Raw genomic sequence first — 57,671 nt, 5'->3', positions numbered from 1 at the left:
ACGAGTACCACCAGCACCAGGCCGGGAATCAGGGTGATCCACCAGGAGCCACTCTGGATGTAGTCAAAACCGGATTTGATCAGTGAGCCGAGCGAGGGCTGGGTTTCCGGCATGCCGAGGCCGAGGAACGACAGCGCCGCCTCGGAGATGATCGCGTTGGCGATCTGCACCGTGGCAATGACGAAAATCGGTGACAGGGTGTTGGGCAGAATGTGGCGGAACATGATCCGGCCGGTGCGGAAGCCCATCACCTTGGCCGCATCCACGTATTCCTTTTTCTTCTCCGCCAGCACCGAGGCCCGCACCGTCCGTGCGATCTGCGGCCACTCCGACACACCGATGATGAAGATCAGCATGTAGATGGCGATCTCGCCGAACATCAGGTTACCGAAGCTGGCCTTGAACACCGCCCCGACAATGATCGCCACCATCAGGGTGGAGAACGACAGCTGGACGTCGGCAATGCGCATCAGGATGGAATCCACCCGGCCGCCGAGGTAGCCCGCCAGCAGACCGAACAGGATACCCAGCGCCGCCTGCAGCAGCACGGCACCAAAGCCGATCAGCAACGACACCCGGGTGCCATAGAGAATGGTGGAGAGCAGATCCCGGCCCTGGGCGTCGGTGCCCAGGGGAAAGGCCGGATCGGAGCCGTCCAGGCCGACCGGCGGCAGCTCGGAGTTCATGATGTTGATCTGGGCCAGATCGTAGGGATCGGCCGGCGCCAGCAGCGGCGCAAAAATGGCCGCCAGCACCATCAGCACCAGCACCACGAAACTGGCAATGGCCACCTTGTCGCGCTTGAAGCTGTACCAGAGGAAGGACTCGCGAAAGCGATCCCAGCGTGAAAGAGTCGCCGTCGTCATGCTTTCTTACCTGTCAGTTTTACCGTGGGGTTCACCAGGCCATAGATCAGGTCCACCACGGTATTGGTAATCACGAAGATCAGACCTACCACCATCAGGTAAGCCACGATCAGGGGAATGTCGCTGCGGGTAATGGCTTCGAGGAACATCAGCCCGACACCCGGCCACTGGAACACGGTCTCGGTCAGGATGGTGTAGGCCACCATGATCCCGATCTGCACACCGCCCACGGTGATCACCGGCAGCATGGTGTTCTTGAGCGCGTGCAGGAAATTGATACGCGCAGAGCTCAGGCCCTTGGCCCGGGCGTACCGGATGTAGTCGCTCTGCAGCACTTCCATCATCTCGGCCCGGATCAGGCGGATGAACAGTGGCAGCATGATGGACGCCAACGAGACCGATGGCAGAATCAGGTGCAGGATGCCGCCCTGGGAAAAGAACCCGGAATTCCAGGTGCCGAACAGCGGCGTCAGATCGTCACCACGGCCGTAGGAGGGCAAGCCGCCCTGGGTCGACAGGGCCCCATTGAGCCACTGCCCCCACCCGCTGTCGTCCGGGAACCAGTCCACGGTGACGCCGATGGAGAACAGCTGGATCAGTACGATGGCGGTCAGGAACACCGGGATGGAAATACCCACGGTGCTGACCCCCATGAAGAATTTGGACAGCCAAGCCTGGGGCCGGATGGCGGCATAGACGCCAATGGGCACCGAAAACACCAGGATAATCAGGCTGGCACCGATCACCAGTTCCAGGGTGGCCGGCAGGTGTTCGAGAATGACATCCAGCGTGGGCTTGCCATAAAAATACGAGGTGCCCAAATCACCCTGCAGGGCGTTACCGGCAAAGTGCAGGTATTGTACGACCAGCGGGTCATTGAGACCCATTTCATCACGGATGGCTTCCCGCTCCTCCTGGGAGACGGACATGCCCACCATCTGCTGAAGCGGGTCACCAAGGCCATCCTGGATGGCAAAGGCAATCACACTGATCACGAACATGACCAGCACTGCCTGGGAAATCCGCTGAACTAAAAACGCTAACATGGAAATGTACCGGATAATTCTGCAAACAAAAGACCGGCTCCGGACTGATCCGAAGCCGGCCTGCCCATAGAGGCGGTTATTCCACGACCAGGTCACCCAGGTACGGGAAGTTCATGACGTTGAGGATCGGTTCGATCTTCACGTTCTTCTTGCTGGCCCAGGCCAGGTCCTGCCAATGCAGGGGCACGAAGGCGGCATCGTCGTACAGGCGCTGCTCGACTTCCTTCAGCATGGCAGCCCGCTTGTCCAGGTCGGTTTCGACATTGGCCTTGTTCACCAGGGCGTCGATTTCCGGATTGCAGTAGTTACCGGCGTTGTACTGGCCGGCGCCAGTGTCGGCATCCGGGCAGAAGGTCAGGAACTCGAAAAAGTTGGCCGAGTCCTCGGTGTCCGCGTGCCAGCCGATCATCATCATGTCGGCCGCGCGAGCGTCATACTCCGGCCAGTACTGGGCCTTGGGCAGGGTCTTCAGGTCAACCTTGATGTTGATCCGCGCCAGCATGGCGGCAACCGCCTGGGCGATCTTGTCGTCGTTCACGTAGCGGTTGTTGGGCGCCATCATGGTGATGGTGAAACCGTCTTCGTAACCGGCCTCTTTCATCAGCTGCTGGGCCTTGGCCACGTCAAACCGCGGCGTCAGGGACTCGTTGTGGCCCTGGTAGCCGTCCGGGGACATCTGGGCGGCCGGCGTGGCGAAGCCTTTCATGATCTTGGCGGCAATGCCTTCCTGGTTGATGGCGTAGGCGATGGCCTGGCGTACCTTCGGATCCTTGAAGGCTTCAACCCGGTCCTGGTTCATGTGGAACAGGATGATGCGGGTACCGCTCATGGTCACCAGATCCGAGTTCTTGTCACGGCGGATACGCTCGAGATCGGTCGGCGGCACCGGCGCGATGAAGTCCACACCGCCGGACAGCAGCGCGGAGACCCGGGTGTTGTTCTCCTTGATCGGGGTCAGCACGATCTTGCCGACGTTGCCCGGGGACTCGGTGTCCCAGTAGTCGTCAAAGCGTTCGAACTCCACACGCACACCCTGCTGACGGCCGGTGACCACGTAGGGGCCGGTACCGGACAGGTTCTCGGAGGCGAAGGAGTTGCCGTGCTTGGTGATGGCACTCTTGCTCTGGCCGTTCTCGGTCTCACCGGTGTAGAACTCGCTGTCCATCGGGAAGATGTAGGTCGCGGTGTTCAGCAGCAGCGGGTAGGGCTCGCTGGTGACCAGCTCGAAGGTGTAGTCGTCAACCACCTTGAGCTCGCTGAACGGCTTGAAAATGGCCTTGAAGTCCTGGCTCTGCTTCAGACGGTCAAAGGTGAACTTGACGTCCTTGGTGGTCAGCTCGTTGCCAGAATGGAACTTCACGCCCTCGCGCAGCTTGAAGCGCATGGTGTTCTCATCAACACGTTCCCAGCTCTCGGCCAGGCGCGGCTCGAAGCCGAGGTCCTTGGTCCAGCGCAGCAGCGGATCAAAGGTCATGTGGCTCAACTGCAACATGCCGCCGGAGAGCTGCTCATGGATATCCAGGGTCACGGGGTCGGCGTCGTACGCCATTTTCAGTTCCTTGTTCGCCTCGGCAGACATCGCCATCGGGGCGGCGGCCAGGGCCATGGAACCAACAAAAGCTGTCAGTAGTTTTTTCATCGCGTTTTCCGTCGCTGTTTTAAGAATTTTGCGGCGCATCGGCGCACATTCGCACCAGATGACTGCGCTAAAAACTAGTCGTGGAAACCCCGAACAGCAATCGAAATTGCGACATGACCTTATTCGCGAGGTGAATGACCTTATTTGGGGCAGGTATTAAAGGTGGAAAACCAGCGGCAATATCAGGGCCGTGAACACCCCGGTCAGCCCCATGCCGAGAGACGCAAAGGCACCGGCGGTGTGGCTGATCTCGAACGCCCGGGCGGTGCCCACCGCGTGACCGTTCAGGCCCAGGGCGAAACCGAGGATGCGCTCATCGTGCACCGGCAGCAGGCCGGCCAGCAGGTCAACGAACAGGGTGGCAACCACTCCGGTAATCAACAACCCGCCCATCATTAGCGGAACGGAGCCTCCGAGCTGCTCGGTGATGCCGATGGCGATCGGCGCGGTCACCGACTTCGGCGCCAGTGACGCCAACACCTCCGGAGTCGCTCCCAGTGCCCAGGCAATTACGACGGCATAGACCGCCGCCAGCGTCGCCGCCACCGGCAAGGTGCACAGGATTGGACGCCACAGAGCCCGAATGTGGTGCATCTGCTGGTACAGCGGAATGCCCAGGGCCACCGTCGCCGGCCCCAGCAAAACCGTCAGCCACCGGGCACCGTCTTGGTATCGGGCGTAATCCAGAGGCAGGATGGCAATGGTTGCCGACAGCATGACGGCCGCCAGCACAACGGGTGGCAACCACAGTGGGCGCCCCATCCGGGCGAAAACCCAGTTACCGGCGAAAAAGGCACCCAAGGTGAGGCCGATTGCCAGGGTCGGGCTCGCCGACAGCGCCTCCACCAGTGACCATAGTCGCTCAGTCATTGGCCTGGCTCCGGTTGCGGCCCTGAACCAGCCACTTCATCAGCAGCAGCGTCGTCAGAACACTCAGAAAGGTGCCCGCCAGCAACGCCACCGCAACCGCCAGCCACTGTCCGCTGAACTGGTCTGCGGTGAAAAATACCCCGACGACTCCGGGCATGATCAGCAGTACCAACACCGAAATCAGCCCCTGGCTGGCCGCTGCCAGCGAGTCGCTGACACTGCCTTTTACCATCAGCGTCAGGGTCATCCCGATCATACCGAGCACGCCACCACTGACCGGTATCAGAAACACCAGACGCAGGGCTTCACCAAACAGGAAAAACAGAACCAGTATCAAAAAACCGCGCAACATCGGCATGTCATCATGCTCATCCGGGGGAGAATTGCACTACACTAGCGCATACTTATCGCCCCATACTATTCCGGAAGGCACATGGCGCTCAAAGCAACCATCTTCAAGGCCACGCTCAGCATTGCCGACATGGACCGGCATTACTACGCGGACCACCATCTCACCATCGCCCAGCATCCGTCGGAAACGGACGAGCGCATGATGATCCGCCTGCTGGCCTTTGCCCTGAATGCCGATGAACACCTGGAGTTTACCAAGGGCCTGAGCACCGACGACGAACCCGAGCTGTGGCGAAAAAGCCTGAGTGACGAGATTGAACTCTGGATTGAGCTGGGGCTGCCGGAGGAAGGCCGGTTACGAAAAGCCTGCAACCGGGCGCGGCAAGTCATTCTGTACACCTACGGCGGGCGTGCCGTTCCGCTATGGTGGGAAAAGCATCACCACAAGCTGGAGCGCTTTGGCAACCTGACCGTCATTGACCTGCCCCAGGAGGCAACCGCGGCACTGGCCAGCCTGGCCCAGCGCGGCATGTCCCTGCAGATCACGGTGCAGGACGGTGTCGTCGGCGTGGCCGACGACACCCGACACGTCCAGATCGAGCCGGCGCCGTTATCCTAGCGCCAGTCCACGCGCGCGCCAGAACTAAAGCGTCACCGCTTCCCGGTGACTGGGAATGGGCTGTGAAAGTTGTTCGATCTGACTGAGCAACGCTTCGGTTCGCTCCTCCATCAGCACCGGGTCGCCGCGGCTTTCCACGTTCAGCCGGATGACCGGTTCCGTGTTGGACATCCGTAGGTTGAACCGCCAATCAGCAAACTCCATGCTCAGGCCGTCGATGTGGTTCACCGACAGCGCCTCGCGCAGGTAAATCCCCTCAATAGCCTCAAGAACGACCGCAGGATCGTCCACGGTCCGATTGATTTCACCACTGGCCGGGAAGGCCTCGATCCGGGCATCGATCAGTGACGACAGGGTCTGGCCGGACTGGCACAGCCGCTCGGCGATCAACAACCAGGGAATCATGCCGCTGTCGCAGTAAGCGAAGTCCCGAAAATAATGATGGGCGCTCATTTCACCGCCATAGACGGCGTCCTCCTCCCGCATCCGCTGCTTGATGAACGCGTGTCCGGTTTTGCTTTCCACCGCCACGCCCTTGGCAGCCGACACCAGTTCTCGCGTATTCCAGACCAGCCGGGGGTCGTGGATCACCTTGCCGCCCTCGGTCTTGCGCAGGAACTGGTCCGCCAGCAGGCCGACAATGTAATAGCCCTCGATGAACCGGCCTTTCTCGTCGAAGAAAAAGCAGCGGTCGTAGTCACCGTCCCAGGCGATACCCATGGCGGCGTCACTGGCGAGGACGGCCATGGCCGTGGCCGAACGGTTCTCCTGCAGCAGCGGATTGGGCACCCCATTCGGGAAGGTCCCGTCCGGCTTGTGATGCACCTTGTAGAATTCGAACGGCAGGTGGGGTTCGAGCGCATCAATCACTTCACCGGCGCCACCGTTACCGGCATTAACCACGATCCGCAGTGGCTTGAGGCTGCTCCGGTCAACATAGCCGAGCAGGTGTTCCACGTAGGGGCCAGTGACATCCAGACTCTTCAGGGTCCCCGGTTCTGCCGCGTCCGGCAAGTCATCCTGGGCACCGTCGCGGATATCCGTCAGGCCGTTATCGGAGCTGATTGGCCGGGCACCGGGACCAACCATCTTCATGCCATTGTAATCTTTTGGATTATGGCTGGCGGTGACCATGATGCCGCCGTCCAGCTGGAAATGACTGGTCGCAAAATACATCTGCTCGGTGCCGCACAGTCCAATGCTGTAGACGTCGGCCCCCGCAGCCATCAGACCCTGGTTGAGGGCATCGGCAATCTGTGGACTGGACAGCCGGATGTCGTAGCCCACGGCCACCTTGCGGGCGCCGGTTACAGCCACATAGGCCTTGCCAATACGCTCAGCCATTTCGGTATTCAGTTGATCCGGCACCCGGCCTCGGATGTCGTAGGCTTTGAAACAGTTAAAATCCACGAGATGTCTCCTCTCGGTAATCAGAGCATGGGCACGCCAATGGACCGGCCCCGGTCCATTGGCCCGTCATTTATCCAACCCGGGTCTCCATCACCGGGATTTCCTCTTCTTCCTCGGTGTCCTGAGTCGACTGCGGAATGTCCTGTGCAGGTTCCGTTCGGCCATAGCGGTCATCCAGGCGCTCGATGTCGTCCTCGCCCAGGTAGGCGCCGGACTGGACCTCGATCAATTCCAGCGGGATCTTTCCGGGATTGAACAGCCGATGCACCGAACCAATCGGGATGTAGGTGGATTCGTTTTCCGACAGCAGGAAGGTTTCGTCGTCCCGGGAGACTTCGGCGGTTCCGCGCACGATGATCCAGTGCTCGGCCCGGTGATGATGCTTCTGCAGCGACAACCGTTCCCCCGGCTTCACCGTGATGCGTTTGACCTGGAAGCGGTTTCCGTTGTCGATGCTGTCGTAACTGCCCCAGGGCCGGAACACCTCCCGGTGGATGCGGGTTTCCGGGCGCCCCTCCGCTTTCAGCTTCTGAACCACGCCCTTGACCTCCTGGACCCGGTCGCGGGGGGCGATCATCAGGGCGTCCTTGGTATCAACAACCACCAGATCGTCCACGCCCACCATGGCCACCAGTTTTTCCGGGGCATGGATCAGGCAGCCGGAGCTGTCTGCCAGGCAGGCATCGCCATACACGGCGTTTTGCTGTTCATCCTTTTCGCTGATGTCCCAGATGGATGACCAGGCACCCACATCGCTCCAGCCGGCATCCAGTGGCACCAGGGTGGCGCGAGTGGTCTTTTCCATCACCGCGTAGTCGATGGAATCGTCCGGGCAGTGTTCGAAAATCTCCGGCGGAATCCGGCTGAAGCCCATGTCTTCCGACAGACTCCGGGAAGCCAGCAAGGCCGTGTCGTAGATATCCCGGCTGTGCCGTTTCAGCTCCCGCAGGTAGGCATCGGCCCGGAACATGAACATACCGCTGTTCCAGAAATAGCCACCCTCGTCCAGCAACCGACGCGCCGTGGCCTCGTCCGGTTTCTCGATAAACTTCCGGACCGGCCTTGGACCACTGGGATCATCCTCGCGACCGGCGGCGGAAATATAGCCATAGCCGGTTTCCGGGCGATCCGGCGTGGTGCCGAACAGGACCAGGGCACCATCTTTGGCGACCTTCAATCCCTTCGCTATGGCTTCATGGAACGGTTTGGTCTGGCTGATCGCATGGTCTGCGGGCAACACCAGCATGATGCTGGCGGGATCCTTCCGGGCAATCTGGATCGCCGCCAGGGCGACAGCCGGCGCGGTGTTCCGGCCAAAGGGTTCGAGCAAAATGGACTGCGGCTTCTGGCCAATGGCATCCAGTTGTTCCTTCACCAGAAAACGGTGTTCATCATTGGCGACCACCACCGGCGCTTCCACGTCTTCCTGTGGAAGTCTGGCCAGGGTCTGCTGAAACATGCTGTCCTCATTAAGCAACGGCAGAAACTGTTTCGGATAGGCCTGACGGGAAAGCGGCCAGAGCCGCGAACCGGAACCGCCTGACAGTATGACTGGTATCATAATCCTGCTCCTTCACTTGCTTGGTTGATGCCCCGGAAACAAACGTCCGGGGGCTGGGACCGACGTGCGCCTGCACGACCATCCTTTTCTGGGTCAGTTAAAAATCAATGCGGATTTCGCCGGGCGGAAAGGGATCCCGGCCGGTTGGCCAGCGCGGATCCACCCGATACAGAAACTCGATGTCGCCGCCCAACCGGGTATTCTTGACCGGGCCGTACGACGTCATGAACGCGTTCATACCCGGCAGATCGCCCCAGGTTTCGGTCCAGGGCCGCATCCAGGCAAGGCCCCAGGCCGTGTGCAGGCCATCCGTGATCTGCGGGTATCCGGTGATGGCTTCGATGGCCGAGGAATCGTCCAGCCCGGTCACCACGTTCTGGGCCAGTGTCGCGAAGCCATCGCCATACTGCTCGTGCACCGAGACACCATTGACCTCGGCGAACACGGCGATCGCGGTGAGCGGTTGCATGGCGTAGTTGAGGTATTCCAGGGCCCGGTCCTGGCGGCTGAGTTCCTTGGGCAGGTAGCCGTCGCTGCTGATCTGACCCATCGCCTCCTCGAACTTGCTCATGGACCAGTTCCAGTGGCCGCAATCTTCCGTGGCCACTGAGGTGGCCATGACCGCCCAGGCGGCCCAGTAATCGTGGTTATTGACCTTCCGTGGTTCACGGTCGGTGTAGTAGCCGCGAACCCCGTTGGCGACCTGGTCGAACCACGCTTCAATGCGGTTCAGCCGGTCGGCATCCAGCGCTGAGTCGGCGGAGGACAGCTTGACCCGAAGATAGGCGTTGGCCGCGGCGGCAAGCGCCCACTTGCGGACCGCCTGGCCCACGTGGTTGATCTCCTCGGGCAGAAGCGCATCCGCCTGGGCCCAGGTGTCAAGATTTTCCAGGACACAGTCCCGTGCAGCCGGGCCGTCGCCATCCACCTGATAGTCATCGGCACCGGCAATGACTGTTTTTTCAAACCCCCGGATGGTCTTGGTGGCATCCAGGTAAGCCTGATAGGCGTCCTCATTGAGCTCATTGCGGGCGCTGTCGCTGCCCTCGTACTTGCTGGTGAAGTTCATGTCGCCCCGGTAGGGCTCGATCACCTCACAGTTGTAGGAGCCGCCATCCCGCGCTTCCGGTATCTGGTAGTAGCCAATCGGAGCGCGCAATCCGTCCTCATAGCATTGCGCGGCCTGGACCGAGGTTATTCCGAGGGTCGAGACCAGTGCCGTGCACATCAGGATACGTCCCGCGTTGCCTGCCATGTCTGTTTGTCCAATCCTCATACCAACTCCCAATTACGGGTGGGTTTGCTTCATATGTCCTGACGACGACAGACCTTGGTCGTCACCGTTAATCCGTCGCTGACCTGCTCCGGCTTGAGCTCCAGATCGAGCGACATGAAAAGCTCGTCGTTCCAGCTTTCGCCGGCGGGCAGCTCGAACATGAACCGTCCGGTGGTTTCGACACGGGCGCCGTACTCCAGGTCCACCCGATCCTTGCGACCGAAGACGTACCAGATGAAGGCATCCACCTCCTTGACGCCGGGGTCGCTGAACTGAATGTCCACCAGGTACTCATCACTGGGCAGCTCGAGGAACTGGCCGCCACCGTTGTAAAGCACTTCATTGGTGCCGGCCTTCACCGGCGTCGTGTTCTGCAAGACCGGCTGCTGGCCCTGACATCCGTCGCTCACCATCGGCACGATCTGCCGATAGAATTCCGCACTGTCCAGCGTGTGGTAGGCCGGGATCTCCCAGATGATGATTTCGGGAGGCGACTGGCGAAAACTGTCCGACATCAGGTACTCAAACATCGAGCCATCGTAGCTGCCCCCGGCAACGGCCACGTTCAGGATCTCCACGCCGAGGAATTCCTGCAGCGAACCGACAAAGTTGTAATCCTGCGCGCCTTTACTGTTACTGGTGCCGACCAGCGTGATCGGGGGCAGGCTTTCTTCGCCAAACAGTGCGCTGGCTTCGCCACTCGATGCATCGCCGGATACCTCAGTGCGAAACTCATCCACATATTGGGCCGGCCAGGCCTGCCCACAGATCCGCTCCGCCGCATCCTGCAGCGAACCATCCTTGCGAATCAGGCCGGTGCGGCGGGTCTCGAAGGTCTTTTGGGACAACGACTGATAGGCCGGCATCTGGCGAATGCGGTCAGCCACAATGCGCGCCGTCCGTCGGGCCCCATAAGGCGTCCAGTGGTGATCGCGTTTGAAGTAGTAGGCTTTCTCCTGTTCCGGTTCATCCAGCAAGGGCCCGAGGTCCGGGACCACCAACCCCGCCTGGCGGAACTTTGCAAGCGCGTCCAGGTAATTGCTCCGGGCGTAGGGCCAGGAAAACTTCACGGACGAGTGCTCTGGCAGTTTGTTCGGGTGCACCAGCCCCTTGGTGGGCTGGAACACCAGAACCAGCTTGGTTCCTGCGGTCCGTTTCAGGTAACGGGCGAAGCGCTCAAGGTGCCGCAACCCTTCCAGAGTTGGTCCGTACTGTTCCGGCAGCTCCGCCTCGGAGCGAAACAGCCAGTCATCCTGACCCTGAACCAGTATGTTGAAATTCTTCAGATAGCTGGTGTCGTAGGCGAACGACTGGGACGCCATGGGACACAACCTGATCTGCGAATTCACGTCGTACTGCGGCAGCTCCGCCGCCGCGACCGATGCGGTGCCGATACTGCCAACGAACACCGCCGTCACGCGCGCGTGCCGAACCCAGCGGTGCATGACCGCACTGAACCGTGCCATTGCCTCCGTCTCCCTCAAACCGAAGTGTCCACACGGTTTTCAGCGACCAGCAGACGCGGGCTTCCGCCGGCATCAATCACGAAGAAGCTGAAAACCTTGCCGCGCTGCAGGTTAACTGGCGGTGTCTGGGCAACGGCCTCACCACCGGAGAAAGCACCCAGCGAGATCTTGACGGCGTTGATTTCCCGGTTGCCAACACTGATCGGGTCCAGTGGGTCGATCACGGCCACCTTGCCGTCAGCCGTTTTCAGGCTGATGCCGCCGTCGCCAGTCAGGTTGTAGAAGGAGACCAGAGCCTTTCTGGGGTTCTTGAAGGTTTTGTCGGGCAGAATCTCGAGCTCGCCGGAGTCGAGCACGACCGCCGTATAGAAGCGGTTCTTTTCCATGGTGATCGGTGCAGCCTGCTGCCCGACACTCAGTTCATAGGTGCCACCGGGCAAATAGATGTAGGGGCTCGCGTCCATCGGAGCGATATCCTTGATGGCCTTACCACCGATCTCGGCCAGGGGAATACTTCCGCTGACATCGGCATTCACAACCCGGATGAAGGCTGCGCCATCCGGTGCTTCAGCGGCGTAGAGTGCGTCTTCCCCCGCCTGCGCGGCCAGAGGCATAAGTAAACTGAGCAGAACAGCAAACACAGCTTTGATGGTTAATTGCATGGTATTTCTCCTCAATGGATTGTTTGGTGGCCCTGCTCACTCGACTGGGCCAACAGGTTTTCCCGACGGTCGAACCACGCCAGCGTGCCCTCCGATGTCACAGGCTGGGCGAGGTACCGCTCGGGAAATTCCCAGACCACGAGTTCCGGAGGGTTATCCTGGAACTCGTCGGACTTGAGATAGTCGGTCATTGGACGGAAGGGGCCGTGCCCCTCGTCCGAGACATTGATCAGGTCCCGGCCAAGGTGGCGCTTGAGCGCACCGGGAAAATCCCAGAGTGGGTTTGCGCTGTAGCTGGTGCCAACCAGAACGATGTCTGCCGAAGTTTCGGCGAACAGGCTCTGGGCCGAGGTGTCGCCTGCGTCTTCAACGGCCGTTGATCGCTCGGTGAGCCTGTCCGGTTCCGGCCCCAGGGATGGAAACAGCGGTTCCAGAGGCAGGTACGTGAGCAGATCGCCTTCGTGGGTTCGGGTTTCACCGAGCGCCGTGACAAACTGGGTGTCGCCCCAGGATTGCCCGTCGAAAGACGCCTTGATCTCACCCGCGGCGTTGCGGGCAAACACATCGGCGCCCTCGGGCGTCCAGTGTGTGTCGGTGCGCAGAAACACCTGATTGCCCCGGTCCCGGGCCTCAGCCAGGTCCGGCATCAGGTCCGGCGCCAGGATCCGTTCGGCCGCCATACGATCGAGGAACCGGCCGTACAGCGATTTCATGAGCGGAACCGGCTCCTGATCCCCCAATTGCCCGGCGTAGACGCGCGCCTTGGCGGGCACGACCAGTACGGCCACGGGGATGTCTTCGGCTCGCAGATAATCAGCCACGGCCACGACCCGTGAGAGGTTGGTCTCCACCACGACGGCACTCTCCGATCCCGGGTAGATTTCCTCGTCGGTGAACAGCCAACCCTGCTCCCCGACGGTCACACCGGGACGACCTTCCTTGAACAGGGTGTAGTTGATGGCTGCCCACAGGTTGGTGCCCAGATCCCGCACCGGGAATCCGTCGTCGTAGTGACTCTCCACATCACGCGCCAATTCTCCGTTCACCGGGTCCAGCCCATCCTGTAGCCCGTAGTCGCCGAATGAACGGAGCGAGAGGACGCCCAGTCCAAGGACGATCACGATGAACAGACAGGCCGTCATTTTTCTCGATGTCGCGGTCATAAGGCCTCCTCAGAACTGGAAGTAAAGAAACGGTGAGAAGCTTTCCGCCGACAGCTTGAGCACCGCCAGCAGGAAGACCGGCACGAGCAAGGTCGGCAAGGCCGCCCGCATCCGACCAACAAAGGCCGGGGCAAGCGTCCAGGGCAGCCGTTCCCTGAGCCCCATCACCAGCACCACCAGATACGCCAGTGCCAGGATCGCCAGGTTCAGGCCGCGGATGTCCTGCAGGTAGACCGCACTCAGGCTGAAGCCGTCGAAACTGAACATTGCTCCATAGAAGCTGAAGGCATCGCCGATGCTCGCGGCCCGGAACGTCACCCAGCCCAACATGACGAACAGGAACGTCATCGCCCAGCGGCTGACCCGGAACGTTCGGGGACTGGCGTCAACGCCCAGCGCACGCTCGATCGCCAGCACCCCACCGTGCCAGGCGCCCCACAGCAGGAACGTCCAGTTGGCGCCGTGCCAGAGGCCGCCGAGCAACATGGTCAGTACCAGGTTCCGGTAGGTTCCGAACACGCCCTTGCGATTGCCGCCCAGCGGGATGTAAAGATAATCACGCAGCCAGCTCGACAGGCTGATGTGCCAGCGCCGCCAGAATTCGGTAATGCTCTGGCTGATGTAGGGCTGGTTGAAGTTCTCGGGAAACCGGAACCCCATCATCAGCCCGAGGCCGATGGCCATGTCCGAGTACCCCGAGAAGTCAAAGTAAAGCTGCGCGGTGTACGCCAGGATCCCCAGCCAGGCGTCCGCCGTGGAAGGATCGGAGAGCGCAAAGGCACCATCGGCCAGGGGCGCGATGGAATCCGCGATGAACACCTTCTTGACGAACCCCTGCATGAAACGAGTCGCCCCCTCTCCGAATTTCTCGAGGGTGTGGGTCCGGTAGGTGAACTGGTCCGCCAGATCCTTGTAACGGAGCACCGGCCCGGCGATCAGTTGGGGGAAGAGCGCAATGAATGCCGCGAAATCCACGAATCGCCGGGTCGGTTCGGTATCGCCCCGGTACACATCCACCACATACGAAATGGCCTGGAAGATGTAGAACGAAATGCCGATCGGCAAAATGATGTGCGCCAGCTCCAGCGGCTGGTAGCCCAGCGACAGGAATATCTCATTCAGGCTGCCCACCCCGAAGTTGGCGTACTTGAAGTAGCCCAACGTGGCAAGGTCGCCCGCGACCCCGACGCCGACCCATTTACGGGCCCGCGCGGTCCCGATGCCGGCCCGATGGATACCCAGTCCGATCAGGTAGTTCCAGAAGGTAATCGCCACGAACAGCAGCAGGAAATCCACCCGCCACCAGGCGTAGAAGGCATAGCTGCCCAGCAGGATGACCAGTGAGCGGTGGCGGAACGGCGTCAGGTAGTAAAGCCCGAGAAACGCCGGCAGAAACAGAAACAGAAAGATGTTGGATGAAAAAACCATGGTCAGTCTCCGACGGGCGTCAGTCGCACCGCACGATGGTTGTTCAACAGGGCATCGAAGATTTCGGTCTGATAGGCACCGAGGACGCCATCGAAGTGAATTCCGACGTCCGAGCGTGGGAAGCGCATGTCGACGTTATAGAGTTCGATGTACTGGGGGTTGTCCGTGGACAAGGGACCACTGGCGTTGGAGGCCAGCTTGCCGCCAACCACCGTCAGGGAGACCGCCTGGTGGTAAAAGTCCTCGACAAAGTTACGATCGGTGGCGGACAAATCCTTGATCTGACCCAGAACCCCGAAGGTGCCGTTCAGTGCCGCGATGTTGTGGAACACCCCGACATTGGTGCTGTTGCGCACCCGGATACCGTTGCGAAGGTTGTTGATGAGGCGATTGCCCCACAGCAGATTGTCCGGGGATTCGTACAACCCGATGCCATCGCCCTGGTTGTCGTGCACCACGTTGTGGGCCACCACGTTATTGCTGCTCTGGCGATCCAGAACGATGCCGGACAGGCCATTGTCATGGCTGCGGTTGTTGATAATCCAGCTGTCGTTGACCTCACGCGAAATGATGATCCCGTGTTTCTCAATCGTGTCGAAGACATGGTTGCCAGCAATCAGCAGGTTGCTGGAGTAATCGTGTGGGTCGATGCCATAGACGATGTTGTCCCGATAGGTGTTGTTGACGATGGCGACGTCCTCGGCCTCGTAACAATAGAAGCCGTAGTAGATATCCCGGAACGTGGACTCAATCAGCCACGCATGCGGCGCCGAGCGCTGCAGCTTGGAATTGTCGTACTTGGAGTACTGGGCAATGGAGAAGCCGTAGGACTTACTCTGGTTGTAGCCCAGATGGGCAAACTCGGAGCCGAGCACAAACGTCTCGCTGCCACCCCAGCCGACAAAGAAGGGCCGGAAATTGGACTTTTTCTGGTAGGTCGCCGGGCCCTCTGCCTTTTCCCGCCAACCGATGATGGTGCTGTCAATCACGAACAGCCAGCTGTCATTGGCGATGAAGGCGCCCCGTTCCTCGGACAACCGCAGGGTTTCGCCACGGATCTCCAGAGTCGCGCCAGGGCGGACCACCAGCGGCAGCCGGATGATGTAGGAGCCATCGTCGTTGCGTTCCATGTAGCGCCGATCATCGACCTGGCGGTACACATCCTCCAGGGTGGCCTTGCCACTGTTGACGAGGATGGCCTGGGGGTGGGAGTACTGGCGAATGACCCACTCGCGGGCCCGTCCCTCGTCCACGAAATCCCCGAGGGCGCTGACACCGGCAATCCGTTCAACGCTCACATCCGGCCGCTCATCCGCTCGTTCGGACAGGCGCTTTTCCACCGCCTCGCGATTGTATTGCGAGGCATCCGGCAGCTCCGGCTCCGGTCGGTCGATCGCTTCACCGGAGGTCATCTCGATGCCGTAATCCTCGACCTCAAACATGGGCGCCGGCTCCGAAGGCTTGAGTTCCTCCGCCGCGCGGGCGTCCGCGGCCAACGGCAACACCGCAGTCAGGGCGGCCGTTATTACTGTCAGGACCCAATGGTGTTTCATGGCTGCTCCTAGAAACGCTTGGTCACGTCGAGGACAACGCGGTGCCGGGCCGAATCGGCGTCGTCGCCGTAGGCGTCACCGGGAAAGAACACGCCGGCCCGAATCCGGGCATCAATGTCGGACCAGGTTCCGGTATCCCGGGAGCCGTAGTAGCCAAGCACCATGTCGATGGATTCGCCGAGATCGTCACTGGTCCCGGTAAATCCGGGCTCCACCAGATCGGAGTTCACGGTTCCCGAGACATCGCTCAGCCAGTACTTGTGGTACAGCAGGTTGGCGGCCCACCAGTCCCGGTCGGTCAGCGCGGTGTAGACGGTGGCGACCTTGAGGTTGCTCCACTCCGGCTGGATGGCCTCGCCAAAACGGGCCACCTGGGACCGGGTACCGGTGAAGCGCGACCGGTTGCTTTCCATCTGGGTCTGGCGGAAGGCGTCCGACTCCCCGGGTTTCTCCCCGCCCGAGGCCATGGCCCCGTGCACACCGACAACCCACCGGGGACTTTCCACCAACTGGGCCCGCAAACCGAGGTCCGCGGCCCAGCCGGAAACGTCACGTTCCTCCCGCGTAAAGCCGTTCGTTGCACCCGGATCCTCAGTGAGCACGGCGTCCGTGCCGGCGACCGCGCCAAACGACGCCAGGTACTGAACCGGGCTGCGGGAATGCCAATCGAAATACCCCTGATCAGCCCGAACGCCCACCCAGGTCAGCGACTCGGGAACCCGCTCTGGCGTTCCGCTCTCCGAATCCGGTGCGAGTTCATCGCGATTGCCATAGCGTTCGGCATGGGTGGTCAGGAAAGTGAGGTAATGATCTTTCCGCCACTGCCACCGGGTGGAAGCAAAGAACCGGGCAATGTCCTGCTCTTCCTTGGGCAACTCGTTGACATCGGTGCGGGCCTCGGACATCTTGTCGGCAATCCCCACTGTGGTATCGAGCAGGGTGGTGTCGAAGATCCAGCGCACCAGGGTGATGTCGTCGTCCCACCAGGTACCGGTGCCCTCTTTCAGGCGTTCCCGACCGAAACGGATCGATTCGCCCGGGTAGGCGGTCAAGCCGTTGTAGTCGAGCCAGGCCTCGCGCAAGGCGAAGAAGCCGTCGGTTTCGGTGCCGCCGATCTCATCACTGACATCCACCTGACCGGTGGCGGCAAAGGCCTGGAGCCTGAGTTTCGAACGCCAGTGCGGTGACAGTTGCCACACCCACTCCGGTTTGATGTCGAGGCCAACTTCGTTGGACTCGGTACTGCGGTCCGTCAGTCCGAGACGACGGTCGCCTTCGCTGATCGCACTGGCCTTGGTGCTGGTCGAAAAATCCAGCAGGTGCGGGTAGGACTCGTCCTGGGCCACCGCCGGCAGTGCCGCCAGACAACCAACGGCCATCAGCAGTGGCCGCAAACCTGTTGTTTCGTAAAAAACCATACTGTTCTTACCCCCCTTGGGTGGTGTTCGTTCGGACGTCGGCGGTTTCCCGCTGCATCAACTGACGTCGGGCGGACAATTCCCGATTGGCGATGGCCTCGGCTTCGTTCTCCAGAACCCTCGGCATATTGGGTACCATCTCGAGCAGCAGGTCCTTACCCCGCTGGACGCCACCTTCCAGCGCTAGCAGCGCAAAAGCCCAGGCGTAGGTTTTGTCGACCTTGATGCCTTTGCCTTCCAGGAACATCTCGGCCAGCAGGTAGTCGGCTTTCGGGAACCCGCGCCGGGCGGCCCGGAGCAGGTAATCCCGGGCCTTATGAGGATCCGATTCACCGAGGTACCCCCGCTTGTAGATGCGACCCAGCAGGTAATCCGCCGATGCGTACTTTTCCCGGGCTTCCTCGGCATACTTCACCGCTTTTTCCGGGTCCAGAGGCACAATCCGGCCCCTCTCATAGATCCGGGCGAGCACCAGTGACGCCTTCAGATCGCCTTCCGCCCTAGAGGCTTCCAGCAACTTGATCACCTCCTCCGAATCCGCCAGGTAGGTGTTATCCATGATCAGCCGGGCTCGACCGGTCATCGCCGGCACGTAACCCGGGATCAGCAACTGGTAGAGGTCGTTGGAGAGGGTGACCTGTTTGGCCGGCGACTCGTCGTCGGACATCCAGCGGGCAAAAAGGTAGAGATCACGATCGGTGATCCGGCCCGCTTCCCAGGCTGACCGGGCCCGGTCAACCAGCGCCTCAAAGGCGTCAGTCCGGTTCTGGCTGAGGTAAACCTGGCCCAGAATCATCAGACACTCGGGCTGGGCTTCCACAATCGGCTCGCAGAGGGAAGCGATCTCGCCACCTCGGGCATCCGCCTGCCCCGCCATCAGGTAATACCGGGCCAGCGCCAGGTCACCCGCCGGGTCACCCGCCGCGCGGGCCCGCTCAATCCACTTGCGCGGCTGTGCGCCGGGAAACTCCTTGGGATATTCGAGGTACAGCTCCACCAGAGGCATCAGGGCACTGTCGTCGCCTTCGGCAAACGCCTTCTTCAGGTACTGTTCACCCCGGGCCCGCTGTGCCGGGGTTCCACCTTCCCGCGCCAGCAATTTCCCCAGTCTTACCCAGGCGCGATCACTGCCTTGCTCAGACGCTTCGCCGTACCAATGCAACGCCTTCTTCAGGGCCACATCGGAATCCTTCTCCGCGTACAGATCGCCCAATTCCACCTGGGCATCGGCGATACCGAAGCGTGCCAGTTCTTCCAGTTGGGCCCGCGCGGCTTCAATGTTGCCGGCCGCGGCTTCCCGTTCAGCGCGCTCGATGTCTGGCACGCCGCTGCAGCCGGCAAGACCGATCATGAGAACGCTGATTACGCCTGCTTTCCGAGACATCACGCCAGCTCCGCTCAATTTCCTGACACGCGGTCGACCAGGCCTTCAACAGCCGCCAGCTGGAAAACATCGACGGTGACGCCGATGGGCCGACCGACCGATTCCATCGGCAACGGCTTTTCAGCCTGAATCAGGGCGTTGATTGCGTTGCCCGGCTGGTTGGGTGTTTCCGAATCCACAAAGAGCGACTCGATTCGGCCGGGCTGGGTGTCACCGCCGGGCAGTCGCAGGGTGACCGACTGCCCTTCCTCGAGCTCCTCGCCGTCGGCGAAGTTGAAGCGGGCAATCACGTGGGCGGAGGCATCGGTCGGGGCGACCACGGCCAGTTTCTCGCCTTTGCTCATGTACTGGTCTTCCGCCGGCAGCAGGTTCAGCACCTTGCAGTCGCAGGGACTGGTCAGGGTGCCCCGGACGCTCTGGCCCAGGAGTTCCTCAATCTGCTCAACCGTGTAGTTGCCATTGCCCACCAGCTCGTTGACATAGGACAGCATGGGGGCGTCAAACGTGGCGATGGCCTGGCCGGCCTCCACCTGCTCCCCGGCTTCCACCAGCGTGGTGACCTTCGCATCCTTGGGCACCCGAACCGGGATGTTTTCCGACGCCACCATGGCGGATTCTGCGGTGGTTACGAAATAAATCTGCCACAGCTGGTAGCCCACGAAGGCCACCGCGATGAGGCCGATCCCCATCGCCACCAGGCTGACAATCATGGCCCTGGCACTGGCAAAGAAACCCAGCGCCTGATTGGCTTTGCCCTTGCGGGACTTGGTGAAGTTCTCCCGGGAGAGGGTATTGAGCACATCCCCGGCAGACACCAGCTCACCGCTGAGAAATGAGGTGATCAGGTAGCGCAGAACAGACACCTCGTTGGCGCCCAGATCCTGGAATTCGCAGCCGCAACGGTCGCCCTGCCCACCCATGTTCCTGGGCACGAAATCGACATCGACCGCGAAGTCGAAACCGTCGATCTTGAAAACCAGTCGCCCGTTGTACACGTGACCCTGTCGCAGCGATTCATTGCCGAGATGGATGCTGACGCCGCCGGCAGACACATCCGCTACCGGAAACTTCATCATGGTGCCATCGAGCTTGACGAACAGCTTGGCCGGCATTCGGACCCGGGCATACTGTCGCTGGGCTTCGGATTCATGGACAAACTGCGGTGCTATCGCTGCCGTATTCATTGCTTAACCCTTACTTGTGTGAGTTCTCTGTAAAACGTTCTGCCCTGATAAATGACGACTCAGACGATGAACATCACGGTCGCCAGAAAGACACTGGCGGCTGAGAAGGTCATCACCCGCGACGACCAGCGGTTCAGGCGTTGCTGGAACGATGCCGAATCGGTGCTGAAACTGGTTTTCTGGCGCGTCCACGATTGCCGGTCGAGCCGGAAGAACACGTAGATCTTCATCAGGGACCCGAAGATCTGGTTGAAGTAGAGGATGACCGGGTAGGCCGGCCCCACCGGATGGCCGGTCGCCATCAGCAATGCACTCAGCACCAGACGGGTCAGACCAATCCACAGGAGGTAGGCCACCAGAATCACGCCCGAATACTTCAGCGAGGCGACGATGGCTGCGGTCAGGCCCAGGATGCTGGTCCACATGGAGATGCGTTGGTCCCAGAGCACGTACCAGGTGAACCACCCGAGGCGACGGGGCCCCAGCTTGGTGGCCCGGCTGTTCTGGCGGAGATTGTTGCCGTACCACCGGAACATCAGCTGTCGGGCCGACCGGATAAAGTTCGGATCGGGTGGATGCTCCACGGTGTGAATGGATGCATCGGGCACGTAAAAGGTGTCGTAGCCCAGACGCATCATGCTGAACCAGCTGGACTTGTCATCGCCGGTCAGGAACCGGAAACGGCCCAGGCGCCAGTGTTTCAGGGAGTCGTATTCGACATCGCCAATGAACTCCGGGCGGGTGATCACGCTGGCGCGAAACACCGACATCCGGCCGGTGAGCGTCAGCACCCGGCGAGCCAGCCCCATGGAGCACATGTTGATGTGGCGCTGGGCAAAGCGGAGCTTGTGCCACTCCGACATCAGGTAACTGCCATGCACCTCGCAGAACTCATTGGTGGTCAGCGCGCCGACATTCGGCATCAGGCGGAAGTAGGGCGCCGTGGCCCGCACAACGCCCGGGTTCAGAACCGTGTCGCCATCGACCACTGCCGCGACCGCGTTGTCATCCGGCACCTCCCGGGAAATGGCCCGAAACCCGTAGGCCAGGCCGTCGCGTTTACCGGTGCCGGGAATCCGGACCAGCCTTAGCTTCACCCGCTCCGGAGGATCCAGACGACGCCAAAGCGCCCGCATCAACATCTCGTCTGACAGTTCGACGATGGACGCCACAACCGTGGTCGGCCAGCCGCAATCGATCGCCTCCTGAATGATGGAGGTGTACACCTTGGCCGTCGTCTCCGCGTCAATCCGGAAACTGGTCACCATGAGATAAACGTGGGAAGGCGCGGCGTCATCGCCCAGCTTCCGGGCCTGGGCCCGGATTCGGGGGTAGGCAACGTGCAGAAAGTACATGCCCCGGACAAAATGGATGATGCCCACCGAATAGCGCCAGAGGCCGATGCCACCCACCAACAGAATAAAGTGCGCCCCGCCCGGCACGATGAACTCCCGCGGCAGCGAGACCGCAAGGGCACCAAGAATGGCCAGGTAAAACAGCCAGCCTGCTGCCCGCGACAGGGCGTTATCCGTCATCCACGACATGCTCATGCTCTCCAGATACCTGCATACATCCCATTCGAACCGGTTCCCCGACCCCGCCGATGCGGGGCCGGAGCGTGCCTTTACCAGCAGATGCCTTCGAGCACGTCATTGGTGGTGGTCTTCATGAAGCCCACCAGGTCCACCACGCGCTTGCCCTCGGGCACGTCCGCGATGATGGTTTCGAACAGCTCATCGTTGTTGCCCACGACGACAACATCGCCGTGCTCCACCACGCCGCGGAGGTCACTGTCCATGAGGTTGGAGAGATGGGGGATTTTCTGGTTGATGTACTCGCGGTTCGCGCCATGGGTGCGGGCGTAATCCACGTTGCGATCGAAGATCTTGAGGTCGTAGCCTTTGCCAATCAGCATCTCGGCCAACTCCACCAGCGGACTTTCGCGCAGGTCATCGGTGTTGGATTTGAAGCTCAGGCCCAGCATGCTGATCTTGCGACGGCCGTAGCCGGTCACGATATTGAACGCATGGGTTACCTGCTCGTCGTTGCTGCTCATGATGGAACTGAGCAACGGATTGCGAACATCCATCTGGTTAGCGCGGTATGTCAGTGCCCGAACGTCCTTGGGCAGGCACGAGCCGCCAAAGGCAAAGCCCGGGCGCATGTAGTAGCGGGAGATGTTCAGCTTGTTGTCCACGCACATCACGTCCATGACGTCCCGGCCATCGACGCCCATGGATTTGGCGATGTTGCCGATCTCATTGGCAAAGCTGACCTTGGTGGCGTGCCAGACATTGCAGGTGTACTTGATCATTTCCGCCACTTCGATGGGCTTTCGGATCAAGGGTGCATCCAAGTCTGAATAGAGTTCCGCCAGCAAGTCACCGGAACGCTCGTCCAGTTCGCCGATGACCGTCATGGGCGGCTGATCGTAGTCTTTGATCGCCGTGCTTTCGCGCAGGAATTCCGGGTTCACACAGACACCGAAACCTTCTCCTGCTTTCTTCCCGGACACTTCCTCCAGAATCGGGACAACCAGGTCACGCACCGTACCTGGAAGGACGGTGCTGCGCACCACAACCAGGTGCCAGTCGGCCTTGTGCTTCAGCGCCAGGCCGATGTCGCCAGCTACCTTCTCAACGAAGGTCAGGTCGAGATCGCCATTGGGCTTGCTGGGTGTACCGACACAAATCATGGAAAGGTCGGAGTTCTGAACGGCGTCGAAACCGTCCGTGACGCCACGAATACGGCGACTGCGAACGCCTTCACCCAGCAGTTCCTCCAGGCCCGGCTCAACGATCGGGGAGCGACCGCTGTTAATCAGGTCAATCTTCACGGGAGAAACATCCACCCCGATCACCTCATGGCCGCGACGCGCCAGGCTGGCTGTACACACAGCGCCAACGTAACCCAATCCAAATATGCTTACTCTCATCCCAGTTGTCCTCTTTCCGTTACACCAACGATTCATGTATTTGACGTGTTTACCGGACCACCGTCTGGTTTCCGTCGCTTTCAGGCTCGATCGCCTGTTTTGGTTCGCCATTTCCAACGTGTTGCCTGGAAAAGCACATCGCTGGAATCGGCTATCTCAGGGAATTCCCGGAAATCCGAACCCGCTCCGAGATCACCCGAACCACGCTTGAAGTCGGGTGTAACCGCAGCGTTACAGTGCAAAAACGTACAGAAACAAAACCTTAAACTCCTGTTACAAAAGGATAATTTTTTTGAGTTTCCGACGCTGACATGTATTCGATGTTGCTGTGGCCCTAACGGATACACAGAGGGGTGCAAACTTATGTTTTGAGAGGAATGAACTGTGAAAGCAGGCCAGAAACACGCGGCGTGATTGCGGCAGATTTTTGACTTTCGAGGGGATTTTTAATTCAAAAGGAATTAGAAGCTCAAGATACTATGCAGAATTGATATAAAGGACTGACGCCCGACTCTACATAATTCACGCCGTTTCGAAATCGTCATAAACAGGAAACATCTTTTACTCAGACTCCGGATTTTGCTGTCGACCAACCGTAACGGATGGAAACGACGGATCGGCGGGAAGGGCTGGACAGACGGGAGCTTCGCACGTAAGATTGCGCACTCGAAATTGACGCACTGCCGTCAACGTTCGTTCCGCCCGTAGCTCAGCTGGATAGAGCGCTGCCCTCCGGAGGCAGAGGTCAGAGGTTCGAATCCTCTCGGGCGGGCCATTTTTTACTCGCCCCCCCCTTTCGCAATAGCGACATTTCCCTCGGCAACTCTCAAACACCTTTGGTAGCCTTTTCGATGCACGGCCCAGAAGAATAAAACCAACGTTCAACCGCAGTGGACATATCATGGACGCCAAGCTACCGATCAGTCGTGGCAGTCGTCCTGAATCCCCGGCCCGCCTTGGTGCTCTTCCGAATGCTATGCTCTGCGCTAAGGAAATCGTTATTTCCGCTCATCGCCCTCTGATAAGATGCGCCCTATAAAACGGGAACGGTTAAGCTAGAGGGCTACAAGTCAGCTTTGATGAATCGTACGGAAGCGAGTAAGGCCTTGTGACCAGAATCATTGTGATCAACATCGACGACGCCAAGGACAGATGGGAGCATATCTCGCGACAGCTTAGTGAAATGGGTCTCGTCGCTGAACGATTTGCTGCAATCAATGGAAGAAAACAGAATCACCCTCTGTTCGAGCGCTATGACGATCGGCTGAGACAAAAGAGAAAGGGTGATTCTTTGAGCCTTGGACAACTGGGGTGCTTCGCAAGCCACTTCCTTGTCTGGAAGCGGTGCCTGGAGCTTGGTGAACCCGTAATTGTGTTAGAGGACGACGTTACCGTAGTCGGCGAAAGATTCGGCGAGTTTCTGGACGTGGCGGGTAAACTTGACGACCGAATTGAATGTGTTCGCCTTTTCAAAAACAAGACAAAGCACCATAAGGTTTTCCCCTACGCTTCCTATGGCAACCTGGCCATCGTCAAATATACCAAGGGCCCGATGAGTGCTATGGGTTACTATTTAACGCCCAAAGGTGCCCACAAGCTCATCGCAAACGCCGACGAATGGTATCTTGCTGTTGATATGTATATGGACCGTTTCTGGGTAAATAATGTGGAATGCTTCGGGACTGTACCCGAATGTATAAAACACGATTATCTTTTCGACTCCATGATTGGCTACGAGGACAAACCGAAAAGAACCCTTTCAACAAGGACTAGAAGGGAGCTGTTTTCGCTCACTGAAAACACTCGTCGCTTTCTTCATAACCTGAAATTCCGGATCTATCATTCCGGCCAACCCAGCCCTGTTCGTAACGAAAGAACCGTTTGATGGCGGAAAATAAGCAGAAAATCCCGAAAAAACTCCATTTCATCTGGGTCGGTGACGACAAGCTTCGTCCCAACGCCTGCATCGAAACCTGGCAAAGGATGCACGAGGGTTTTGACGTAAAGGTTTGGGATAACGATGATCTTCATGATCTTCCCTGGAAGACGAAACATTTAATGGAGCATGTCCTGGAGGTCGGAGGGCAATACGCTGCGATTGCCGATCTCATGAGATGGGAGATTCTTATGGCTGAGGGCGGAATAGCCCTTGATGCTGACTCGGTATGTTTGAAAACGCTGCCTGACTGGTTATTGGAGTGTGATCTTTTTGCAGCCTGGGAAAATGAATATAGCCGACCGGGGCTGGTCGCAAACGGGTACGTCGGTTGCGCTCCTCAACACCCCGTCATTCAGAGCATCGTTGAGGATCTATCAAATCTCGAGCACTGGCCAAGAAGGTTTTCTTTTTCGAGAAAGGGGTGGCATTACATGCCCGCGTGGAAATTGACAGGGCCCGGCGCATTCACAGAGGCCTTGATGTCGTCCACTGACAAGACCGCAACGATTTTGCCAAGCCATTTTTTTATACCCGTTCATTACTCAGGGATTAAATACAGGGGCAATGGACCTGTCTTTGCCTGCGAGTTCTTCTCCAGCACACCCCAATCCTCGGAAATGATCGACCTTTCTTTATCCGCTGACGAGTTAATTGCAGTAGCCAAAGGCTTGCTCGATGAATGATTTTATCCTGAGAAGGCTGGAGGGTCTTGTCGCCACAGCCATCTTGTTGTTTTTCGCATGTTCAATACTGTTCCCCTGGGCAGAAATTGCTCGTTTCTTTTTCTTTGGGTTGTCGCTTCCGTTAGCTTTTTATTATGTCTACAAACGAAAGCTACCCAGTGAATTTTTGTCTTTCCCAATACTGGCAATGATGATCCTGGTTGGTTATTTGGTCGTTAACTCGTTCCTTCTAAGTGACGTTAGCGGTTATCAGGATTTTCGTCGGCTTCGCTGGGGATTAGAGATCGTTCTTTTCTTACTCGCGATCACGATCGCTTGCCGATACTGGATCGCCAACCCTTGTACGATGGGTCGGAGCTTTGCGTTAACCTCGGGCCTGGCCGCTCTACTCCCGGTTGCAGCCTATGTCGTGGCCGGGGATTTTTCTCAAAGGATCACCGGCGCAGGCTTCCTTGATCATCCGATCCGGGGTGCCTCGACATTGCTGGTGATGTGGGCTTTTGGAGCCATTGGGTTCTTACTGGCAAAAAATCGAGTGGGGCTACGTGACTGGACTCTTCTGGTTATTTCGGGCGCCCTGGTATTTTTGTTCGTTGTGCTCTCACAAAGCCGAGGTCCGATAGGAGCCGCCGTTCTGCTGTTTGGGCTACTGCTGTTCAGTATTTCCATAAAAACCGCGAACAGAAAGAGTCTTTTTCTCTGGGGAAGCGGTCTGCTGGTGGGCCTTGCCGCCTCGTTATGGTTTTCTGGCGCTTATGAATCGATTGTAGAAAAGGCCAGTGATCGAGGGCTCTCCTATCGGCTGGAAATCTGGACGGCAGTCATTCAGCACGCTTCGTCATTCTGGACATTTGGCGTGGGACAGGCGACGTCCTTCAGCGATACGCTTCCCGGGAAGGATCTTGCAACAAGTGTCGGCGTGACGTTTGATCATACTCATAACATTTTCCTTCAGGCACTGCTGGTTGGCGGGGTCCCCGCTCTGATGTTGGTTGGCGTGATTATCGGCTCTTTGACCCTCAAACTCGCATTAATGACGCAGGAACCATTGGAGGTGCGCGTAGGGATGTTGGCGCTGGTGCTGTTGGTTGTTTCGATTAACGTAACGGATACCATCCGTTTCTTATCGTCGCCAAGGCCTGACTGGGTTCTTTTTTGGGCGCCCTTAGCCTTTTGTGCGGTGTATTCGGCTGCAACACAAAAAACGGCCTCAAGATCTGGCGATCATGATTGATCGATAAACGTCTCACCAGAGTCCACGGAGTTTGGGGAGAGGTCACCTCCCCCTCTATCCAGTTTTAATCAAAGTACTACTTCCCTCCCATCACCAACATCTGTAGCTTTAGAGTTAACGTAAAACAATAAGCGTCGACCATTTCAGGCCCTGCCATGATTTGTTCAGCATTAGGCGTACCCGGACTCGCAAGATCGCCACGGCGCGGTTCCCACTCAGGTTGAGTACGTTCAACACTTGCGGATCCGGGACAAAGAGGCTTGAATCTTCGATGTACCAATTCAGGACTATCCGTTTAAATGGATGCATTGGCTGAAGCCCTTCGACTGATCGTTACGCTTGACGCGGATCTGTTCGAAATCCTCTGGCTGTCCATTCGCGTCAGCCTCACCGCGCTGGTGATCTCCGCCATCATCGGTTTGCCGCTGGGGACGTACCTGGCGATCTCCAAGTTCCCGGGCCGCAAATTTTCCATCCTTCTACTGAACGCCCTGATGGGAATGCCGCCGGTGGTGGTGGGACTGATGGTGTATTTGCTGCTGTCGCGATCGGGGCCGCTGGGCTGGCTCGGGCTGCTGTATACCCCATCTGCCATGATCATCGCTCAGGTGGTGCTGATTACCCCGATTATCGCGGCCCTGTCGAACCAGGTGATTGAGCACCTGCACCAGGAGTACAGCGATACGTTTTATTCGATGGGTATCACCGGATACCGTGCGGTGGTGGCCTACCTGGTGGACGCGCGCTATGCGCTGACCACCTGCATTCTGGCCGGCTTCGGTCGCGCCATCGCAGAGGTTGGCGCCGTCATTATCGTGGGCGGTAATATTGATCATCTGACCCGGGTGATGACCACCGCCATTGCGCTGGAAACCTCGAAGGGCAACCTGACCCTTGCCCTGGGCCTTGGTGCGGTGTTGCTAACCCTTTCTCTGCTGGTCAACGCTCTGGTGATCGGCGTCCGTGAATACGCAGCGAAGCACCAATATGCCTAGTTCACTCTTACCGATATGCATCAGCGATCTGCGCCTCATCAAGGGCGACCGGACCGTGCTGCAGGGAATAAACCTGGAAATCAGCGAACCGGGTGTGACGGTCATTATGGGCCCGAACGGCGCGGGCAAGACCATGTTCCTGCGCTGTCTCCACGGGCTGGTCACGCCGGACCAGGGATTGATCACGCTGGGCTCCCTGTCGGTAGCCGAAAGCCGAGAGGGCCAGGCCATGGTTTTCCAGCAACCGGTATTGCTGCGCCGGACCGTGGCGCAGAATCTGGCCTTTGCGGCCCCCGACCTTGCGAAGACCGATCCACGCCGTTTGATCCAGGCCCTGGAGTCCGTCAACCTGGCCGACCGGGCCGACCAGCCGGCTCGGATGCTGTCGGGTGGCGAACAACAGCGACTCGTTCTCGCTCGGGCGCTGATGAGTAAGCCTGCGTTATTGTTGCTGGATGAGGCGACGGCGAGCCTCGACCCGGCATCGGTACTGCTCATTGAATCGCTGGTCAAAGCCCAGAGCGCCTGCGGAACCAAGGTTGTCCTCGTCAGCCACGACCAATGCCAGGCCAGACGTCTGGCCGACGAGATCATATTTCTCTCCGATGGCCAGGTCACGGACCAGTGCCCGGCTGACCAGTTCTTCAACGCGCCACAAACCCGAATGGCTGAAGCCTACTTGGCCGGCGACATCCTGTGCTAGAGGACAACCATGAAACTCCTGATCACCTTCGTCGCACTGGTATTCAGCGCCAACACGTTGGCCGACACCATCATCGTTCAGTCCACCACGTCAACTCAAAACAGCGGCCTGTACGACTACCTGTTGCCGAAATTGGAGAAGGACACGGGAATCAAGGTTAACGTTGTTGCCGTGGGTACAGGACAGGCCATCAAAAACGCCCGGCGCTGTGATGGGGACGTGCTCCTGGTTCACGCCAAGTCGGCGGAAGAAAAATTCGTGGCCGATGGCTATGGCGACTACCGCCGCGACCTCATGTACAACGACTTTGTCATCATCGGGCCAAAGGCCGATCCGGCCAGGGTGGGGCAAGCGCCGAACGTCACCGATGCCCTGAGGCGAATCACGCAAGCCGGTGCCAAATTTGCCTCGCGCGGCGATGATTCCGGAACCCATAAAAAAGAACGGTCACTGTGGAAAGAAGCGAAGATTGACCCTGACGCCGGCTCCGGTCAGTGGTACCTTGAAACCGGCAGTGGTATGGGAGCCACTTTGAATACCGGCATAAGCCTGGGCGCCTATGTACTGACGGACAGAGCCACCTGGATTGCGTTCGCCAACAAACAGGACGGCACCATTCTATTCGAGGGAAACCCGGCGCTTTTCAACCAGTACGGCGTGATTCCCGTGAGCCGGGAAAAGTGCCCGAATGTGCATCGAGAGTCGGCTGAGGCCTTCGCCACGTGGTTGTTGTCCGAAGCCGGTCAAAGCGCCATTTCCGGCTATCAGGTTCAGGGCAAGCAGTTGTTTTTCCCAAACGCCGACTAAACGATCCAGACTCCGGTGACCGAACTTCCGAAAAGGGTACAACAGCCATGACGATTGCATCTCTTCTGCCCAATCCGACCGACCCCCGGCTATCCCGCACCGTCGAGGGCGTTGATGAAACCGGGCAAGCCAAATCGATCGCCGTGATTGAAGAACGCCCTCTGACCATCTACCTGAACAGTCAGGAGATCGTCACCGCCATGACCATCGGCGACCATCCGGAGTACCTCGCCCTTGGCTTTCTCCTGAATCAGGGGATGTTGAAAGAGACCGACGAAGTCACGAAAATCGACTTTGACGAGGAGCTGGAGGTTGCGGTCGTTCGCACCGCGGGGGTTACCGATGTCGAGCACAAGCTGGAAAAGAAAACCCGGACCTCCGGCTGCGCCGTGGGCACGGTGTTTGGTGACATGATGGCCGGGCTTGAGGGACTTTCCCTGCCGGACACACCCGTTCACACCAGCACCTTTTACGACCTTTCCTACCAGATCAACCACACGCCCAGCCTGTACATGGAGACCGGCGCCATCCATGGCACCGCCCTGTGCCACGGGCTTGAGGTTCTTGCTTACATGGAGGACGTCGGGCGCCATAACGCGGTCGACAAGATCGCCGGCTGGATGCACCTGAACGGCATCCCCGCGGCCGATAAAGTCCTCTACACCACGGGCCGCCTCACCTCCGAAATGGTGATCAAGACGGCTCTGATGGGCATTCCCACCCTGATCAGCCGGTCCGGCTTCACCGCCTGGGGTGTTGATATTGCGCGGCAGGTCGGGTTGACCCTGATCGGGCGAATGCGCGGCAAGAAATTCACCTGCCTGAGTGGCCAGCATCGGCTGGTCTACGACCAGGACTTGTCCCAGGTTCCCGATGAAGACAGGAAATTGCGTCGAAAAGGCGCGCAGCATGATTGAGAGGATGGGAGCATGACGGAGTGCGCGGTCATTCTGGCCGGTGGCCTGGCAAGCCGCATGGGCGGTGGCGATAAAGGCCGGTTGATGCTGGGCGATCAGTCGCTCATCGAGCGCGTGATCGATCGCATCACGCCGCAGGTCGAGGCCGTGGTGTTAAACGCCAACGGGGACCTGAGTCGTTTCGAGGATTTGGAGCTGCCCGTGGTGGCCGACTCGGTTCCCGGCTACGCGGGTCCGTTGGCAGGTGTGCTGGCCGGCATGGATTGGGCCGCCCAACACGGCTATGACTGGCTGATCAGTGTCGCCGCCGACACCCCTTCCTTCCCGCTGGACCTGACCGAGCGATTGTCGGAGCACAACACCCCCGTGGTCCTGGCGGCGACGCCGGACCCGACCCGTGGCCGGGTGCCCCAACCCACCTTTGGCCGCTGGCAGGTTGCCTTGCGACACGACTTGAGGGCCGCCCTGAACGATGGCGTGCGCAAGATTCGCCAATGGACACAAGCCCAGGGCGAGACTCTGGTAATCTTTGGCGAGGATGATTTTTTCAACATCAACACACCGGAAGACCTGGCCTGGGCGGAGCAGCACCTGAAGTGAACGTGATAGGCATCGTAGGTTGGAAAAACTCTGGGAAGACCACACTGGCTGCCGCTCTGATTCGCGAGCTATCCAGCAGGGGGTTAACGGTCAACTCGATCAAACATGCCCATCACATGGTGGATGTGGATCAGCCCGGAACGGACAGCTACAAACACCGTGAGGCCGGAGCCCGCGAGGTCATCCTGGCCGGGGGCCAGCGCTTTGCCATCATGCACGAGCTGCGCGGCGCCGGTGAGCCGACGCTCGAGGATTTGATAGCCCGCCTTGCTCCCAGCGACTGGGTCGTTGTGGAGGGGTACAAAACTCACGCCCACCCGAAGATTGAGGTGCACAGGCAGGAAACGTCCCGCTCACCGCTTTACCGGGAAGACGGCAATATCATCGCCGTTGCCACCGACTATGCCGCCGACTTTTCCGGGCCAGTGTTCGATGTGAACGACATCACCGGCCTTGCCGATTTTATTATTAATCATGCACAGCCATCAGCGAGACAGCCATGAAGCCGCTTCGCAACGACTGTTTTGCCCTGCCCCCCGGAGTGAACTGGACGCCGGTCGATGAGGCCCTTGAGCGTTTGCGTTCTCGGTTACATCCCGTTGTGGAGGTAGAGCGCGCCGTTCCGCTGTCGCAGGTGAACGGCCGAATCCTGGCAAGCGATGTCTACGCGCCTCGCGCGCATCCCCCAAGCACCAATTCCGCCGTCGACGGCTATGCCCTTGCCGGTCCGGTGACCGACGCTCCCTGCACCCTGCCTCTGATCGATGGCCGCAGTGCTGCCGGTGAGCCCTACATGGGAAAGGTGCCCGCAGGGCACGCAATCCGGATTCTGACAGGAGCCGTCATTCCAGAAGGCACGGATACGGTGGTTCTGGAGGAAGACTGCGACGTCCGGGATGGCCAGCTGCATTTGAACGGAACGCTTAAAGCGGGCGCCAATGCCCGCAAAGCCGGTGAAGACATCAAGGCCAAGGACAGGATTCTCACTGCCGGAACGCGGCTCAGTCCGACCCAGATTTCCGTACTTGCCAGCGTGGGTGTGGAATCCGTCGATGTGTATCAGCGCCTGCGGGTTGGTGTGCTGTCCACCGGTGATGAGGTGAAACCGGTCGGCGCAAGGGTGACCGACTGGCAAATTTACGACGCCAACCGACCGATGCTCAGCGCCCTGGTCTCGCAACTTGGCTACGAACTCGTGGATCTCGGCCACGTGCTGGACCGGGCTGAGGAGGTCAAGGCGGCACTGGCGCGTGGCGCGGAACAGTGCGATCTGATCCTCACCAGCGGCGGCGTGTCCGCCGGCGACGAGGATCACATATCAAAAACCCTGAAAGCCCATGGCGACATCAGCAACTGGCGGATTGCGATCAAGCCGGGTCGTCCGCTGGCCCTCGCCATGTTCCATGGAACGCCCGTGGTGGGCCTGCCGGGTAACCCGGTGGCCGCCTGGGTCTGCGCGCTGCGGTTTGGCGCCCCGGCCATGGCATTGCTGGCGGGTGGAGAATGGTTCGAACCTCAGGCGTATGTCATGCCTGCTAACTTTTCGAAGAACAAAAAGCCCGGGCGCAGCGAGATGCTGCGGGCACGGGTGCGGGATGGGCAGGTTGAGGTATTCGGCTCAGAGGGTTCCGGTCGGGTGACCGGCCTGGCGTGGTCCGAGGGCCTGGTGGAACTGGATGAGAGCCCCCGGCAAATCGAGCCGGGAACCCCCGTACGGTTTATCCCCTACGGTAGCTTCGGCCTGTAATCAGTCAACGCTACCATGCACCGCAAAAGCCTCCAGGGAAGCGTCCTGCGGAGCGCGAGAGCGGTAGGTTTCCTCAACACCCAACTCGGTCAGCGTGCGACTGACCATCAGCAAGGTGTTGTCTTCGAAGTCCTCACACATGCTGCGCATCTGGTCGATTTCTTCGCGGGCGACGGGATAGGCCGCCTCAATATCCGGCGCGCCATAGCGCTCGACAAAGGTTTGCGCCAGGGTCAGCCGCAACTGGTCCAGTTCGGCCTCAGTGATGTCGCAGACGCCCACAAAACTGGCACGCCCGCCAGACTCAATGCTGTACCAACCGTTTGTGAAGGCCTGGCGAGCCTTGCCCTTGAGCTCCGCTTCGGTCCAGTTGGAGAATTCGAAGCCGCCCGAGATGGCCCATTCACCGCTGGGTGCCGGCACCTCGAACACGTTCTCATCAGACACATCCAGTCTCAGGGTTCGGGCCAGTTTCATAGGTGCTCCGCAAATTCAATCAAACTCAAGGTCTCGGTCATGACATCCTGACGCAACAGCATCCGGCCTTTTTCATCGAGTCCGACAAAAAGCCCGGGCTTCGGCTGATCAACGATTTTACCCAGGGTATCGCAGCGTGGCCGCCATTCCTGGTGCACGCGCTCGAACCCGCTGTCCATGAAGTAGTTCAGCCACAGAAGGGTGTGTTTGGACCAGCTTTCCAACAGGGCCATGGGCGTGATATCGCCGCACCCTTCCTCTCGCAGGCAGGTCTGGTTCGGATGTTCGCCGGGTTCGGCACCCACTGGCGCAAAGGGCACATCGATACCGATAACCAGCCAGTTGGGATAGGCCTCGGGATCGGACACATCCGCGGCAAAACGAACGCCACCGCAGACCGCGTTATTGACCTTGATGCGGTCAGGCCACTGAAAGTAAACGGGCACCTCGGGCGGAGCCAGAGCGCCCAGACTCTCGGCCAGGCCGAGCTGGGCAACGTAAACCGCCTGGATGGCCTCTTCCAGCGGCGTTTCCGGCGCCAACACCAGAGCCGCGCGCAACGCATCGTCCTCCCCGGAGTAGAAAATCGTGCCCGAATCGACCCCGGCGATGGCCCGGCTGACCGCCTTGTCAAAAGGGTCCGTGTGCCTGGGTACGAGCTCCCCGGACAGGAGCGGCGGAAACTGGGGTGACTCGATCATCGGATAGCCCGGGCGTAGACGTCGGAGGCGACAAGTCCGTCGGCGATGCGCTGGAACGCCTTGGCCTGTGGGCTTTCGGGCTTTGACACCACAATCGGAACCCCCCCGTCCGACCCGATCCGGATATCCAGATCGAGCGGAATTTCGCCCAGGAAGGGCGCTCCGAGCTTTTCAGCCTCGGCCCGGGCCCCGCCGGAGCCGAACGGGTGGTGCTCCTTACCGCAGCCATCGCAGACAAACGATGCCATGTTTTCGATCAAGCCAAACAGCGGCACCTCCATGCGTTCGAACATGTCGATCCCCTTGCGGGCATCCATCAGGGCAATGTCCTGAGGCGTTGACACCACAACGGCACCGGCGACAAAAAACTTCTGGCTCAGCGTCATCTGGACATCACCGGTGCCCGGAGGAAGATCCACCAGCAACACGTCCAGTCTGCCCCAGTCCACCTGGTTCATCATCTGTTGCAGGGCCCCCATCAGCATCGGCCCACGCCACACGATGGCTTCATCCTCCGGCGTCATCAGGCCCAGAGACATCAGCGTCACACCATGATTGCGCAGCGGCAGGATGGTATGCCCGTCCGGACTGGACGGCCGACCGGAAACACCCAGCATGCGAGGCTGGCTGGGGCCGTAGACGTCGGCATCCAACAGGCCCACCTTCAGGCCTTTCGAGGCCAAGGCGACCGCCAGGTTGGACGCAACCGTCGACTTACCCACGCCGCCCTTGCCCGAGGCAATCGCGATGATGCGGTCAACACCCTTCGGGTTCTTGTCCTGAGGCCGGGGCGCGTCGGTACCAATCAGGTTGTCTTTGCCAACTTCGGTGTATTGAACCATGGTGCATCCTGTTCGGTTTTGTTAGCTATCGAGGTAGTCGTCCCGGGTGCGAACGCGGGGGCGCTCGCCCCCGGCCATGGGGGCATTGTCCCCGTGGTACTGGGATTTAACCCGACAATCGTCACACATCTTGATGAGCTGGACATTGTCTGTGTTGGAGTACATCCAGTGGCTTTCCAGCTTTTCAACAATCCGGTTAATGGTGCTGGCGACGCCGAACGGGGTGCCACACTTGATGCACTCGAAAGGCTCCTCGCCGTGCAGTGCCCGGGCACTGAGCGCGTCCTTCGACAGATCCAGCTGAGGCTTCAGGGTGATGGCTGTCTCGGGGCACGTACTTTGACAGATGCCGCACTGCACGCACGCGTTTTCCGTGAACTGGACTTCCGGCCGGTCCGGATGGTCGCCCAGGGCACCGGTGGGACACAGCGATACACAAGCCAGACAGAGTGTGCATTTATCAGAATCGATTTCTATCGCACCGTAGGGGGCACCCACGGGCAGGGGAATCGGCGCCTCGATGCTATCCGCCATCGCCGCGGCGGTGACCCGAGTAACGTCGCGGCGACCGCCGACCAGCAAAACCGGCTGACTCACCCGCCCGGCGTTGTCGCCAGCGGCGCCTAGCTCGATGGCCTCGATAACTCGAACCCTGCTCGGGGAATTCCGTGTGCCCCTGAGCATGGCTTGGGCCAGTTCCACTTCCGCAGCAACCGCCCGACGGTCTATCTCGTTGTCCGCCAGGATCAGGACTTCGGCGTAGCCTGCTCCGAATGCGGCCATGATCTCGGCATGGCCAATCCGGTCGGTATGCTCCAGTCCCAGCGGAATCAGGTCGTCCGCCAGCCCCTCGTCGTACCGGGCCAAATAGGCAATCGCTTCAGCGCCCGCACCCAGCGTATGGAAGACCAGTCGCGGGGCTTCACTGACCTGCTCGCGATAGACTCTGGCCATGACCTCCAGGTTTCGGGTGATGGCCTCGAAGGACGTTTCATTCATGGTGACGGCCGATGTCGGGCAAACCGCCGCACAGGACCCGCAGCCGGCACAAATATCGGAATCGATCTGTATGTGGTCGCCAGCGGAAAAAATGGCCTCTGTGGGGCAGACGTCGAGACAGCGGGTGCAACCGGTTTGGTGCGCTCGGGAATGCGCACACAGCGATTCTTCCAAATGGAAAAACACGGTTTTCTCGAACTCGCCGACTCGTTCCCTGGCGGTCAACGCAATGCGCTCCAACTCGCCCGTTTTTTCCGGGTCGGCCCAGAAATAGCCGTTGCGTTTCTGATAACTGGGAAACGCCGGCGCGCCGCCACGCAGGTCGATAAACACGTCGCACTCGCTTCGGGCGGTGGCTTTCACATCGCCATAACCCAGCTCGCCACGACCAGCGGGATTCAGCGTTTGCAACTGAGCAAACTCCAGACTGAAATTGCCCAACGCGCCATGAGCCGCCGTCAATTGTCCTTTGGCAACGTCGTAACCGGCAGACGGCAGTTGTATCGGCCCGGAGTCGGTGACGACGCAGGTAACGCCCAGCTCATCCTGCACCAGCTCGGCCATCCGGATCGCCTGATCGGTGGGGCCGACGATGCAACACACTCCACTGGACTGAATGGTTTTTACCGGCGCCGTGGGTGCCGTTAATTGAGCTGCCGCCATCAGGGCGGCTTGCTTGGCATGCAGGCGCTTCGGGTTTGCGTCCGGTGCACCCCAGCCGGCGCGGTCCCGGATATCGATGGTGCTCAACGGCGCGGCATGTTGAAGTTCCGCCTGAATGTCCTCGCTTAAACGCTCGAACAGCGCCGCCTGTTGGCCACAGGCAATCAGCACATCGCTACGGCCTCCCAGATGCTCGGCAGCCGTTTTCATATCGTTGCCGCACAGTTGATCCACTACGATCACCTGCTCCGCTCCCGCGGCCGTTTGCAGTGCCTTCTGATCAAGGGACTGTGATTTATCGCAGGTGCATAACAGTAGGGTCTTATGTGCTGTCATCAGGATCTCTACTCTTTTATTTGTTGTTATACGTATACGTCTTCATGCCGTCTCTAGAGCATGGCACAGCCTTTTGATCTTGGACAACTGGATAATTGTCGGGGCTCTGCTAGCTTCTTCTTAAAAAGAGAGTTGCCATGAGCAGTCGTACAGATCATTGGAAACGCGAGTTACAAGTTGGCGCCGTCGTTCGCCGGTCCCCCGGCGTGACACGGTGGGCTCGTGATACCTGGAAGCCAGTGGCGGTAATTCCCGGAGCGCCGGAAGCCTTCTGGAAGGAACTGGTTTGCGAAGGCGAGGTAATCGATTACCACGCAGGCACCGTGGGCATGGAACTGTTTCGCGCCGATGTCGAAGGCTACCTCGTCTCCCTGAACATGGTCGTTCCCTCCGTCTGGGTCATAATGGATAAAGACCAGACCAGCCGCTCGCCGTCCGGGTGGGTACTCAGCACCATCACTGCCAGTGCCCACGAGGCGCTGGATGCGCTGGACAGTGGCGAGAGCATCGTCGAAGCGGTTCCGATCCCCGAGTCCCTGGCGGCCTGGATCAAGGAGTTCATCGACATGCACTACATCGAAGAACCGTTCAAGAAACGACGTCGTGATGAAGTCCAGGTTGATGCGATCGAGGACGGCAAGGGCGATCCGCGCATTCGTCAGGAAAGCGATGTCTACCGAGCACCCACCAACATCAAGAAACCGAGGGTGCACTGATGACGGAGTCACGCCTGCAACGCTGGTCGCGTCAAAAAGCCGAAGCTCGCAGAGAGGCAGAGCTGGCCCCTCCAACGCCGGTTGAACCCCAGCCAACAAGGGAAGAACAGGAACTCGCCGTCAATGAGACCCTGCCGGAACGCGACGTGTTGGAGAAGTACGGCCTGCCGGACCCGGACGCTATCGTACTGGGTACCGACATCACCGGATTCATGCGCAAGGAGATTCCCGACCTCCTGCGTCGCAAGGCCCTGCGAGCACTCTGGAAATCCAACCCCGTACTGGCTGTGCTGGACGGCCTTAACGATTACGACGAAGATTTTTCGGATGCAGCGACCGCCACCGAGGGCGTGAAGACCCTGTACAGGGTCGGCCAGGGGTTGATCGAGAAACGGACACCGATTGAAGCGCGTACAGAGGATCGAGCCGAGACGCAGGCCATGACGATGCAACCCCTGCCTCCTGAAAAAACTGCCGGGCACCCGCTCTCCGACAGTGCGTCAGAGCCTTTGATCCCCCCTCACCAGGCTGATCCTGTGATTACCGATGCTGAGGCAGAACCACCACCACGCTACCGCCCCAGGATGCGATTCGACCAGTAGGACCTGGCCCAAGTTTGCCCCGCGGTCAAATTGGGTCTATAGAATAATGATGAAATTTTAAACAACTATAAGAGAGAGAAAACTTGGCAAACGCTGTAGAAGTTCAGTGCCCCCGCTCGATCAGCGATGAAGATCGCGCGAGAGCCCAAATGTACCAGTTGTTAAGTGTCCTGCTCGGCGGCCCACCCTCGAACGAACTGCTTGGCGGCCTGGCATCGTTGCAAGGCGATGAGACGCCTTTGGGCTCCGCCTCCCGAAACCTTGCCGTTCTCGCTGACCGCACCACGTCCCCTGACGCCGAACGGGAGTTCAACAACCTGTTCGTTGGCGTCGGTCGCGGTGAACTTCTCCCGTACGCCAGTTATTACCTCACCGGTTTTCTGAACGAGAAGCCCCTTGCGGACTTACGTCGCGATTTGAGGGCCCGGGGCATCAAAGCCAGCGATGACGTGAAAGAACCGGAAGACCATATCAGCACGCTGTGCGAAATCATGGCGGGCATCATAACGGGCGAGTTCGTGTGCGATAGCGATCTGGCCTCACAGAAGGCATTTTTTGACGCGCACCTGGCAAAGTGGGCGGCCCTGTTTTTTACCGATTTGGAAGGAGCGCAAAGCGCAGTTTTCTACGCACCCGTGGGCTCGCTGGGGCGGGCGTTCATGGCGGTGGAAGCCGACGCATTTGCTATTCAGTAACCGGGATCTGCCCGATCCCTTAACTCAGGTGGAGGTGTCCGATGGACCACCCCAAGCAGGAAAACAGCCGTCGCCGTTTCTTGCAACTGGCAGCAACCGCAGCACCCGCTGCCGTTGCCATGGCAGTTGCACCGAACGCCGCAGCTGAGGTCGTTAATGAGGCCCCGAAAAGCCGCGGGCTGCGTGACACGGAGCACACACGCAAATATTTCGAATCGGCTCGCTTTTGAGGAAGCGTGAGTCATTCAAGGTTGCGTGATGCTCTTGAATGATCACACCTCCGGAAAACGAGAACAAAAAAGACAGAGGTAACTGACATGTTAAGGAAGAAAACCAACGGGGTAGCGAAAGGCTCCCGTGCGGGATCTTTACTTTCATCCCTCGCTGCAAAGACGCTGGACCGACGCGGATTCCTGGCGGCCTCCGGTGTCACTGTGGGTGGTCTGGCGGCCCTATCGCTAACGACCACCCGGGTTCGGGCCGAAACGCCGTCGACGGATGGTGGCGAAGTCGTTCGCAAGAAGTCGGTGTGTACACATTGCTCGGTCGGCTGCACGGTCGAGGCGGAAGTGCAGGATGGCGTCTGGACCGGCCAGGAGCCGGGGTGGGACAGCCCATTCAACCTGGGCGCTCACTGTGCGAAAGGGGCCTCGGTGCGTGAGCACGCGCACGGGGAACGTCGTCTGAAATACCCGATGAAAATGGTCGATGGCCAGTGGCAGAAGATCTCGTGGGAAACCGCCATCAACGAGATCGGTGACAAGATGCTGCAGATCCGCGACGAGAGCGGTCCTGACTCCGTTTACTGGCTCGGCAGCGCGAAGTTCAACAACGAACAGGCCTACCTCTTCCGCAAATTTGCGGCCTACTGGGGCACCAACAACGTCGATCACCAGGCCCGTATCTGTCACTCAACCACGGTCGCGGGCGTCGCCAACACCTGGGGCTACGGGGCGATGACCAACTCGTACAACGACATCCACAAATCCCAGGCGATCTTCCTGATCGGGGGCAACCCTGCCGAGGCGCACCCGGTGTCGCTGCTTCATATCCTGAAGGCCAAGGAAGAAAACAACGCCCCGCTCATCGTGTGTGACCCGCGTTTCACGCGCACTGCGGCCCATGCCGACGAGTTCGTCCGGTTCCGGCCGGGGTCAGACGTGGCATTGGTCTGGGGCATTCTCTGGCACATCTTCGAGAACGGCTGGGAAGACAAGGAGTTCATCCGCACCCGGGTGTGGGGCATGGACGAGATCCGCAACGAGGTGAAGCGCTGGAACCCGGAAGAAGTCGAGCGGGTGACCGGCGCGCCGGGCGCCCAACTTGAGCGCGTTGCCCGAACCCTGGCAAATAACCGGCCTGGCACCGTCATCTGGTGCATGGGGGGTACCCAGCACACCAATGGTAACAACAACACACGCGCTTACTGCATTCTGCAGTTGGCACTGGGCAACATGGGGGTGGCTGGCGGCGGCACCAACATCTTCCGTGGGCACGATAACGTTCAGGGCGCCACGGACCTTGGGGTCCTGGCCGACACCCTGCCCGGCTACTACGGCCTGGCGGCTGGCTCCTGGGCCCATTGGGCACGCGTGTGGGAAGAGGACCTGGATTGGCTGAAAGGCCGGTTTGCCGTGTGGGACAAGAACGGCAATTCCAGAGCCATGATGAACGAGAAAGGCATCCCCGTCTCTCGCTGGATCGATGGCGTTCTGGAAGCCAAGGAGAACCTTGAGCAGCCTGACAACACCCGGGCCATGGTGCTGTGGGGCCACGCGCCCAACTCGCAGACCCGGATGCTTGAGATGAAAGAAGCCATGGAGAAGCTGGACCTGTTGGTCGTCGTGGATCCGTTCCCGACCGTTTCAGCGGTGCTGCACGATCGTAAGGACGGCGCTTACCTGCTGCCTACGACCACCCAGTTCGAGACCTATGGCTCGGTCACGGCGTCCAACCGCTCCCTTCAATGGCGGGAAAAGGTCATCGAGCCGCTGTTCGACTCCAAGGTCGACCACGAAATCATCAAGCTGTTTGCAGACAAGTTCGGGTTCACCGATCGCATGTTCCGCAACATCGCACTAGAAGGCGACGAGCCGTCGATTGAAGACATCACCCGCGAATTCAACCGCGGCATGTGGACCATCGGCTACACCGGCCAATCGCCCGAGCGTCTCAAGAAGCACATGAAGTACCAACACCACTTCGACAAGACCACCCTGCGAGCGAACGGCGGGCCCTGCGATGGCGATGTCTACGGTTTGCCCTGGCCTTCCTGGGGCACCGCGGAAATGAACCACCCGGGGACACCGAACCTGTACGACATGTCGTTGCCGGTGTCCGAAGGCGGACTCACGTTCCGTGCCCGGTTTGGCGTGGAACGGGACGGCGACAATCTGCTTGCCGAAGGCGTTTACTCGAAAAACTCCGAGATCAAGGATGGCTACCCCGAGTTCACCATGCAGATGCTGATGGATCTGGGCTGGGATGGTGACCTGACGGCCGAGGAACGGGCCAGCATCGAGGCAGTGGCCGGTCCCGAGACCAACTGGAAAACCGACCTGTCAGGCGGTATCCAGCGTGTGGCCATCAAGCACGAGTGTGCACCCTTCGGTAACGCCAAAGCGCGCGCTGTGGTCTGGAACTTCCCGGACCCTGTACCCATTCACCGAGAGCCGCTGTACACCACACGTCGAGATCTGGTCGAAGATTATCCGACCTACGCCGACAAGACCTTCTGGCGGGTACCGACCCTGTACGAGTCCATTCAGAAGAAGGACTTCAGCAAGGACTTCCCCATCATTCTCACCTCAGGCCGTCTGGTGGAATACGAAGGGGGTGGTGACGAGACGCGCTCAAATCCCTGGCTGGCGGAACTGCAGCAGGAGATGTTCATCGAGGTGAATCCGCGCGATGCGAATAACCTCAACATTCGAGATGGCAACGACGTTTGGGTGTCTGGCCCGGAAGGCGGACGCATCAAGGTGAAGGCGATGGTGACCGAACGGGTTGGTGAAGGCGTCGCCTTCATGCCGTTCCACTTCGGCGGAGAACTTGAGGGCAAGTCTTTGAGGGACAAGTATCCCGAAGGGGCCGACCCGATTGTCCTGGGCGAATCCACCAACGTTGTTCAAACATACGGGTACGACTCGGTCACGCAGATGCAAGAGACCAAAGCCACCCTGTGTTCGATTATGCCGGCATGATGAGAGGTGTAGATCATGGCACTTGAAGGACAAGCACGCGCAAAATTCCTTTGCGACGCCGAACGCTGCATCGAATGCAATGCCTGCGTAACGGCCTGTAAGAATGAACATGAAGTCCCCTGGGGCATCAACCGTCGACGCGTGGTGACCATTGAAGATGGTAAGCCCGGCGAACGCTCGATCTCGGTAGCCTGCATGCACTGTTCAGACGCGCCCTGTATGGCCGTCTGTCCGGTGGACTGCTTCTACCAGACCGAAGACGGCATCGTACTGCACTCCAAGGACCTGTGTATCGGTTGCGGGTACTGCTTCTACGCCTGCCCGTTCGGTGCGCCCCAGTTCCCTCAGGCGGGCAACTTTGGCAGCCGGGGCAAGATGGACAAGTGCACGTTCTGTGCAGGCGGCCCCGAAGAGGACAACTCGACAGCGGAGTTTTCCAAGTACGGACGCAACCGTATTGCGGAGGGCAAGCTGCCACTCTGTGCGGAAATGTGCTCGACCAAAGCCCTGTTGGCCGGTGACGGCAACGAGGTGGCGGACATCTATCGTCAGCGCGTGGTGAACCGGGGATTCGGTTCGGGCGCCTGGGGATGGGGCACGGCTTACGAGAAGAAGGGTGCGTGAGTTCGCATGAGGGTTCCGGGGCCTTTCGGGGCCCCGGAATTCATTGCAGCCATGCCCCCTTCTTGTTTATTCCGTTGGAGTGCTCTCATGAAAACAAGACTACTGAGTGTCGCCGTCCTCGCATTGGCGGCGCTGCTGTACAACCCTGTCTGGGCACAAGAGACCCCGACCGTTGATCGATCATCAACCGGTGGCGCTCAAACCCTTGAAGACATCATGCGCCGTCAGGAACAACTGAAGATTGACGAATCCTTTCGGTCAGAGAACCTGGGTGATCCCGCTAATGCGGCACCAGTCACTGACTCGCTGGGCACCCTGGGAGGGCGCTCTGACGCCGACGTCTGGCGCTCGGTTCGCTACAACAAGATCGACCCCACCGTTCAGTCACCCGGACCCGCCAATGGCGTCATGATCCAGGGTGAAGGCATTGCCTGGTACAAGTTGCGCGAAGGTCCGGTGATCACGTACGGCGGCAGTGCCCTGCTGGCCATTATCGTCCTCCTGGTGGTGTTCTACTTCGTCCGCGGAAAGATCATGATTGAGGGCGGCCCGGCAGGCACCACGATTGAGCGGTTCAAAGCCGTCGAACGCTTTGGCCACTGGTTGTTGGCGGGCTCGTTCATCGCCCTGGGGCTCACGGGACTGATCACCTTGATGGGGCGCACATTCCTGATCCCGGTGATCGGCACCGAGGCCTTTGCCCCCCTGGCGGCCGGCTCCAAGTGGATCCACAACAACGTTGCCTGGGCCTTCATGCTCGGGCTGGTGATGACCTTCTGCATGTGGGTGGCGCATAACATTCCCAACAAACTTGACTGGCAGTGGCTTAAAGCCGGCGGTGGCATCTTTAGCAAGAGCCACCCGTCCGCCAAGAAGTTCAACGCGGGTCAAAAGATTATTTTCTGGACCGTCATGGTGCTGGGCTTCTCGGTCTCCCTGTCTGGCCTGTCGCTGCTCTTCCCGTTTCAGATGCCCATGTTTGCCGAGACCTTTGGCGTCATGAACAGCATTCTGGGCACCAGCTTCCCAACGGAACTGGCCCCGCATGAGGAAATGCAATACGCCAACATCTGGCACTCAATCGTGGCGTTCGTGATGATGGTGGCCATCATCGCCCACATCTATATCGGCTCGGTCGGTATGGAGGGCGCGTTCGATGCCATGGGTAACGGTGAGGTGGATATCGAGTGGGCGCGCCAGCACCACGATCTCTGGGTCGCGGAGGTCGAGGCCAAACAAGGCAAGGGAGAATCATCATGAAGATCATGATTTCCGCATTTATTGCGGCCCTGGTGATTGCTGCCGTCGCCCCGGTCGCGCTGAACCAGTTCGGCTGGTCGTCAGCCGAACAGACCAGCAGTGAGAGTGTGCGTCTTGAGTGATCAATCCGAGGTATTCCGGGTCGATGCCACCGGTTTGGTGTGCCCCCTGCCTATACTCCGTTTCAAAAAGCGTACCCAGGGCCTGCCGAGCGGCACCCAGGTGGAATTCCTGGCCGATGACCCCAGCGGCCGTCGGGACCTGCAGGCGTTGTGCGAGATAACCGGCCACCGGATTGAATGGATTCGCGAAGAGGAGGCCGGCGTTCTTCGTTACCGCATTTGTCTGGGCGACCAGGTGCCCGGAAGTAAGCCTTAATCGGATCTGGGGAGCAGCTCGAAAACCTGCTCGATGAACCGGCGCTCCTCATCCAGGATGCGCTGGGCAAACATTTCACCCAGGCTATTATCCATCTCAACTGGACAGGTAGCGGCTATTTCCAGACACGCGTGGAAAAGCCGCTCACGACGATAGAGCGAATCCGAACAGGCCGATTCGGTGTAGGTTTGGTCCTGGAGCAGTTCGGTGGCTATGCCGATGAACGCCTGCAAGACACCGAGATCAGGCTTGCGTGCGATAAAGGCCTGGTCAAAGCGCTCAATATCGTCAGGACTGACGACCTGCATGCCGCCAGCAAGCTCGGAGAGCGCCTGGCAGTGGTTCTGGATAATCAGGTGAAGCTTCGCCCGCTCGGGTATCTGGTTACGACCATCGGCCCACATCACCTGAACAATGGGCAGGACCGGGGCGAGATACAGGAACGAGGGCGGAAGATCGTGCTGGGCCAGCAACGCGGAAAAACGGAATCGAGGCATTCAACATCCTTTTACGAGACCGACAAGTCCTGTGATTTTTTGAGTGTCGGGGCTCAACTTTAGAGCAAGGCCGCCACGATGCAAAGTGAGAGCGGCCTCTTTCAATAGAATCGCTGGACCGAATGCCTCAGAACTTGAACCGCACCACCAGTTCATGGAGCGCCTCTGCGATATCGCCAAGCTCCCGAACACTCTGTGTCGACTGTTCGCCCTTGCTGAGGTTCTGCCGCGCCATTGAGGAGATGGTTTCCACCTGCTGATTAATCTGCTCTGACACCTGCGACTGTTCCTCTACCGCGGCGGCCATCTGGATCGCCATCTCGGCAATTTCGCCCACTGACGCCGTGATGTCGCCAAGGGTCTGCTCCGCAGAGAGCATCTTCTCAAGGCCCTCATCGGCAGCCTGCACACCCCGTTTTGCCATGCCAACCGACCCCTCAGTCTTCTCAAGCAGTTCGGCCATCACACCGTGAATCTCGGACGTGGATTCACGGGTTCGGCGGGCGAGCCCGCGCACTTCATCCGCGACTACCGCGAAACCACGGCCGTGTTCGCCCGCCCGTGCCGCCTCAATGGCTGCGTTGAGTGCAAGGAGGTTGGTTTGTTCGGCGATCTGTTCAATGGTTTCGGCGGCGGCAGCGATACTCCGGCTCTGCTCAGAAACCGCCAGCACCGCCTGGCTGACGCTGTGAACGGTCTGTTTGAGTTGCTCGATGGCTTCCCGGGTGGAGGCCACAACCACCGATCCACGATCGGTAAACTCTTTCGCCTGCCTGGCCTTCTCCGCGGTCAGCGACACGTTCGCAGACACTTCGCCGATGGTCTGGGACATTTCGTGGACAGCGGCAGCCACCTGCTCGGTTTCCGCCTGCTGGGCACGCAGGGTTTCCTGACCTTCGTGCGTCAACTCCAGGCCATGCATGGACCGGGATCGCACCCGCGCTGCGGAATCCTCAAGGCGGGTAAGCACGGTGTCCAGATGGGCAACCTGGGAGAGCATGGAGACCTTGATCTTGCCGACGTCCGGCGAGTCATCGGTGTAGCTTTTCGCGGCCAGCGGATCGGAGAAGCTCCGGTCGAGAACCTGGGCCAATGAGCGGACCAGCCGCTTGCGGTCCCAGGCCTGCCACCCGGCAAACGCCAGCACACCACCCGCCAGGGCAAACTCGGACAGGTTCTGATGCCCTGCCAGAAACAGAAGCCCGGCAACCAGAAGCACGCCGAACAGGAACAGGGTGCTCGGCGCCACTTTATCCCGAAGCCGTGCGGTCGACTTGCCTTGCCGGATTCGATCATAGAGCTTTTCTGCCCGGGCCACCTGTTCGCGACTGGGGCAGGAGCGCACCGACTCAAACCCAATCACGTCGCCACTCTCGGTGATCGGGGTTACGTAGGCGTTGACCCAGTAGAAGTCACCGTTCTTGCAGCGGTTCTTGACCATGCCCATCCAGGGCCGTCCCGCTTTCAGATGTGACCACATGTTGTCGAATGCTTCCGGAGGCATATCCGGATGCCGGACAATGTTATGAGGCTTACCGACCAGCTCGTCGATGCTGAACCCGCTGATATCGACAAACGCCTGGTTGCAGTGAGTGATACGACCCTTGAGATCGGTGGAGGAAATCAGTTTCTGGGTCGATGGAAAGGTCTGTTCGACGTTCGTTACCGGCAGATTCTTTTTCATGTAGTCGTCGCTCCGTGATGACCGCTAAAGCCAGTCAATAAAAGGGTCCTAAACGCGACTTATAGATGAACCTTTTTGTGTAAACAAGCGTATTTTTGTAGCCACACCGGATACATTCGTGAACAATTCCAGCAAGTTACAGGTGATTGCACATCGCAACAAATCGCGGATCTCCTGGTTAACAGCAAGGCTTTGTAACCCAAAAGCATTTCTTCGCCGATTGATGGCCGCTTTACAAACCCGAAACGAATGAACCTGATTTCATCTTTTGGTGTTTACATGAAAAAAAACACCAATAATGGTTCAAATCCACTGCTGCGAGGTCGTGCGTCTTCCAGTATGCTCGGCTGACATAACAATACAGCGCTAACAGAGGACATCGTTTTGCTCATCCTGACGGGATTTGGTCTCGGCTGTCTGGCTTGTCTGTTCTTCGTGATCCTGCGGGATTTTCGGCATCAGTTGGTGGGAAAGATTTTCCTCCTGATCCTGCTGTCCGCGACGGCGTATCTGGTTGCCCCGCTGGTTCCGGGCGGATGGCGCTGGATGGCCTCCGACCTGCAGACCGCCATGCCGGCGCTGTTCTGGGTTCTGTGCCAGCTGATCTTCGCGTCTCGCCCCCACCTTCGGTCGGTTTGGGGGTTCCTGGCCTTGTACACGTTCATTGCACCGGCCCTCGCCAGACCCTATGTCATCGAGGGCGACTCGTCTGACCTGATGATGTTCCTGGGCTGGGAGCTGGGTCGATGGCTCGAATACGTCGTGGTGCTGCACGGGCTTCTCCAGGTAACGCGCCACTGGCGAGTGGATCTGGTGGAATCGCGCCGGCGTGCGAGACTTGCCCTTCTGCTGATCCTCGGCGGCTCGGTTGGTATTGCGACCGTCAGCCTGAACTTTGGCCTGTTCCACGACTATTCCCGGGGCATCATTGTCAGCTTCGCCGCACTGGCCACGCTGTTGTGCTTCGTCTCCGCTCGCGAGGGTATCCTGGCGTTGTCGCCCGATGCCCGGTCGAGCCAGCCAAGGGCCTCAGGGCACGCGAATGCCTGTGCATCGGCAGGATCTGTCGATGCGGAGAACAACCAGGATCTGGCCGCCCTGAACCGGCTGATGCACGACGGCTTCTACACCACCGAGAAACTGACCCTGAAGCGGCTGGCCGAGTCCCTCCAGATTCCCGAGTACCGCGTGCGCAAGGCCATCAACCAGACGCTCGGCTATCGCAATTTCAATGACTACATCAACCACCTGAGAATCGAAGACGCCGCACGACGGTTGGCCCGAGAACCGGAAACGCCCATTCTCAACATCTCTCTTGATGTCGGGTATCGCACCCTCAGTTCCTTTAATCGGGCCTTCCGGGACATCATGGAGACCACACCAACTGAATTCCGCCTGGAAAACCATCCTGACAAAAAAAGCCACCCCTGGGGGGTGGCGAAGGTCAGAGATAACTCTTCAGATCAGCTTCTGGAATAGGCTCCGGCGCCCGAGAATCCATCCTGAGCCTTCGCGGTGTCCTTCCGCTCACCCTGGACGGGACATTCCGGTTCGCCTGGTTGCTTTGCAAGCGAGCGGTCGCGGAAGAGTACGGCCGCGATCGCCGGCAGCAGCAGGATGGCGCCGAACAGGTTCACCAGGAACATGAACGCCAGCAGGATGCCCATGTCGGCCTGGAACTTCAGATCCGAGAAATACCAGGTCGCCACCGAGACGGTCATGGTCAAAGCCGTGAACGCAGACGCGGTGCCACGCTGCTTCAGGGCCTCGAAAAACGCCTCCTGAATGCTGCAGTCACGGGCCTCCAGCTCGTGCTTCATGCGCTCGAACAGGTAGATGCCGTAGTCGATACCACTCCCCACGCCCAGAGCGATGACCGGCAGGGTGTTCACCTTCAGGCCGATGCCCAGCAATGACATGAAGGCGTTGCACAACAGCGTCACCAGGGCCAGCGGCAGAATGATGCACAGGCTGATCCGGAGGCTGCGGAACATGGCCAGACACAGCAGGGTCACCGAGGCAAACAGCGCGCCGTTGACCCACGGGTTTGCCGCGGTCACCGCCTCGTTGGTGGCGGCCATCACCCCGACGTTGCCGGAAGCGAGACGATAGGTCAGGGTGTCGTTGTCATAGACGGACTTGAACGCCTTGATGGCCGTGACAATGCCAGATATGGTCTCGGCCTTGTGATCGCTCAGGAACACCGAAATGGCCATCGCGTCACAAGCGGTGTTCATCAGCGTACTGCCATCGCGGGTCGCAAACGCGACGCCCTGGGCTACCTGGGCCCGGTTGCCCGGCACCACGTGCCACTTGGGGTTGGTTTCCGCGTAGTTCTGGGTAACGCCCTTCACAAATCCCGGCAGCGCACCGACAGAAGCCACACCCGGCTGCTGGCGCAGGAACAGTTCAAATTCTTCCAACTGCTGCATCAGCTCAGGCTGAACACAGGGCATGTTGTCGCCGTCGGCTTCAACCACGACCTGCAGAACGTCAACACCGACGGAATACTGCGAGGTGACCGCCCTGACGTCCTGATTGTAGCGGGCGTCATCACGCAATTCCGGCACACCGTCCCCGAGATCCCCCACGTGCATCTGGTCCGCCTGGTAGATACCGTAGCCGGTCAGAGCCAGAGCGCAGACAATGGGCACCCACGCTTTCGGGGTGGTGGCCAGGATGCTGAGCTTTTCCCAGAACCAGTAGTGAGAGCCTTTTCCCGTCAGTCGGTCCAGTGCGTGCTGATCCATCCTGGTAAAAGACAGCAGGGGCGGCAGCACCAGCGAGTTGGTCAGGATCATCACGCCGACGCCCAGGGTCGCGGTGATCGCCAGTTCATGCACCATCTGGATATCGACGAACGCAATAACCAGGAAACCCAGTACGTTGGCCGCCAACGCGACCACACTGGGAACCACCAGATCGGTCAGACTGTCTTCAGCCGCCGTGCGAATGTCGGCCCCCGCGAGCACGTCGAGCTTCCAGGAATTACACATCTGCACCGCGTGCGAAACCGCAATGGCGAAGATGAGGAAAGGCACCAGAATCGACATGGGATCGAGGCTGAGCCCCAGCAGCGGCAGCAGGCCCAACAGCCAGACAACCGGCAGCGATGCGGTGACCAGGGTGAGCAGGGTCAGGCGCTTCGAGCGGGTGTACCAGTACAGCAACACCGCGATAATAACGACCGCAACGGCGAAGAACACGAGCACACCCCGGGCGCCGTTGGCGATGTCACCCATGGCCTTGGAGAAACCAATGATGTTGACTTCAAGGGACTCGCTCTCAAGTTCGGAACGGATGTCCTCCAGCTTGTTCGCAACGGCTTGCAGGTCAATCTTCTCGCCCGTGTCCGGATTCACTTCCTGAAGGGTTGCGACCACCATCGCCGATCGCAGGTCGTTGGCGACAATCTGGCCGACCCAGCTGGATTTCAGGGTCCGCTCCCGGATTTCTCTCAGTTCTGCCTCGGTACCGGAATAGTCCGCCTCAATCAGGTTACCCCCGACAAAGCCTTCCTCGACCACCTCGGAGTAGCGAACATTCGGCGTGAACATCGACGTCACAGAGCTTCGTTCAACGCCATCCAGATAAAACACGGATTCGGTCGCCTGCTTTAACGAGGCCAGGAATTCCTTGTCGAACACCGTGCCATCTTCGTTGCGCAGGGACACCATGATCCGGTTCGCGCCCACAAACTCACCCTGGTAGTCCAGGAAGGTGCCCATGTACTCATGGCTGAGCGGGATCATCTTCATGAAGCCCGCGTCCACGCGCAACTGACTGGCGGAGAAGCCGAGTGCCAGCGTGATGGCGGCCATGACCACCAGCAAGGTAATACGGAAGCGGAACACCCCGCGGGCCAGTACTCGGGTCAAGCCCGTTTTCTTCTGCTCTGAACTCATGACTTATTCTCCCTGACCATTCCAGAGGCGAACACCCGCGGTGCCGGCCACCAGCCATTCGCCGTTGATTCTGGTCGCGGCGGTAATATCCCCCGGCAATCCACTGCGTGAAGCAGGCGAAAAATGACGGCCGTCATCCTCGCTCACCAGCACCTGTCCGCCATTGCCGAACAGGAAGACCTGGCCTTCGGGCCCGGTTTCATGGGCATTGATGGCGGTGGCGAGGTCCACTTTTGCCTTCTGCCAGGTCGCACCACGGTCTTCCGTACGCCAGATCTGCCCACGCATGCCATAGAGCAGCCACGCACCATCGGGCGTCTGTAGACCGCCAAAGAAGGAGCCCTCGTACGGCGACGAGAGTTTCTCCCACTGCTCACCACCATCGGCGCTGACAAACAGGGAACCGCTCTCGCCGATCAACAGCCAGTCGTCACCCGCCTGGGCGATGCTATACAGGTGCCGGTCGAAGTAGTCCTCGGAAATGCTCGCGGGCTGCCAGGTTTCCCCACCATCCACCGACTCCATGACCAGCCCGAACGCACCCACTGCCAGGAACCGCCCACCTCCCAGGTAGGCAACATCCATGAACGGATCTCCTCGTCCGTGTTCGGCCACGTCCACCGGCGTCCAGCTCGCGCCATGGTCAGCGGTGTACAAAATGGCGCTGCCATGCCCCACCACCACGCCCCGGCCGTCTTCACCGAAGGCGATGCCCATGATCGAGTCGGTCACGGGCAATCGCTGGCTGTGCCAGGCCGCCGGCACAGCGGCCTCGCTGCTCAGCACGACGCCTCGTTCGCCAACGGCGTAAAAGGCCTGCTCATTGCGCGCGAGGTCGAAGATGGCCACTCGCTCCGCGGAAATGTCGTAAGACAGGGGCGGCTTTTCAGCCCAAACAGCAGGCGCACACGCCCCCAGAGCCAGAGCGACGGCCCCGGCCCGAAAGTTTGAATTAGCCATGAGAGGTATACCTGATCGGAAAAGAAGAAACGGCGGGCGTTGAACCCCCGCCGTGGTCACTCAGCGCCCGCTACGACGAAGCGCGTCCGGCTGGAACTCGATGTAGCGCCCCTTAACACCAAACTCCCAGGGTTCGTCAATTTCGTTCGCCAGGTTCGATACCAGGTAAGAGCCGTTATTCAGATCGTGGTAAATATTGGCCCGGTACCAGGGCACCATGACATCGTAGAACTGGATGAGCGGGTGGATCGCGACGCGCCACAGGTCACCGCGGGTGTCGTAGGCGTCTTCCATCAGAACGTTCCAGGAGTCCTCATCGAGGTAGAAGGTACGCTTGCCATAGATGTGGCTGCTGTTCTCGCGCAGCGTCGCCTCAACCACCCACACCCGGTGCAGTTCATAACGCATCAGATCCGAATTGATGGTGTTGGTGCGAAGAATATCCTTCTCGTAGTTCAGGGACTTATCGCTCAGCTTATAGGCGTTGTAGGGAACGTAGATTTCCTTCTTGCCCACCAGCTTCCAGTTGTAGCGATCGGGCGCACCGTTGTAGGCATCGAACTGGTCGGTGACACGAATGCCCTCGGTACCGTCGTTGGCGTTGTCGTAGGCCAGATCCGGAGCGCGTCGCACCCGGCGCTGCCCGACGTTGTAAATCCAGGCAGACCGTACTTCCTCGACCTGGTCAATCGGCTCGTGAACCAGCTGGACCGTACCTTCCAGTGTCGGTGGCGAGGTGTACTTGGCGGTGTAATTCAACAGGCGATTCTCGGACTGACGGTCCATGTTCTCATCGAAAATCCGCTTCTCGAGGAAGCCCACCTTGTAGAAATCGCCGTCGCCCTGCACCGGGAACCAGTGGTACTGACGCTCAACGCCGCCACCCAGGTAACGGACGTTGTGGTTCCAGATCGCTTCCAGCCCGTTTTCCGGAATCGGGAACGGCACGTTGGCGCCGTCCAGGTTCTTGATGCCAAACCCCTCAAGCGTCACGTCCGGCGCCTCGGCCTTGATGGTGTCATACACCTTCTGGGGCAAGGCCGCGGTACGGCGGGTTTCGTACACCGGCATCCGGAAGTTGTCGTACTTCTCGAGCAGGGCAATCTGACCGGCGCTCAGCTTGTCACGGTACTGGTCGAGATTGTCCCCCGTGATGGTGAACTTCACCTCGTCCTGAGGGAACGGGTCGATATAGCCCTGTTTGGGATCCCAGCCTTCCGGGGGCGACGTCAGCCCTCCGGTCCACGCCGGGATGGTGCCGTCGTCGTTGGCGTTCGGGTTGGCACCTACCGGTGTCAGTTCCGTTCCCAGCTTTGCCACTTCCTCAGGGGACAGCTCGGCCATGGCCGGAGCAGTGAAGGCGAAGGCGGCAGAAACCGCCAGCGCCCGATACAGTCTGTTTCTGGAAAATTGCATGTCAGTATCCTCGGATTTTTGTTTTAGAACGTGTAGCTGTAATTGACGGAGGCATAGTCACGGTCGCGCAGATCGTTGTAATCGGCAGAGTCCGCGAAGTGCACGTAGCTTGCGCCAAACTTGTGTCGCTTCAGGTAGGTGAAGTCGGTCGCCAGGGTGGTCGAGATCCGGCCTTCCTGGAACTGACCATCAAGAGAGTTACCCTTGACGTCGTGACCGACGAACAGGGAGGGCTGCACCAGGAGGCCCAGACCAAACGGGTTCTGGTAATCCAGCGAGCCGCGCACCCGGTAGCCCCAGGAGAAGTCCGTGACATAGCCCTCGTTCTTGCAACCGGCCGGGGAGGTGTTCGCGCCCACCGCGCACGGATCGGCGCCATCGAAAAAGTCTTCGTGCTGGCCGAAGCCGAAAGTAAACCCGCGACCATGCCGGACACCGGTATAGGTGTCAGGCACATCGCCGTACTGGAATCCCACCTCGGCAATCAGCAGAGCCGTCTGCGCGCCCAGAATGTTGGACCAGAGGTTCAGACCGTTGATCTGAAACTGGGTCTTGTTGTAGCGCCGAAATCCGTCGACCCTCTCATTGGCCTCAGCCGTGGCGAAGGTTTCCCCCATTGGGCCCACGCCCTGGGCCGCGCCAACAACCAGGTCCGCGCCGTTGAGGATGACCGGGAAGTTCCTGGAATGGGTCAGTTCCGCGCCCACCGACCAGCTGGCGATGTTGGCGGCAGCACTGATGCCGTACAGCTGAATATCTTCCGGGTAGACCCAGGAGACGTCCCCCGGCGTGGTGCCGAACTGGGAATCCAGCTGCATGGGAATCAGGGTCGCTACGCCGGTACCGGGACCACTGCCGGTATTGATGCCCAGTACCGGCATCTTGGAGTGGTAGTTAATGGCGTAGAGACCGAATTCAGTGCCGATGGCATCGGCCGGGAAGCGCAAGGCAACACCGAACTGGCCCTGGTCACTGGTATCGTTTCGGGCGGCCTGGGGATAATAGGTGCCGCCCTGCAAGTCATCCGGGGAACTGCCCGGTCCCACGCCCACGGCGCTCACGCAGCCACTGAGGTCAGGCGAGATCAGGTTCTCGGTGACCGCCCAGTAATGGCCACAGCCCTCAATCGGGGAATTCTGCCATTCGAACTGATAGTAGGCTTCAACGGACACGCCACTGCCAAGCCCCATATTGGCGTAGAGCATGTTCGTGGGCAGCAGTACCTCGCGCAGTTCGGTCCCGGGACGGCGGAAGGCGGGCACGTCAATGGGGTTGATCCCCTGGTTCACGCCCTGGATGAACAGGCTTTCACCCCAGTTCACTACCTGGCGCCCCAGGCGAACCTGCAAGGGCTTGTAGTTGATGTCCCAGGTGTTATAGACAAACGCGTCCATGAGCTGGACACCAGAGAATTTCTGGAGATTCTCATAGCCGCGATCCGACAGCGGTTCACCCTGCTGGTAGCCGTTGGCCTGGTTGCCGAAGCGGACATCCTCGTCCTCCAGGGCCTGGTCGTACCAGCCCTTCACCCGGACGAGCGCGCCCATGTAGTCTTTTTCGAGGGAGAATTCGGTCAGAAACTTGGCCACGGTGGAAAACCGGTCGCCCTTGTCGTAGTTCAGGTTACCGCCATCCGACTTGCCACCGGTGCCCGGCTCTTCGCCAACCAGCGCAGCATTCTGTGCGCTGTACAGGGCAGGATCAGGGTCCTGCATACGCCAGCTCGATCCGAACGAAATGGTGGTATTGAGGCCGCCATCCCACTCGCCCGCATCGAAATTGAAGGCGGTCGCCGTATTGGCACCACCGAGGGTCAGCGCCATCACAATACCCGCACTGAGTCGGTTAACCCGGAAAGACTTCGCATTATTCATGTTTTGATCACTCCGCCACACACCCGATGGGATGCATGGAATGTTGTTTTTGTGTTTCAAGCGAGCGTCAGTATTCCGTAGAAATACCTAGGCACGTTTGCTCTTCAGTGCCACAAATTTGGCTTTTAGCGCCAGTCAGGCCGAATGGTTCTCCCCGCGCTTGAGGAGGTTGTTTTCGAGCTCCTCCAGGGCCTCAACCATGCCCACAGCCAGCCGCTGCACATGGGGCACCCGGTCCCGGCAGGCCACCAGGCCGAAGTTCAGGAAATCGCCGTGACTGACGCAGGTGAAGTTCAAGGGAATGCCCGGCATGATCAGGCTGACGGGGTAGACGTGAAGCAATTCAGCACCATCCAGATAGCGGGCTTCGCGCTGTCCGGGGACGTTAGAGACTGTGGTATTGAACAGCTGACGCCCGGCCCTGCCGATGCCAAGCACCACGGACGACAGAAAGGGACCGGTCGAAAGCAGTGAATAGACATTGACGGCATGGGCAGGAAGCTCGTTCAGCATGGCCTTCCCGGCTTGTGTCGACCGTTTGACGTACTCCAGACGAAGGGCTGGATCAGCAATGTTGGTGCCCAGGCTGCCAAATAACAGGCTCACCTGATTGCCAATACTGACGTCACCGGGTTTTCTCGTGGACACCGGCAGCGCTGCGGTGAGCGAATCCTCAGGCAATGCATTTGCCTCGAGCAGGTACTCGCGCAAGGCGCCACCCACAATCGCCAGCACCACATCATTGACCGTGGCTCCTGTCGTCTTCGCCAGCGTTTTCAGCCGTGCCAGTTCAAAGTGCTGGGTGGCCACCCGGCGATGGGCGCCAATCGGGCCATTCAGGATGGTCTCGGGCGTCGATCTGAACGTCGTCAGGGTCTCGTTTTTGGTGCGCAGCTTCAGGGACGCTGCGACACCCGCCTTCAGGTCTGAGAGGCTTGGCAACGCGCCTCTGTCCGACGCTTTGGCCCCGCCCGCGTCAATCTCCGCCTGCACCTTGGCCCACATCGGGGTACTCAGTGAGTCCGCGTCCGTCGACAGGCTGCCCACCACCAGACGGGTGCCACTGATGCCGTCGACAAGCGCGTGATGGATCTTTACGTAGAGGGCAAACCGGTTGTCGGAGAGCCCTTCGATGAAGTGGCACTCCCAGAGCGGCTTCTCCAGATCCATCGGTAATTCATGAATCCAGGCGATCATGTGGCCCAGCTCTTTTTCACCACCGGGCGCCGGCAAGGACCACTGCCTCAGGTGATATTCCAGGTCCAGGTCGTAGACTTCCCGGGTCGCAGGCCTGAGCTGCCAGCGAGTGGGACGCGTGAGCACCTGATTCCAGGGATAGACGACCCGGGTTTCCTCTCGCCAGCGAGCGATCAGGCTACTGACGAACGTTTTGCGTTCGTGATCGGTCAGCGAGGTGGGATAGGAAAAGGTCATCAGCGCCGCAATGTGCATGGGCATGTTCTTGCCTTCCAGTTGCAGGGACGCGGCATCCAGCAACGGCATTTTTCTCAGGGTCATACCGCCTCCTCGATCGCGTTTGCTACCGCTGCCTTCGCAGGCTCACCAACGCCCAGCTTTTCCTCGAGTTCCCTGCATGCCTCCTCCATACCGAGCGCCAGTTTCTGCATGTGCGGAACGGTATCCCGACAGGCGGTGATACCCACGTTGAGCGTTCCCGCATGGCTGTAGCAGGTGAAGCTCACCGCCATCCCCGGGAACACGATGTTCGCCGGATACAGATTCACCAGGCGCGCGCCCCTGAGGAACTTTTCCTCGCTGCCGCCAGGCACGTTGGACACCACCGTGTTGAATAGCGGCCGGGTTTTTCCGGTGACACCCATGAGCATCCGGAGCACCGAAGGCATCATGCTTACCAGGGAATAAGGCACCCGCATTTCCTGGGGCAGACCCAGCACCTGCTGTTTGGCCAGGTCGGTGGACTGATGAATCTTCTGCAGACGCACCACCGGATCCGCAATGTGGGTTCCGAGAATGCTGAAGATCATGCCCACGGCATTGCCGCAACTCTGGTCACCCTCGGCACGCAGGGAAATGGGGATAGCCGCGGTCAGGCTATCCCCCGGAAGCGCGGTAACGCGCTGCAGGTATCGGCGAAGCGTGCCGCCGACGAGACAGAGCAGCACATCGTTGAGGCTGACCCCCGCCTGTCGGGCCAAGGCCTTGATTCGATCCATTGAAAAGCTCTGGGTAGCGAAACGCCGCTGGGCCGCAATTGGGCCATTCAAGGGCGTATAGGGCGCCGAGCGAAAGGTGGTGAGCTGATCATCTCTGCCAAACAACTTGAGGACGTTCGCCGCGGTACTCATCAACGCCTGGGCGGAAGGAATTTGGAGTGGCCCTGGCTGGAACGGTTTTTCCGGTGCCGAGTGAACCCAGAACGGCGCCGTTTTGTTGTCGGCGCGGCGCTCTGACAGCCCCTTCATCAGCAGGATATTGGCGCTGATGCCATCGACCATCGAATGGTGGAACTTCATGTAGATGGCAAAGCGGTTGTCGGCCAGGCCCTCGATGATGAAGCATTCCCACAGCAGTTTTCTCAGATCCATGGGCTGGCTGTGCAGGCGGGCAACCAGCTGTCCCAGTTCCCTCTGGCCACCCGGCTTGGGCAAGAACAGGTGGCGGACATGGTATTCGAGGTCCGGGTCGTGACAGGTCTTCAGCCTGGGCGCCAGCTGCCACCGGGATGGAGACACCAGTTTCTGGTTCCAGGGGGCCTTGATTCGGGTTTCGTTACGCCAGTCCTCCACCAGCCTGGTCACGAAATCGGCACCGGCTTTTGCCGGCAGCTCGAAGATCATCAACCCGGCGACGTGCATGGGCGCATTGGGGTTTTCCAGCTGGACAAAGGCCGCGTCCAATGGCGTCAATTTCTTATAGTTTGTCATCCTCTCTCTCCCGAGCGTCCGGCTCCTGTCTGGAGCCGCTCTTTCATAAACGTTGTTATTTGTTGTCTGGCACCGGAGGCTTCCGGGAACCAATCCTCCAGCAGCGGGAAGGCGTGCGGGAGATGGGGCCAAAGGGCCAGTTCGGTAGGGACGCCGGCCGCGGCAAGTCGGCGGGCAAACAGCACACTGTCATCGCGCAGCAGTTCCGCCTCACTGGCGACGATCAGGGTCGGCGGCAGCCCCCGGCACTCGCCCAGCAGGGGCGATATTTCCGGATTGGCGCTGTCAGCGCCGTCCAGGTACCAGTCCAGGGCTTGCGCCAGCGAGGCAACCGGAAGCATGGCGTCCCGACCGGCATTGGCGGTCCGGGAGGGCGAACCGTGCAGACGGCCAAGGTCGAGCGCCGGCGAGACCGCAATGGCACACGCCGGCATCGGCATCCCCCGGTCCCGGATTCGGTACAGCAGCGACACCAGC

The 57,671-nt window shown here is 59.6% G+C and carries 52 protein-coding genes and 1 tRNA gene (2 of these 53 running past the window's edge); 22 read left to right on the top strand and 31 right to left on the bottom strand.

Going from position 1 to position 57,671, the window contains the following annotated elements:
* The 5 genes from KXD86_RS13590 to KXD86_RS13570 form a co-directional block, all read right to left on the bottom strand.
* On the bottom strand, positions 1-866 hold the 5' portion of the coding sequence (locus KXD86_RS13590; RefSeq protein ID WP_218636541.1) for an ABC transporter permease. Its footprint begins 67 nt before the window's first position; only the first 866 of its 933 coding nucleotides appear in the window; the start codon lies at positions 864-866; its stop codon lies beyond the left edge, outside the window.
* Positions 863-1,912, bottom strand: coding sequence for an ABC transporter permease (locus tag KXD86_RS13585; protein WP_218636540.1), 1,050 nt, complete (start codon positions 1,910-1,912; stop codon positions 863-865). The genes KXD86_RS13590 and KXD86_RS13585 overlap by 4 nt, the downstream gene beginning before the upstream one ends.
* A gap of 76 nt (positions 1,913-1,988) precedes the next feature.
* Positions 1,989-3,551, bottom strand: a complete 1,563-nt coding sequence (locus KXD86_RS13580; protein WP_218636539.1) for an ABC transporter substrate-binding protein — start codon at positions 3,549-3,551, stop codon at positions 1,989-1,991.
* A 156-nt stretch (positions 3,552-3,707) separates the two neighbouring features.
* The gene (locus KXD86_RS13575) at positions 3,708-4,421 is read right to left on the bottom strand and encodes an LrgB family protein (protein ID WP_218636538.1); all 714 of its coding nucleotides are present in this window, start codon (positions 4,419-4,421) and stop codon (positions 3,708-3,710) included.
* Positions 4,414-4,779 carry a CidA/LrgA family protein gene (locus KXD86_RS13570; RefSeq protein WP_218636537.1) on the bottom strand — a complete coding sequence of 122 codons (366 nt, stop codon included), beginning with the start codon at positions 4,777-4,779 and terminating at the stop codon, positions 4,414-4,416. The genes KXD86_RS13575 and KXD86_RS13570 overlap by 8 nt, the downstream gene beginning before the upstream one ends.
* A gap of 75 nt (positions 4,780-4,854) precedes the next feature.
* On the opposite strand from KXD86_RS13570, the gene KXD86_RS13565 reads away from it, so the two are divergent.
* Positions 4,855-5,391, top strand: a complete 537-nt coding sequence (locus KXD86_RS13565) for a YaeQ family protein (RefSeq protein ID WP_218636536.1) — start codon at positions 4,855-4,857, stop codon at positions 5,389-5,391.
* A 24-nt stretch (positions 5,392-5,415) separates the two neighbouring features.
* Here the strand turns inward: KXD86_RS13565 and KXD86_RS13560 are convergent, their stop codons facing one another.
* The 13 genes from KXD86_RS13560 to KXD86_RS13500 all read right to left on the bottom strand — a co-directional run bounded on the left by KXD86_RS13560 (position 5,416) and on the right by KXD86_RS13500 (position 22,831).
* The gene (locus KXD86_RS13560) at positions 5,416-6,801 is read right to left on the bottom strand and encodes a phosphohexomutase domain-containing protein (protein WP_218636535.1); all 1,386 of its coding nucleotides are present in this window, start codon (positions 6,799-6,801) and stop codon (positions 5,416-5,418) included.
* A 70-nt stretch (positions 6,802-6,871) separates the two neighbouring features.
* Positions 6,872-8,362, bottom strand: coding sequence for a mannose-1-phosphate guanylyltransferase/mannose-6-phosphate isomerase (locus tag KXD86_RS13555; RefSeq protein WP_218636534.1), 1,491 nt, complete (start codon positions 8,360-8,362; stop codon positions 6,872-6,874).
* Between the two features lie 97 nt (positions 8,363-8,459).
* A complete protein-coding gene (locus KXD86_RS13550; protein ID WP_218636533.1) occupies positions 8,460-9,638 on the bottom strand; it encodes an alginate lyase family protein in 1,179 nt (392 codons plus the stop codon).
* Positions 9,639-9,667: 29 nt separating this feature from the next.
* Positions 9,668-11,104, bottom strand: coding sequence for an alginate O-acetyltransferase AlgX-related protein (locus KXD86_RS13545; RefSeq protein ID WP_228739385.1), 1,437 nt, complete (start codon positions 11,102-11,104; stop codon positions 9,668-9,670).
* A gap of 14 nt (positions 11,105-11,118) precedes the next feature.
* Complete coding sequence (locus KXD86_RS13540; protein ID WP_218636532.1) at positions 11,119-11,766, bottom strand: alginate O-acetyltransferase AlgF; 648 nt, start codon at positions 11,764-11,766, stop codon at positions 11,119-11,121.
* Between the two features lie 11 nt (positions 11,767-11,777).
* Entirely contained in the window at positions 11,778-12,929 is a 1,152-nt protein-coding gene (locus tag KXD86_RS13535) for an alginate O-acetyltransferase (protein ID WP_218636531.1), read from the bottom strand.
* A 9-nt stretch (positions 12,930-12,938) separates the two neighbouring features.
* Positions 12,939-14,357, bottom strand: coding sequence for an MBOAT family O-acyltransferase (locus KXD86_RS13530; protein WP_218636530.1), 1,419 nt, complete (start codon positions 14,355-14,357; stop codon positions 12,939-12,941).
* Positions 14,358-14,359: 2 nt separating this feature from the next.
* Positions 14,360-15,910, bottom strand: coding sequence for a right-handed parallel beta-helix repeat-containing protein (locus KXD86_RS13525; RefSeq protein ID WP_218636529.1), 1,551 nt, complete (start codon positions 15,908-15,910; stop codon positions 14,360-14,362).
* 8 nt (positions 15,911-15,918) lie between these two features.
* On the bottom strand, positions 15,919-17,328 hold the full coding sequence (locus KXD86_RS13520) for an alginate export family protein (RefSeq protein WP_218636528.1): 1,410 nt from the start codon (positions 17,326-17,328) through the stop codon (positions 15,919-15,921).
* Positions 17,329-17,335: 7 nt separating this feature from the next.
* Positions 17,336-18,712 carry a tetratricopeptide repeat protein gene (locus tag KXD86_RS13515; protein WP_218636527.1) on the bottom strand — a complete coding sequence of 459 codons (1,377 nt, stop codon included), beginning with the start codon at positions 18,710-18,712 and terminating at the stop codon, positions 17,336-17,338.
* 14 nt (positions 18,713-18,726) lie between these two features.
* The gene (locus tag KXD86_RS13510) at positions 18,727-19,896 is read right to left on the bottom strand and encodes an alginate biosynthesis protein Alg44 (RefSeq protein WP_218636526.1); all 1,170 of its coding nucleotides are present in this window, start codon (positions 19,894-19,896) and stop codon (positions 18,727-18,729) included.
* Positions 19,897-19,955: 59 nt separating this feature from the next.
* The gene (locus tag KXD86_RS13505) at positions 19,956-21,440 is read right to left on the bottom strand and encodes a glycosyltransferase family 2 protein (protein WP_218636525.1); all 1,485 of its coding nucleotides are present in this window, start codon (positions 21,438-21,440) and stop codon (positions 19,956-19,958) included.
* Positions 21,441-21,520: 80 nt separating this feature from the next.
* A complete protein-coding gene (locus tag KXD86_RS13500; RefSeq protein WP_218636524.1) occupies positions 21,521-22,831 on the bottom strand; it encodes a nucleotide sugar dehydrogenase in 1,311 nt (436 codons plus the stop codon).
* 698 nt (positions 22,832-23,529) lie between these two features.
* Between KXD86_RS13500 and KXD86_RS13495 the strand changes: the two genes are divergently transcribed.
* The 11 genes from KXD86_RS13495 to KXD86_RS13445 all read left to right on the top strand — a co-directional run bounded on the left by KXD86_RS13495 (position 23,530) and on the right by KXD86_RS13445 (position 32,456).
* Positions 23,530-23,606 (top strand) — tRNA-Arg (locus KXD86_RS13495).
* A gap of 348 nt (positions 23,607-23,954) precedes the next feature.
* The gene (locus KXD86_RS13490; protein WP_218636523.1) at positions 23,955-24,716 is read left to right on the top strand and encodes a glycosyltransferase family 25 protein; all 762 of its coding nucleotides are present in this window, start codon (positions 23,955-23,957) and stop codon (positions 24,714-24,716) included.
* A complete protein-coding gene (locus KXD86_RS13485; RefSeq protein WP_218636522.1) occupies positions 24,716-25,453 on the top strand; it encodes a glycosyltransferase family 32 protein in 738 nt (245 codons plus the stop codon). The genes KXD86_RS13490 and KXD86_RS13485 overlap by 1 nt, the downstream gene beginning before the upstream one ends.
* On the top strand, positions 25,446-26,687 hold the full coding sequence (locus KXD86_RS13480; RefSeq protein WP_218636521.1) for an O-antigen ligase family protein: 1,242 nt from the start codon (positions 25,446-25,448) through the stop codon (positions 26,685-26,687). The genes KXD86_RS13485 and KXD86_RS13480 overlap by 8 nt, the downstream gene beginning before the upstream one ends.
* 299 nt (positions 26,688-26,986) lie before the next feature.
* Complete coding sequence (locus tag KXD86_RS13475) at positions 26,987-27,682, top strand: ABC transporter permease (RefSeq protein WP_218636520.1); 696 nt, start codon at positions 26,987-26,989, stop codon at positions 27,680-27,682.
* Positions 27,675-28,385, top strand: coding sequence for an ATP-binding cassette domain-containing protein (locus KXD86_RS13470; protein ID WP_218636519.1), 711 nt, complete (start codon positions 27,675-27,677; stop codon positions 28,383-28,385). The genes KXD86_RS13475 and KXD86_RS13470 overlap by 8 nt, the downstream gene beginning before the upstream one ends.
* Positions 28,386-28,394: 9 nt before the next feature.
* Positions 28,395-29,192 carry an ABC transporter substrate-binding protein gene (locus tag KXD86_RS13465; protein WP_218636518.1) on the top strand — a complete coding sequence of 266 codons (798 nt, stop codon included), beginning with the start codon at positions 28,395-28,397 and terminating at the stop codon, positions 29,190-29,192.
* A 47-nt stretch (positions 29,193-29,239) separates the two neighbouring features.
* Entirely contained in the window at positions 29,240-30,109 is an 870-nt protein-coding gene (fdhD, locus tag KXD86_RS13460; RefSeq protein WP_218636517.1) for a formate dehydrogenase accessory sulfurtransferase FdhD, read from the top strand.
* Positions 30,110-30,121: 12 nt separating this feature from the next.
* On the top strand, positions 30,122-30,709 hold the full coding sequence (gene mobA, locus KXD86_RS13455) for a molybdenum cofactor guanylyltransferase MobA (RefSeq protein ID WP_218636516.1): 588 nt from the start codon (positions 30,122-30,124) through the stop codon (positions 30,707-30,709).
* A 2-nt stretch (positions 30,710-30,711) separates the two neighbouring features.
* A complete protein-coding gene (gene mobB / locus KXD86_RS13450; protein ID WP_312846292.1) occupies positions 30,712-31,212 on the top strand; it encodes a molybdopterin-guanine dinucleotide biosynthesis protein B in 501 nt (166 codons plus the stop codon).
* Positions 31,209-32,456, top strand: coding sequence for a molybdopterin-binding protein (locus KXD86_RS13445; RefSeq protein ID WP_218636514.1), 1,248 nt, complete (start codon positions 31,209-31,211; stop codon positions 32,454-32,456). The genes mobB and KXD86_RS13445 overlap by 4 nt, the downstream gene beginning before the upstream one ends.
* On the opposite strand, the gene KXD86_RS13440 is transcribed toward KXD86_RS13445, so the two are convergent.
* From KXD86_RS13440 to KXD86_RS13425, 4 genes are read right to left on the bottom strand one after another with little or no spacing between them, the layout of a single operon-like run.
* Positions 32,457-32,933 (bottom strand): DUF6505 family protein, encoded by a 477-nt coding sequence (locus KXD86_RS13440; protein ID WP_218636513.1) that lies wholly within the window; start codon positions 32,931-32,933, stop codon positions 32,457-32,459.
* A complete protein-coding gene (locus KXD86_RS13435) occupies positions 32,930-33,634 on the bottom strand; it encodes a biotin/lipoate--protein ligase family protein (RefSeq protein ID WP_218636512.1) in 705 nt (234 codons plus the stop codon). Before KXD86_RS13435 ends, KXD86_RS13440 begins: the two co-directional genes overlap by 4 nt.
* On the bottom strand, positions 33,631-34,476 hold the full coding sequence (locus KXD86_RS13430; protein WP_218636511.1) for an Mrp/NBP35 family ATP-binding protein: 846 nt from the start codon (positions 34,474-34,476) through the stop codon (positions 33,631-33,633). The genes KXD86_RS13435 and KXD86_RS13430 overlap by 4 nt, the downstream gene beginning before the upstream one ends.
* Positions 34,477-34,497: 21 nt before the next feature.
* Positions 34,498-36,474, bottom strand: coding sequence for a 4Fe-4S binding protein (locus KXD86_RS13425; RefSeq protein ID WP_218636510.1), 1,977 nt, complete (start codon positions 36,472-36,474; stop codon positions 34,498-34,500).
* A 137-nt stretch (positions 36,475-36,611) separates the two neighbouring features.
* Between KXD86_RS13425 and KXD86_RS13420 the strand changes: the two genes are divergently transcribed.
* From KXD86_RS13420 to KXD86_RS13385, 9 genes are all read left to right on the top strand, one after another.
* Entirely contained in the window at positions 36,612-37,190 is a 579-nt protein-coding gene (locus tag KXD86_RS13420) for a DUF3305 domain-containing protein (RefSeq protein WP_218636509.1), read from the top strand.
* Positions 37,190-37,792, top strand: coding sequence for a DUF3306 domain-containing protein (locus tag KXD86_RS13415; RefSeq protein ID WP_218636508.1), 603 nt, complete (start codon positions 37,190-37,192; stop codon positions 37,790-37,792). Before KXD86_RS13420 ends, KXD86_RS13415 begins: the two co-directional genes overlap by 1 nt.
* A 149-nt stretch (positions 37,793-37,941) precedes the next feature.
* Positions 37,942-38,487, top strand: coding sequence for a TorD/DmsD family molecular chaperone (locus KXD86_RS13410; RefSeq protein ID WP_228739384.1), 546 nt, complete (start codon positions 37,942-37,944; stop codon positions 38,485-38,487).
* Between the two features lie 41 nt (positions 38,488-38,528).
* Positions 38,529-38,717: a twin-arginine translocation signal domain-containing protein gene (locus KXD86_RS13405; RefSeq protein ID WP_218636506.1), complete on the top strand. Its 189-nt coding sequence runs from the start codon at positions 38,529-38,531 to the stop codon at positions 38,715-38,717.
* Positions 38,718-38,804: 87 nt separating this feature from the next.
* Positions 38,805-41,690, top strand: coding sequence for a formate dehydrogenase subunit alpha (locus tag KXD86_RS13400; RefSeq protein ID WP_228739383.1), 2,886 nt, complete (start codon positions 38,805-38,807; stop codon positions 41,688-41,690).
* Positions 41,691-41,705: 15 nt separating this feature from the next.
* Positions 41,706-42,314 (top strand): formate dehydrogenase FDH3 subunit beta, encoded by a 609-nt coding sequence (gene fdh3B / locus KXD86_RS13395; RefSeq protein WP_218636505.1) that lies wholly within the window; start codon positions 41,706-41,708, stop codon positions 42,312-42,314.
* 87 nt (positions 42,315-42,401) lie between these two features.
* Complete coding sequence (locus KXD86_RS13390; RefSeq protein WP_218636504.1) at positions 42,402-43,574, top strand: formate dehydrogenase subunit gamma; 1,173 nt, start codon at positions 42,402-42,404, stop codon at positions 43,572-43,574.
* Entirely contained in the window at positions 43,571-43,696 is a 126-nt protein-coding gene (locus KXD86_RS18970) for a hypothetical protein (RefSeq protein WP_260523762.1), read from the top strand. The genes KXD86_RS13390 and KXD86_RS18970 overlap by 4 nt, the downstream gene beginning before the upstream one ends.
* Entirely contained in the window at positions 43,689-43,952 is a 264-nt protein-coding gene (locus KXD86_RS13385; protein ID WP_218636503.1) for a sulfurtransferase TusA family protein, read from the top strand. The genes KXD86_RS18970 and KXD86_RS13385 overlap by 8 nt, the downstream gene beginning before the upstream one ends.
* Here KXD86_RS13385 and KXD86_RS13380 read toward each other — a convergent pair.
* Both KXD86_RS13380 and KXD86_RS13375 read right to left on the bottom strand, forming a co-directional pair.
* Entirely contained in the window at positions 43,949-44,449 is a 501-nt protein-coding gene (locus KXD86_RS13380) for a hypothetical protein (RefSeq protein ID WP_218636502.1), read from the bottom strand. The two genes, KXD86_RS13385 and KXD86_RS13380, sit on opposite strands and share 4 nt — an antisense overlap.
* 127 nt (positions 44,450-44,576) lie before the next feature.
* Positions 44,577-46,133, bottom strand: a complete 1,557-nt coding sequence (locus KXD86_RS13375) for a methyl-accepting chemotaxis protein (RefSeq protein ID WP_218636501.1) — start codon at positions 46,131-46,133, stop codon at positions 44,577-44,579.
* A 384-nt stretch (positions 46,134-46,517) separates the two neighbouring features.
* On the opposite strand from KXD86_RS13375, the gene KXD86_RS13370 reads away from it, so the two are divergent.
* A complete protein-coding gene (locus KXD86_RS13370; RefSeq protein WP_218636500.1) occupies positions 46,518-47,612 on the top strand; it encodes a helix-turn-helix domain-containing protein in 1,095 nt (364 codons plus the stop codon).
* Here KXD86_RS13370 and KXD86_RS13365 read toward each other — a convergent pair.
* The 7 genes from KXD86_RS13365 to KXD86_RS13335 all read right to left on the bottom strand — a co-directional run.
* Positions 47,597-50,038, bottom strand: a complete 2,442-nt coding sequence (locus tag KXD86_RS13365; RefSeq protein WP_218636499.1) for an efflux RND transporter permease subunit — start codon at positions 50,036-50,038, stop codon at positions 47,597-47,599. The genes KXD86_RS13370 and KXD86_RS13365 overlap by 16 nt on opposite strands.
* 3 nt (positions 50,039-50,041) lie before the next feature.
* Positions 50,042-50,998 (bottom strand): YCF48-related protein, encoded by a 957-nt coding sequence (locus KXD86_RS13360; protein ID WP_218636498.1) that lies wholly within the window; start codon positions 50,996-50,998, stop codon positions 50,042-50,044.
* Positions 50,999-51,058: 60 nt separating this feature from the next.
* Positions 51,059-52,414: a DUF1329 domain-containing protein gene (locus tag KXD86_RS13355; RefSeq protein ID WP_218636497.1), complete on the bottom strand. Its 1,356-nt coding sequence runs from the start codon at positions 52,412-52,414 to the stop codon at positions 51,059-51,061.
* A 23-nt stretch (positions 52,415-52,437) separates the two neighbouring features.
* A complete protein-coding gene (locus tag KXD86_RS13350; RefSeq protein WP_218636496.1) occupies positions 52,438-54,288 on the bottom strand; it encodes a DUF1302 domain-containing protein in 1,851 nt (616 codons plus the stop codon).
* A 135-nt stretch (positions 54,289-54,423) separates the two neighbouring features.
* The gene (locus KXD86_RS13345; protein ID WP_218636495.1) at positions 54,424-55,806 is read right to left on the bottom strand and encodes a WS/DGAT/MGAT family O-acyltransferase; all 1,383 of its coding nucleotides are present in this window, start codon (positions 55,804-55,806) and stop codon (positions 54,424-54,426) included.
* A complete protein-coding gene (locus tag KXD86_RS13340; RefSeq protein ID WP_218636494.1) occupies positions 55,803-57,194 on the bottom strand; it encodes a WS/DGAT/MGAT family O-acyltransferase in 1,392 nt (463 codons plus the stop codon). The genes KXD86_RS13345 and KXD86_RS13340 overlap by 4 nt, the downstream gene beginning before the upstream one ends.
* A protein-coding gene (locus tag KXD86_RS13335; RefSeq protein ID WP_218636493.1) for an alpha/beta hydrolase crosses the window boundary here: on the bottom strand, positions 57,191-57,671 show its 3' portion. It continues 449 nt past the right edge of the window; the window shows 481 of its 930 coding nt (coding positions 450-930); the start codon falls outside the window, past its right edge — the gene reads right to left on this strand; it ends in the stop codon at positions 57,191-57,193. The genes KXD86_RS13340 and KXD86_RS13335 overlap by 4 nt, the downstream gene beginning before the upstream one ends.

This window comes from Marinobacter arenosus, assembly GCF_019264345.1.
In the GTDB taxonomy this organism is placed as follows: domain Bacteria; phylum Pseudomonadota; class Gammaproteobacteria; order Pseudomonadales; family Oleiphilaceae; genus Marinobacter; species Marinobacter arenosus.
Note: the sequence above shows the minus strand (reverse complement) of the source record. Positions and strands in the feature narration are given on the sequence as shown.

What these genes read in the sequence shown, in the direction of transcription:
- KXD86_RS13550 (WP_218636533.1), bottom strand. Translation starts at nt 9,638, where the DNA reads ATGAGGATTGGACAAACAGACATGGCAGGCAACGCGGGACGTATCCTG.
- KXD86_RS13400 (WP_228739383.1), top strand. Translation starts at nt 38,805, where the DNA reads ATGTTAAGGAAGAAAACCAACGGGGTAGCGAAAGGCTCCCGTGCGGGA.
- KXD86_RS13520 (WP_218636528.1), bottom strand. Translation starts at nt 17,328, where the DNA reads ATGGTTTTTTACGAAACAACAGGTTTGCGGCCACTGCTGATGGCCGTT.
- KXD86_RS13360 (WP_218636498.1), bottom strand. Translation starts at nt 50,998, where the DNA reads ATGGCTAATTCAAACTTTCGGGCCGGGGCCGTCGCTCTGGCTCTGGGG.
- KXD86_RS13580 (WP_218636539.1), bottom strand. Translation starts at nt 3,551, where the DNA reads ATGAAAAAACTACTGACAGCTTTTGTTGGTTCCATGGCCCTGGCCGCC.
- KXD86_RS13485 (WP_218636522.1), top strand. Translation starts at nt 24,716, where the DNA reads ATGGCGGAAAATAAGCAGAAAATCCCGAAAAAACTCCATTTCATCTGG.
- KXD86_RS13375 (WP_218636501.1), bottom strand. Translation starts at nt 46,133, where the DNA reads ATGAAAAAGAATCTGCCGGTAACGAACGTCGAACAGACCTTTCCATCG.
- fdhD (WP_218636517.1), top strand. Translation starts at nt 29,240, where the DNA reads ATGACGATTGCATCTCTTCTGCCCAATCCGACCGACCCCCGGCTATCC.
- KXD86_RS13430 (WP_218636511.1), bottom strand. Translation starts at nt 34,476, where the DNA reads ATGGTTCAATACACCGAAGTTGGCAAAGACAACCTGATTGGTACCGAC.
- KXD86_RS13575 (WP_218636538.1), bottom strand. Translation starts at nt 4,421, where the DNA reads ATGACTGAGCGACTATGGTCACTGGTGGAGGCGCTGTCGGCGAGCCCG.
- KXD86_RS13530 (WP_218636530.1), bottom strand. Translation starts at nt 14,357, where the DNA reads ATGGTTTTTTCATCCAACATCTTTCTGTTTCTGTTTCTGCCGGCGTTT.
- KXD86_RS13570 (WP_218636537.1), bottom strand. Translation starts at nt 4,779, where the DNA reads ATGCCGATGTTGCGCGGTTTTTTGATACTGGTTCTGTTTTTCCTGTTT.
- KXD86_RS13390 (WP_218636504.1), top strand. Translation starts at nt 42,402, where the DNA reads ATGAAAACAAGACTACTGAGTGTCGCCGTCCTCGCATTGGCGGCGCTG.
- KXD86_RS13365 (WP_218636499.1), bottom strand. Translation starts at nt 50,038, where the DNA reads ATGAGTTCAGAGCAGAAGAAAACGGGCTTGACCCGAGTACTGGCCCGC.
- KXD86_RS13380 (WP_218636502.1), bottom strand. Translation starts at nt 44,449, where the DNA reads ATGCCTCGATTCCGTTTTTCCGCGTTGCTGGCCCAGCACGATCTTCCG.
- KXD86_RS13540 (WP_218636532.1), bottom strand. Translation starts at nt 11,766, where the DNA reads ATGCAATTAACCATCAAAGCTGTGTTTGCTGTTCTGCTCAGTTTACTT.
- KXD86_RS13505 (WP_218636525.1), bottom strand. Translation starts at nt 21,440, where the DNA reads ATGTCGTGGATGACGGATAACGCCCTGTCGCGGGCAGCAGGCTGGCTG.
- KXD86_RS13425 (WP_218636510.1), bottom strand. Translation starts at nt 36,474, where the DNA reads ATGACAGCACATAAGACCCTACTGTTATGCACCTGCGATAAATCACAG.
- mobA (WP_218636516.1), top strand. Translation starts at nt 30,122, where the DNA reads ATGACGGAGTGCGCGGTCATTCTGGCCGGTGGCCTGGCAAGCCGCATG.
- KXD86_RS13535 (WP_218636531.1), bottom strand. Translation starts at nt 12,929, where the DNA reads ATGACCGCGACATCGAGAAAAATGACGGCCTGTCTGTTCATCGTGATC.
- KXD86_RS13435 (WP_218636512.1), bottom strand. Translation starts at nt 33,634, where the DNA reads ATGATCGAGTCACCCCAGTTTCCGCCGCTCCTGTCCGGGGAGCTCGTA.
- KXD86_RS18970 (WP_260523762.1), top strand. Translation starts at nt 43,571, where the DNA reads ATGAAGATCATGATTTCCGCATTTATTGCGGCCCTGGTGATTGCTGCC.
- KXD86_RS13565 (WP_218636536.1), top strand. Translation starts at nt 4,855, where the DNA reads ATGGCGCTCAAAGCAACCATCTTCAAGGCCACGCTCAGCATTGCCGAC.
- KXD86_RS13510 (WP_218636526.1), bottom strand. Translation starts at nt 19,896, where the DNA reads ATGAATACGGCAGCGATAGCACCGCAGTTTGTCCATGAATCCGAAGCC.
- KXD86_RS13340 (WP_218636494.1), bottom strand. Translation starts at nt 57,194, where the DNA reads ATGACAAACTATAAGAAATTGACGCCATTGGACGCGGCCTTTGTCCAG.
- KXD86_RS13585 (WP_218636540.1), bottom strand. Translation starts at nt 1,912, where the DNA reads ATGTTAGCGTTTTTAGTTCAGCGGATTTCCCAGGCAGTGCTGGTCATG.
- KXD86_RS13515 (WP_218636527.1), bottom strand. Translation starts at nt 18,712, where the DNA reads ATGTCTCGGAAAGCAGGCGTAATCAGCGTTCTCATGATCGGTCTTGCC.
- KXD86_RS13475 (WP_218636520.1), top strand. Translation starts at nt 26,987, where the DNA reads ATGGATGCATTGGCTGAAGCCCTTCGACTGATCGTTACGCTTGACGCG.
- KXD86_RS13420 (WP_218636509.1), top strand. Translation starts at nt 36,612, where the DNA reads ATGAGCAGTCGTACAGATCATTGGAAACGCGAGTTACAAGTTGGCGCC.
- KXD86_RS13345 (WP_218636495.1), bottom strand. Translation starts at nt 55,806, where the DNA reads ATGACCCTGAGAAAAATGCCGTTGCTGGATGCCGCGTCCCTGCAACTG.
- KXD86_RS13405 (WP_218636506.1), top strand. Translation starts at nt 38,529, where the DNA reads ATGGACCACCCCAAGCAGGAAAACAGCCGTCGCCGTTTCTTGCAACTG.
- KXD86_RS13465 (WP_218636518.1), top strand. Translation starts at nt 28,395, where the DNA reads ATGAAACTCCTGATCACCTTCGTCGCACTGGTATTCAGCGCCAACACG.
- KXD86_RS13440 (WP_218636513.1), bottom strand. Translation starts at nt 32,933, where the DNA reads ATGAAACTGGCCCGAACCCTGAGACTGGATGTGTCTGATGAGAACGTG.
- KXD86_RS13410 (WP_228739384.1), top strand. Translation starts at nt 37,942, where the DNA reads ATGTACCAGTTGTTAAGTGTCCTGCTCGGCGGCCCACCCTCGAACGAA.
- KXD86_RS13445 (WP_218636514.1), top strand. Translation starts at nt 31,209, where the DNA reads ATGAAGCCGCTTCGCAACGACTGTTTTGCCCTGCCCCCCGGAGTGAAC.
- KXD86_RS13350 (WP_218636496.1), bottom strand. Translation starts at nt 54,288, where the DNA reads ATGAATAATGCGAAGTCTTTCCGGGTTAACCGACTCAGTGCGGGTATT.
- fdh3B (WP_218636505.1), top strand. Translation starts at nt 41,706, where the DNA reads ATGGCACTTGAAGGACAAGCACGCGCAAAATTCCTTTGCGACGCCGAA.
- KXD86_RS13545 (WP_228739385.1), bottom strand. Translation starts at nt 11,104, where the DNA reads ATGGCACGGTTCAGTGCGGTCATGCACCGCTGGGTTCGGCACGCGCGC.
- KXD86_RS13470 (WP_218636519.1), top strand. Translation starts at nt 27,675, where the DNA reads ATGCCTAGTTCACTCTTACCGATATGCATCAGCGATCTGCGCCTCATC.
- KXD86_RS13525 (WP_218636529.1), bottom strand. Translation starts at nt 15,910, where the DNA reads ATGAAACACCATTGGGTCCTGACAGTAATAACGGCCGCCCTGACTGCG.
- KXD86_RS13480 (WP_218636521.1), top strand. Translation starts at nt 25,446, where the DNA reads ATGAATGATTTTATCCTGAGAAGGCTGGAGGGTCTTGTCGCCACAGCC.
- KXD86_RS13555 (WP_218636534.1), bottom strand. Translation starts at nt 8,362, where the DNA reads ATGATACCAGTCATACTGTCAGGCGGTTCCGGTTCGCGGCTCTGGCCG.
- KXD86_RS13355 (WP_218636497.1), bottom strand. Translation starts at nt 52,414, where the DNA reads ATGCAATTTTCCAGAAACAGACTGTATCGGGCGCTGGCGGTTTCTGCC.
- KXD86_RS13500 (WP_218636524.1), bottom strand. Translation starts at nt 22,831, where the DNA reads ATGAGAGTAAGCATATTTGGATTGGGTTACGTTGGCGCTGTGTGTACA.
- KXD86_RS13415 (WP_218636508.1), top strand. Translation starts at nt 37,190, where the DNA reads ATGACGGAGTCACGCCTGCAACGCTGGTCGCGTCAAAAAGCCGAAGCT.